Here is a 57,671-nt window from a genome sequence, read left to right on the forward strand (position 1 = left end):
GTAAGCCCTGTTAAGCGCGCTTTACCAATACAAAAAAGCAAAAGTATCAGTGAGACTTAATCGGGCTCTTATGAATTTAAAATTCATCGGTGTAGGATAAATTAAAAATACATAATAGTAGGAGTGTTTATCGAATGAAGAAAGCTATGCTTGCCTTAGCCGCAACAAGTGTAATCGCATTATCAGCATGTGGAACATCATCATCAGACAAAATCGTTACATCTAAAGCTGGTGACATTACAAAAGAAGAATTCTACGATCAAATGAAGACACAAGCTGGTAAACAAGTACTAAACAACATGGTTATGGAAAAAGTACTTATTAAAAACTACAAAGTTGAAGACAAAGATGTAGACAAAAAGTTCGATGAAATGAAAAAACAATACGGTGATCAATTCGATACACTAATGAAACAACAAGGTATTAAAGAAGAAACTATAAAAAATAGTGTACGTGCTCAATTAGCTCAAGAAAAAGCGGTTGAACAATCGATTACTGATAAAGATGTAAAAGCAAAATTCGAGGATTATAAAAAAGAAATTAAAGCAAGTCATATCCTTGTAAAAGATGAGGAAACTGCTAAAAAAGTGAAAGATGAACTTGCTCAAGGTAAATCTTTCGAAGAATTAGCAAAACAATACTCTGAAGATACAGGTTCAAAAGAAAAAGGTGGCGACTTAGGATTCTTCGGACCAGGGAAAATGGTAAAAGAATTTGAAGAAGCAGCTCAAAAGTTGAAAAAAGATGAAGTAAGCGAACCTGTAAAAACACAATTTGGTTACCATATTATTAAAGTAACTGATAATCACGCAGATGCTACTTTCGATAAAGCAAAAGCTGATATTAAAAAATCACTAGCTCAAGAAAAAACGCAAGATGCTCAATTCATGAACGATCTTATGATGAAAGAAATCAAAAAAGCTGACGTAAAAGTTGACGATAAAGATTTAAAAGATCTTTTCAAAGAGCAAAAAGCTGACGATAAAAAAGACGAAAAGAAATAATGAAAAGCTCGGGCTAAGCCCGAGCTTTTTTATATCCCCTCTTCCAGGGGGAAATTGTGTACAGATTGGGTAAATGAAATTACATGATTGACTCTTCGATTCTATAGAAAGGATAACGTCTTTTTCATTTTATGGATAGTGTACAATCTTAGCTAGTTTTACACTATCTTCGTTACCGAAAGTTTATTTTGTCATTCGTTTAACTAAAACCATCTTTTATGCATTTCACTTAAAAACATTTCTGTGATTCTAAATCCTGAACTTTCCCCTATAATAGAGTCAATCCCACAATACGGACAAACTGCTGTGTTATCATCATCCCACCACTCTGTAATTTTTTCTGGATGGAAAATTTCTAAACAATAGAAACAACCACATATAACATCCTTTTCTAAGTGCTTTCTATTACGAGAACAAAAACGATGTGCTTCCTCAAAATATTTTCCCATCAGTATCCCCCTATTCCTGATTGTTTCTATACTTTACTTAGATTATCCTCGGCAAAATTGCAATTATTTCTTACAGAAAAACAAAAAACCCTTGATTCACAACGCGTGGAACCAAGGGTTTATCTCATCATTATTGATTAAATTAAGAAACTATGTTAAATTAGTACAGAAACACGTTTTCTAAAATACACAGAACGTATTTATCCGTATCTTAATTGTACAACAAAACCTTTCTTCAGTCAACCTCTATTTTTCACTTTTAAAGGAGTGCTTACGTATGAACAAAAAACTTGATCTAGAGCAAAAACGATTGGATACCGTAATCGAAACGATTACGCAGCAAATTGATAAGCTGGAAAACGAAACTGGCAGACGCCGGGCAGAAGTAATCAACATCCGTAAACACTTCTGGGATGACGTTAAAGTGAATACAGATACTTTTGATGATTACCTTGAAACAGTTATCAACTTAAGACAACAAGCTCAGTCACTAGCTGTTACACAAATCACCCATAAACACACCTTTAATCGACTTGCCGCGCTGCGACGCATGCAAAAAGCACCTTACTTCGGACGCATCGATTTTACTGAAGAAGGCGAACCTGCCGCAGAACAAATCTATATCGGTGTTTCTACCCTTACTGATGCAAGCGGAGAAAACTTTCTTATTTATGACTGGCGCGCCCCAATTTCAAGTGTTTATTACGACTATCCACCAGGACCGGCTGAATACAACACACCAGGCGGCGTAATTCGCGGTAATGTGGAGAAAAAATTACAATACATTATTCAAAATGGCGAGATTGATTCCATGTTCGATACGAGCCTCACAATCGGTGATGAAATTCTGCAACAAGCGCTCGGAAAAGGTACAAACAAACATATGCAGAGCATCGTCGCTACGATTCAGCGTGAGCAAAATGAAATTATCCGTCACGATGAAGGCCGACTCCTTATCGTTCAAGGAGCTGCTGGTAGTGGTAAAACATCAGCTGCCCTGCAGCGAATCGCCTACTTACTATATAAATATCGCGAATGGCTAAAAGCGGATCAAATTATTCTCTTTTCCCCTAACTCTATGTTCAATAGCTACGTTTCTAACGTACTACCTGAACTCGGTGAAGAAAATATGCAGCAAGTAACATTCCAAGAATATTTAAACCATAGACTAAGTAAGTCATTTGATGTGGAAGATCCTTACGAACAATTAGAATATATGCTAACTGAAACAAATAGCGCAAATTACAAAATTAGAAATGCCAGCATCCGATTTAAAGCATCCACTCAATTTTTCGAAATGATTAAAGCGTACAGACAATCTCTTGAAACTTCAGGCATGCTATTTAGAGGAATGAAATTTAGAGGGAAACTGATCGCCTCAGCTAAAGAAATTACAGAGCAATTTTACAATACTGACTCCTCCCTCCGCTTCCATAGTCGAATTGAGAAGTTAACGGATTGGCTAAATAAACAAATAGATGCACTTGAAAAAGCAGAACTGAAAAAGCCTTGGGTAGAAGAAGAAATTGAATTACTTAGTAAAGATGAATATCAAAAGGCTTATAAATACTTGCAGAAAAAAGGCGAGTTTGACGACAACTCTTTTAATGACTATGAGAAAGAAACGAAAGTCCTGGGACGTATGATTGTCCGCAAAAAATTGAAGCCGCTTCGTAAAGGCGTTCAAACACTGCGCTTCATCAATTTCACAGGAATCTATAAACAAATCTTCACAGACGCATCATGGGTTACTGGAGAAAAACCGAAAGAATGGGATGACATTTGCTCTCTAACGGTGAACATGCTTGATGAAGGAAAGCTATATTACGAGGATGCGACTCCATTTTTACTTTTAAAAGAATTAATTGAAGGCTTCCAAACGAACAGATCGATTAAACACGTACTCGTAGATGAAGCGCAAGATTATTCTCCGTTTCAGTTCGAGTTCTTAAAACGTCTCTTCCCTGCTGCAAGAATGACGGTACTCGGAGACTTTAACCAAGCGATATTTGCCCATGCGAGTGAGGCAGTGAATTTCAATACACTTACTAGCTTATACGGACCAGATGAAACGAACGGTATTAACTTAACTCGTAGCTACCGCTCAACAAAACCGATTATTGAATTTACACGTGCTCTCGTACCGGAAGGGAAGAACATTCACGCCTTTGAACGCGACGGCGAGAAACCTACAGTAACGAAAGTAGCTGATTACAGCGAACTGCACGAGCATATTACTACAAAAGTTACCGAACTACAAAAACAAAATCACAATACAATCGCAATTATATGTAAATCCGCAACTGAAAGCGCCGCTGCATACGAAGCACTCCGTCATATCGAGAATATTAAACTCGTGAAGAGTAACTCAGCCGAGTATGAGCAAGGTATTGTCGTGATCCCTGCTTATTTAGCGAAGGGTATTGAATTTGACGCTGTTATTATTTATGATGCTTCTGAAGATGTATACAGTGATGAGAGCGTACGTAGATTGTTCTACACTGCTTGTACGCGCGCGATGCATGAGTTGCAACTTTATAGTGTTGGCGAGGTTAGTCCTTTTGTGCTTGGGGCTGATTCGGATAGTTTTGAACTTATAACGAAAACACCTTGATAATCATCAAGGTGTTTTTCTCATTCTAAAAGGAATATCTTTACGTCGATATACACTTAACACAATTCCCATTATAAATGCATGAAACAGAGTTGGTATCAATCCGTAGCTAATAAAAGGTAATGATATAGAAACACGTGGTAATATCCCGAGGGTCATGCCAACGTTACAAATAAAATGGATTACAAAAAGAGTCACTCCGCCAACGAGAAGCAATTTACCATAACCATCATTTATTTTATAAGCTATGTTCATTATTCTTACTGCAAAAAGAGAAAGAATCACGACAAGAACTAGCGCAAGTACATATCCATAATAGTAAGTCAAACTTGCAAATACAAAATCAGTATGGGCAGCACGGATAGACTTTATATTTCCATATGTACCAAACCAACCTGCTGAAGACATTGCCTCTTGTAAACGTAAATCCCATTGATCATGCGCTGGATTTATAAATCCTAAAATTCTAGCTATCCGGTATTCTTTTACCGCAGACCAGGAAAATAGATCCCTAACAATAAAGGGTAAAATTGGTAAAATTGTAATGAGCCATGCCGTGTTCTTTCCTAACTTACTCCACCAAAGCATAACGAATACCATCGTAATATAGATGAAAATTGGTAAAAGAATTGATGTAGTTGAAAATAGATATAAAGAAAATACGTATAATATGAGAAGATGCATAAACTTTAACCTACTATTATTGAAAAAAGAAGCCCAAGCTAGAAAGAAGAATGGCATCGTCATTAAACAGTCAATTTTGATGGGGCCAATTTTTATTATTGCTTCCCCAATCACGTAATCAGTCGGAAAACATTTTATCATTAACAAGATAAGTACGCCAATTGTATAAAACATCCACCCAAGTTTCTCTAATCTCCGATAATCAAGTAGCATCATGCCCATAGCTGTTACAACACCGAGAATAACAAATATCACCTTATTCATGAATAAGTCAGCATGTCCAAAAGTTATAATCGGCAAAAACCCTAGCCCCATCGCAGCCACTAATAAACCAATTAAAAACCAATCAACCTTTGGCTTATACAGTTTGTTAAGTTCTTCGCCAAGTTTGACCGGACTTCCCATTTGTTCAACAGCCTTATCTTCAGCAACTTCCTCACTTAATCCTTTATCCATCCACATATTCTTCGCCTGTTTTAAGTGAAAGTCTAGTTCCATCGCCACCAAATCCTTCGCTTCTTTTGATTTAATATGGTTCGTAACTTCTTTTAAAAAACGCTCCCCTTTTTTGTTCAATTTTTTCTCACTCCTGTACTAATCCTTTTAATATAAATCGCGCCTTCGTAGCATTCTTCTCTGCCTTTCGCAGCATCTTGTTTCCTTTATCATTTAATTGATAATATTTAGCTCCCGCGTGATCCCAGCTAGATTGGATAAAGCGATTTTGTTCTAGACGATGTAATAAAGTGTATAGAGACCCTTCACCACCTTCGAATTTTTGAATCCCTCTCCCTCTTAGCAACTGCATCAATTCATAACCCGTTTTTTCATTCATAAGAAGTTGTAACACTGCTAAAAGGATATCTTCTTCCTTTTCGGACGATTGCTTAATTTTTTCGCGCACCTGCTTCTGGTGCTGATCAGAAAAACTCAAATGTTTAAACGTTGTGTTCTCCATTGATTTTCGCAAGCCTTTTAATCGATCTTCCATTTGATTATTCCTCCAATCCTTTCTTCAAAAGCTCCTTCGCTTTTTTCAGTCTCGTTTTTATCGTGTTTTCCTTTACTTCTATTACTGTAGCAATCTCTTTAATTGATAATTCTTCATAATAAAATAGATAAATGACTTCTCGATATTTTATCGGTAAACTCATTACCGCAGAAGCCAACCTACTATCCTCCGCATTTTGAATGACAGTTTGTTCGACACTATCATTTTGAATCCCAATATACGCAAATTCATCCTCTGTAACGATTACCTTTTTGTTATACCAACTTTTTATATAGTCCTTACATTGATTAATCGCAATTCTCCATAACCACGTTTTCACATTCGATTTCCCTTTATATGTATGAAGAGATTTATAACATTTTACAAATATATCTTGCGTTACATCCTCCGCAATCTCTTTATTATTCACATATGAATACACAAGCTGCAGGACTTCTTGCCCATACTTGTTCATTATTTCGTCGATAAGTTCCTCCTTATCTTCTATTTCAAACGCTTCTATCGTTAATTCATCCACATCATTTCCTCCTTCCCATATATTAGACGACGCACTGTATGGAAAAGTTTTATAAATACATAAAAAAATACGGATGGTAATGTCCATACCGTTTTTTTATGAATATTTATTTACTTCTTGTCCCCTGACACTAATGCTCTGCTTAAAAACTAGGAATTTTCATCCATATATCTTGTTCCCTATTTTAAAACATAATACAATGAATACGTAACTTAATAAGCTATAACTAGTAGGTGTGGTAATCATCTCTTCCATTTTGAAAAAAGGGGGAGGTGATAATATGATCGCGATGTTTGTAATTAAATTAGTGTATGGTATCCTAACCGGAGCTGGCGTTGTCATCGGTAGAAGATACTTCGGTCCATGGCTAATTTCTGTATACAAAAAAGCGAGAACCACCCTGCTTCGTGGAAAAGGTAAGGGCGGTTCTCGGCTAAAACGTTAATGTAATTGTCTTATAACCGCACCTACTACCACCACAATAGCAAGTTAGGTTACAAAGGCAGAAGTTTCTCAGGTTTCTGTCTTTTTTATTTTATGCAAAATTCACACTAAATACTCTATCATCATTGTAACACATTTTATTTATTTTTAGTCAAGAGAAAAAATCACCTAAAAGGCTCCCCTTCAGGTGGTTCTCTATTTTACGCTAACGCAGCTGCCTGCTCTTGTTGATCTAGACTTTTTCTAGTTCAGCTGTGCCGCTCTCATCATTTATAGCACCAATAAAGACGGATTATGGACCCGCTTCATAACAGTAGGATTAAACAAGGAACAACACCTATTACGAATATAAAAAATCCTCTCACTACATAGTACCTATGTTTTCAGCGATACTCTATTACCATCAAATTAAATTTGTATAATTTAAACTACAGAATAGCGAGCTAATTTTCAAATATCTTCTTTCGCATAACCCTAAATTTATTATCCAGTTGCATTATGCTTATAAATAAAAGATATCCTACCGACGCACCGAGCATATTTATAGCAATCCGCCACACATCAAAAACATCAGACAAAGTTAGTAAATGTAATATCTCCCAAACAAGAAAGGTCATAACATACCACTTACGAGCTTTCTTATAGTTAGTCACTTTATTAATCAGCACTGGAACGAAAAATCCGAATGGAACTACTAATATTATATGTTGTAAAACGCTTAACCAATAAGTTGAGTTTCCCCAAGGACCTGGATGTGCAATAAAATCTTTAACTTGCCAAAGTGTTATTCCAAAAAGTTGTAATAACGTTTCTAAATCAGATATATGTAAAAATTGCTGCCAAAATTCAATGGGATGATAGACAGTCCCACCACCTGTCAAACTGCGAACAGAGTCAAATGTAGAAGTTGAAATAAACGTTCCTAAAAAGACAATAAAACAAATGATTATATAAGGAATACATAAAATTTTTGATAATACCTTTAATGGCCTAGGAACTTCGTATACCGATTTATTAATCTCTACGCCAATAACTTTTGATTCTCCAAAACTTTGAATCGCTTTATAAATCGCTTCTTTTTCATTCATACCTTGTTCCATATATTCTTCTTTCAAGCTGTTCAAGTGATCATACATTTCTAGAAATAACTCATCCTGTTCAATATCACTAAGTTCTGAATAGGCTAAAATAGACTTAATATACTCATCAAATTCACTCATAAATAACTCCTTTCTGACAAGCTTGAATTAATGCTGTTACACTCTCCCAAGAGTTCACTTTCTTCTGCAATTCTTTTTTCCCTTTATCTGTAATAGTATAGAATTTCCTTTTCATCCCATTCTCAGATTCATTCCAATAAGATTCAAGAAACTCCTTTTTCTCTAATCGCTTTAAAGCAGGATACAAAGTTCCCTGTCCCATACTATACAAATCTTCACTTGCATCCTTTAAACTTTGAGCTATTTCGTAGCCGTATGTATCACGTTTTGCAATGATAGAAAGTAATAAAATATCTATACTTCCCTTCAAGATTTCTTTGTCCAACAATACCACCACCTTATATACATAGTATAACAACATATGTCGTTATACAACATAGTTAGAAAAATAACCCATAAAAAAACCACCTAAAGGCTCCCCTTCAGGTGGTTCTCTATTTTATGCTAACGCAGCTGCCTGTTCTTGTTGATCTACAGGAATTACAGCGTCTGTTAGTGCTTTTTCTAGTTCAGCTGTATATTTCATTTGTTCTTCTTTGCTCCAGCCTAGTTTCGCAGCCATGTAGTTGATTACTGCTTCTTTCCACTCGTATACCCAGTGGATGTTGAAGAATACAGCGCCTCTGCGGCGTACGAAGAAGTCAACTGGTTTTGCTGTCATTTCGTAATCCATTGCGTATACAAGTGGGATTAGAACTTCAAGCGGCATGTTGTATTCTTTCGCTTCTTCTTTATGTTTTTTCGCTAAGTCGAACAGTACATCAACGTTAGAGCCGTAGAATTTCGCGAACTCTTCTGCTTGTACTTTCGTTAAACCAGATTTTGTACCTTCGTCTGCTTTTTTCGCAACAAATGCTGGGAATCCGTGTGAACCATCTACATGTCCACCAGAGATTGGCATATGTTTCGTATCGCTCTTCGGATATGCGCTATGACCTTCTTTTTGTAGTAAGTTCGTTACGTAATCTACTACCATTTCAGCCATTTTACGGTATCCTGTTAATTTACCACCTGCGATTGTAATTAAACCAGATTCAGAAGTCCAAATTTCATCTTTACGAGAAATTTCAGATGCATTCTTACCTTCTTCATAAATTAACGGACGTACACCAGCCCAGCTTGATTCAATGTCTTTCTCTGTAATTTTCACGCTTGGGAACATGTAGTTAATCGCATTAATGATGTATGTGCGATCTTCTGTTGTCATTTGTGGTACAGCTGCGTCTTTATCATAGAACGTATCTGTTGTACCTACGTATGTTTTTCCTCCGCGAGGAATCGCGAACACCATACGTTTATCTGGTGTATCGAAGTAAATTGCTTGCCCGAGTGGGAAACGTTTTTGATCAATTACTAAGTGAACACCTTTTGATAACTGAAGTACTTTTCCTTTTTTCGAGTTATCTTTTTCACGAAGTGTATCTACCCAAGGACCAGCTGCGTTTACAATTTTCTTACCGTAAACTTCATATACTTCACCGTCTAGTAAATCGATTACACGTACACCGCATACTTTTCCATCTTTATATAAGAAACTGTCTACTTTTGCGTAGTTAACAGCTTTCGCACCATGCTCAATTGCTTCTTTCATTACTTCAATTGTAAGACGCGCATCGTCTGTACGATATTCTACGTAGTAACCGCCGCCTTTTAATCCTTCTTTTTTTACAAGAGGCTCTTTGTTTAGCGTTTCTTCACGGTTAAACATCTTTCTGCGCTCGCTTCGTTTTACACCTGCTAAGAAGTCGTATACACGAAGACCAATTGATGTACTAAATGATCCGAACGTACCGCCTGTATGGAACGGAAGTAACATCCACTCTGGTGTTGTTACATGGGGACCGTTCTCATATACGATCGCACGCTCTTTACCCACCTCTGCTACCATTTTCACTTCAAGTTGTTTTAAATAACGTAGACCACCGTGTACAAGCTTCGTTGAACGACTTGATGTACCTGCTGCAAAGTCCTGCATTTCAAACACAATTGTTGATAACCCGCGTGTTGCTCCATCTAATGCAATACCAGAACCAGTAATACCTCCACCAATTACGATCACATCTAACTCTTGTTTATTTACTCCGTTTAATACGTCTTTACGTTGTTTACTTGAAAATTTCATGGTAATTCCTCCCTTTGATAACGAAAAAAGAGACCACAAACTCCGCTATAGATTTCGCCTCTATAGCGCGTTGTGGTCTCTCCAAATCTCCTACCGAATTATTAACTTGTCACCATTATAACACTGTTTATGATTATTTGAAAGCTTTTGTTGCTTCAATTGCTTTTTTCCATCCAGCATATAGCTCTTCGCTTGTTTCCGCTTCCATCGTTGGTTCAAAGCGTTTGTCCATATGCCACTGTGATTTAATTTCATCTTGGTTTTTCCAATATCCAACCGCAAGACCAGCTAAGTATGCTGCACCTAAAGCTGTCGTTTCGTTGATCACTGGACGCTCTACAGGAACATCTAAAATATCACTTTGGAACTTCATTAAGAAGTTATTTTTAACCGCTCCGCCATCAACGCGTAATGTTTTCAGTTCAATACCTGAATCTGCTTCCATTGCGCATAATACATCTTTCGTTTGGTAAGCTAAAGATTCTAGCGTTGCACGAATGAAATGCTCTTTCGTCGTACCGCGTGTTACACCAAACATAGCGCCGCGTACTTCACTATCCCAATAAGGTGTTCCTAGTCCAACGAATGCTGGTACAACGTATACACCGTCAGTTGATTCAACGCGAGAGGCATATACTTCACTCTCACTTGCATCTTTAAACATGCGCATTCCGTCACGTAACCACTGAATCGCAGAACCTGCTACGAAAATACTTCCTTCTAATGCGTAGTTCACTTTACCATCTATTCCCCATGCAATTGTTGTTAATAGACCGTGCTCAGAAGCTACTGCTTTTTCACCTGTGTTCATTAACATAAAGCAACCAGTTCCGTAAGTGTTCTTCGCCATACCTTCACCGAAACAAGCTTGTCCAAATAAAGCTGCTTGTTGGTCACCAGCTACACCTGCAATCGGTACATTTTGACCGAAGAAGTGGTAATCAATTGTTTCTCCATATATTTCAGATGATGGACGTACTTCTGGAAGCATACTCTTTGGTACTGTTAACATGTCTAGAAGCTCATCATCCCACTGTAAGTCGTGAATGTTAAACATTAACGTACGTGATGCGTTTGAGTAATCTGTTACGTGTGCTTTACCACCAGATAGTTTCCATACAAGCCATGAATCAATTGTTCCGAATAATAGATCCCCGTTTTCTGCTTTCTCTCTTGCACCTTCAACGTTATCTAAAATCCACTTTACTTTCGTTCCAGAGAAGTATGCATCAATTAAAAGACCTGTTTTTTCGCGAACCATTTCGCTATAACCTTTTTCTTTTAACTCATCACAAATTTCAGCTGTTTGGCGAGATTGCCATACGATTGCGTTGTAAATTGGTTTACTAGTTGTTTTATCCCATACAACCGTTGTTTCACGTTGGTTCGTAATACCGATACCAGCGATTTGTTCTGGTTTTACATCTGCTTCGCTTAAGCAAGTTGCGATAACTGCTAAAATAGATCCCCAAATTTCTTGCGCATTATGCTCTACCCAGCCCGGCTTTGGAAAATGTTGTGTAAACTCTTTTTGAGCTGAATGAACAATTTCACCTTTTTTATTGAATAAAATTGCACGTGAGCTTGTTGTTCCTTGGTCTAATGAAAGAATATATTTTTTCATATCGGTTTCCCCCTTATGCTACTTTTCTACTATTTGTATTGCTTCCGCTTTTTTTACTTGTCATATAAGAGATTGCTAGTACAATCACAGTTGCGATAATCACATAAATAAGTGCTGAATTTTGTTTTCCTTCAAATACAACTTGATGGAATAAACCTGCAAGTGATCCACCTAAAATTGGACCTACTACTGGAATCCATGCATACTTCCAGTTTGAACCGCCTTTTCCTGCAATCGGAAGGAAGAAGTGTGCGATACGCGGACCTAAATCACGTGCTGGGTTAATTGCGTATCCTGTTGTCCCACCTAATGATAAACCAATACTTACAATTAAGAAACCTACGATAAATGGATTTAATCCATCTGCAAATTTATTTGCACCAATTGCTAATATACCAAATACTAAAACGAATGTTCCAATCATTTCACTTAAAAGGTTTGCAAATGTGTTCGGAATTGCTGGACCTGTTGCAAATACACCTAACTTTGTTCCTGGATCTTCTGTTTCTTTCCAGTGTGGTAAGTAATGTAAATATACGATAACTGCCCCGATAATTGCCCCAATCATTTGTGCTACGATATAACCTGGTACGTCACTCCATGGGAACGCTCCCTTAAATGCTAGTCCTATCGTTAAAGCTGGATTCAAATGTGCCCCACTAATTGATCCAACCGCATACGCTGCAACCGCTACTGCTAAGCCCCAGCCCATTGTAATAACAATCCAACCTGAATCTTTCGCAAACGATTTCTTTAAACTTACACCAGCACAAACGCCGCCACCAAGTACGATTAACAACGCAGTCCCTATTAACTCTCCTAAAAATGCTGACATAGTATCCCTCCACAATCAATTTAAACGCTTCCAAATGTGATAGAGGTAAAATGAATGGCCATTCGTTTTTGTCAAAAGAAAAAGACCCACAGCTTTGCACGCTTCTATATAAATTTATATAGAAACAATGAAATGTGGATCTCTTCTTTTCTCCGTCACGTTTATTAACTTGTCTATAATGTTAACCTCTTATGAAAGCGGTGTCAACAGAATTTTTTCACATTTTCGTCACTTTTTTTGGTAATGTTTCCATAGTTCGCGTTTTGACGTCGTAATCGCTGTCGCACCAGCGTTTAAAGCTCTTTCCACATCTTCTACAGTACGAATAAAACCACCTGCTAAAATCGGTACACCAGTACGCTCTTTCACTTCAGCGATAATATCCGTCATTGCTCCTGGAAGCACCTCAATATAATCCGGTTTCGTCTTATCTAAAAGATTGCAGCTCTTCTCCATCGCACTCGAATCGATTAAAAAGATGCGTTGTATTGCCACAACACCTTTTTGCTTCGCCTTCATAATAACGCTCGCCTTTGTCGAAAGTAACCCGTACGGTCTAAACTCCTGACATAAATATTCCGTCGCATGCCCATCACTCTGCAAGCCATGAATTAAATCCACATGTAAAAACACCTTTTTACAATATTGCTTCGCAAGTGATATAACACTCTTCAATTGGCCGACATGAATATCTAAAATAACGATGTATTCATACGAACTATGTAATAGCTTTTCCAAATCTTTAATTTGCCTCACTGCCGGCAAAATCTTCTGTTCATGAAATTCCATTCTCTATATCCCCTTCTTTATGTCATCCTATCCTTTATAGTACACAATTTAAGTGAAAAGAACAGCTAGTGTAGGGGATTTCTTTCAAATCTTTCCTCTATTTATATATTTTCTTCAACTTATCCGATCCCATACCACCTATAATCATGAATGCAAAGGGCAAAAGATTCATTACATATGGCGCATCTGCTACAATTGTAATACTTGCTCCTGCAAACTTATTTAGCATCCATACAACGATTTTTGCAATAAACAAAAATACTCCTATCATAAATAGACTATCAAAAAACACCTTCCATTTTGGATACGCCAATTGCTTACTATCTTCAATTACTTTCTGCGTCAATTCTTCATCACTCCTTAGCAGTTCATCAATTGTAATACCGAACAGATCACTTAAATGAATAATAATTTCAATGCTCGGATAGTTCTTTCCCGTCTCCCATTTCGAAACAGATTGCCTGCTCACATGAAGTTTTTCAGCCAAATCATTTTGCGACCAATTTCTTTTTCCCCTTTCTTCTTTTAAACGCTCACTAAAAATCATACTGTGTTTATCACCTCTCTATACCCATTATGTTCAAATAAATGATGAAGAGTAAAGCTAGTTATCGTTGCATTTCCTGCGCAACTTATGCGTTACAGCTTATAATGGCGCTCTTTTATATGTATCTCCCCTATACTATGCTCCAATAATAATTTCCCGAACAATAATACAAAGAACGGATACTAATAAAGACTAGATTAGGCATAAAAAATACGCCATCCCTTCTTATCAGTCTCCAGAAAGAATAACGCAAATTTTCATTTTTACTCATCATTTTTCGGACTATATGAAAACCCCGGATATTTCACAACAGGCCTCTTCTCCTTACGCAGGGAATCCATTACTTGCGGGCCAACATGTATATTACTCTCCACTATTTCTTTAGGAGTCAGTGCCATCCATTGATTTAACGATACATCTTCAAAACGATTACTTCTGAACATCTCTAAAAACCATAATGTTTCGGTACCTGTATTTTGAATATAATGCCCCGTCGCAAACGGTACATATCCGACATCGCCAGCTCTATAATCAAATGTACGAGCGGTACCATTTCCAAGAAACACAGTCATTCTCGCTTCCCCTGTCAAATAATATTGCCATTCATCATTATTCGGGTGCCAATGAAGTTCTCTCATTCCACCAGGCTCAACCTCAACGAGCGCTGCTGCGATTGTTTTGGAAATAGGGAAATTTGTAGAATCTACAATTCGAACGCTACCACCAGGCGTCTTAATCGGCTTTTGTTTTAACAATTCATGTTTAAATGTTAAAGGAACTTCTCCTTTCGGCGATTGAATTTCCTGACTTTCAAGCGAACCTGGCACCTCTCCTTGATAAATATAAACTTGATCTGAAGGGATAGAACGAAAAGCACTCTCAGGCACTCCGAAATTAGCCGACAACACTTCTTTTGGCGTATGCGCAAACCAATCGGAAATAGCTAAAGTAGATAAATCAGAAAAATGCCCATCATCGAAAACGAGTAGAAATTCACAATGTTCCAATCCTTGAATGGAATGCGGAATACCAGGCGGAAAATACCAAAGATCACCTGGTCCAACATCAGCAATAAAATTCCGTCCATTTTGATCAACAGCCGTTATGCGCGCCCGTCCTAAAAGCATATACGCCCATTCCGCTTCTTTATGCCAATGTAGTTCTCGTACTCCACCGGCCGTTAAACTCATATTTACTCCCGCAATCGTCGTCGAAACCGGTAGTTCCCGAGCAGTAATCTCCCGAGACCACCCGCCTTGTTTCAAAATCATAGAAGTGTCCGAAAATGAAAACTTCAAGTTAGGAACTAACCCTGCATCCGTTATAGGCGGAACAAGCATATTCGGATTTTGAATATCCCGCATAACATTACGAGGTCCAGAATCAATCGCACCTGCTCCGTCGCTGCGGATTGGTTGTGGCACATTCCCTCCCGCTTCATTAACAGTACGTTTCTTCATGATTACACTCCTTTTTCATCCGATTAGTAAGTAAAAAGCCTCCATCATAGTGTATGAATTGGGCTTTGGATGGTTACAGTTACTATGTAGTTACATTATCTTCCTATCATTATCGTTTTGTTCATTTCTCAACTTATACTAGTATGGACAGCGTCTGGAAAGATAATGAAGAAATTAAATTAAAACTAATAAAAAACCCTGTAAAATTTATTACAGAGTTTTTCACCAATTATTTATTGTTTTACATATCGAATACGAACATTATCGTCCATTTGATAAATTTGTAATGTGTTTCCATAACTAATTCCTAACTCTTCACTTGCACCAACTGCACTTACAAATACCCCTTTAAATACTTTATTTTTAGTTGGTTTTACTACCAATACTCTTCGCTGCTTCTTCAAACAGTTTTGAACCTTCTTGTGCTTTACTTACTGATTGATGCATTTTACTTTCGTCTTCTTGATCTAATGCATCAAATAGAAGTTGAAAACAATCCGCATATAGTTCCATCGACTGCTTTATCTTCGCCTGTTCTCCCTGTAACTCAGGAGGCGCTTGTAGATTCTTCAGTTTCGTTGCAGTTGCCTTTGCTCCACCTAAACTCAGTTGTACTTCACTTTTCTTTTGTTTGTATGATTTTACGTCTGAATCTGCTATTCCTTCAATTAATTTCATTGTATCTTCAATTTGAGTAGCACTATTTATGATATCTGCCTTGTACCTTTCAACATCTGAACCAGTTACCTTACCAGTTGAAGAACTAGAAGAAGTTGAATTATTTGAAGAAGAATTTGGTTGACTACTTGATGAACTACTGTTTGTACCTTCACCTTTCGCTACAGACAAGCTATCCTCTTTCTTGCCATCAGTTGACTTACTCTCTTTTTCAGAAGTCTTATTCTCTTTCTCTACCTTTTGCGTTTCTTCTTTCTTTGGTTCAGCTTTCTTACCATCAGTTTCAATTGTAATACAACCACTCAATAACATAACTGGTAATGCTAAACTTACTAATTTCTTTGCTTTCATGATTACTAATACCCCTTTATTTGTAAAATGTAGTGCAAACAAGTTAATATACTTAACTAATAAATTTCCCCCGAATAATTTATTAAAATATACTATCCATAGATTTCCTGTATATTCATAATCTTTCAATATATATATATCGTTTTACAAATAATTACATATTCGATCAAAGGGATTTATGTAGTCTTTAAAAGGAAATTTACTAAACGAAAAGAAAATTTTAACAACAATGAAAAGAAGCTAACAATAAATTGTTAACTTCTCAACCGAAAGTAAAATACTATCTTTCCTTATCTTCTAATATCTAGGTTGTGATTGAATATTTGTAAGATGAACATCAAACATATCAATGATTTCAAGAAATCTATCAGCTTCACGGAAAACATGGTCTGCTAATAAGGGATGAATGATACTCTTTATTTTACATTGCTCAATTAAATCACGTGCTGTTTTCTTAAAATCCCGAAGAGATGCAACCGACACACGATTTTGATCTAAAAATTGATCTAAAAGAGGGGCTGTTTGGGATTGTGGTTTCATAGATTCTAAGTCAATTGCTTGATACATCAATTCATCAAAATCATTGCTAAAATTCCGCGCTGTATCTACAAGCTTTCTTTCCGATGGATCAAGAAGATGGCCAATAAATTTAGCATGGTCTGCCATAATCCGTAAAAAGAAAACATTTTCTTTAATAATAGCATCAGGAAGCGCATCTAATTTACCTTCATTTAATTGTATTAAACGTTTTCTAAAATAATCAGCTTCCCTACTTGTATGGTCAACTAAAAGTGGAAAGTTATTTTGTCCTGGCAATTTACATGTGAGAATTAATCCTAAAATTTTTCTTTTAAATCCCCAAATATTAGTTGCGGCTTGTTGTACTTCTGCATTAAATCTTTTTATTTGCTCAGGATCTGTTTCATTTGTATAGGAATGCGCTATTTGTTCAATATGTTCAAACAATCGATAAAATTGATTCGCCTCTTCGATTAGTTGAGTATCCTCGCACCTAAATCCTAAACGAAGAAAAAAAGAATGCTCCTTCATGATTCTAGACCAAAAACGAATTTCATTTAATGAACGCTCAACAAACATTACAGATGTAACACCTGTATCCGGATGTAATGAAGTTTCATCCCTATGCATTGTTAATCCCCCCCAGTAAAATCCCCACTAGTTCCATTCTTATGAGTAAAAAAATATATAAATACCATCAATAAAAGTTTATGATGACTCTCTTATACATGTAAAATTAAACTAATATAACCTTAGCTTGATGAACATATACTGCTCCCGCAGAAGAAAAAAAGCTACCACCGAGATGTAAAATCCTACTAGGTGGTAACCTTTCAAAATTTCTATTAAAGCAATACCGAATCTTTATCACTTTCCTGATTACGTTTCTCACGCTCTTCTTCTAAACGCTTCATATATACTTCGCCTTCTTTTTCAATAAACTCATTATCCATATCTTGCTCTTTTTTCGAAGTATATAAAACCATGTAGCCACTTAGTACAATCCCGACAATTACAAGATACACCCACCATGGTAAAGTTTCCAAATCACTTCATTCCTTTCCTTAGACAAGCCTTATTATTTTCACTCTATGAGGAAAGAAGTGGATTTATACCTAAATTTTTATTGTGGATGCTTCGCGAAAAATGCTTGTACATATTCCATAAACTCAATTGGTTCCTGACGAAACGGTGCGTGGTATCCTTTTTCAATAATATGAAACGTACTATTTGCAAATAGCCCATGATACAGTTCACCATTTTTCCAAGAAACGCTCTTATCGTGTCGTCCCCATATAATTAAAGTCGGCACCTTAATCTTATCGGCTTCCATCGCGATGCGGCGCTCTCTCATTTTCGTAAGCTGATCATAATGCTCTTTATCATCACGACTATTTTTCACTTCATTTTTATTATACTTCGTAATCTCGGTTACAGTTTGTAAGTCCGTCGATAGCGGTGGTACTTCATAACTTTCTTTTTGCTGGAAAGACTCTATCCCTGTAGCATCCGCCAAGATGAGATGCGTTACTGCATCCGGATATAAATACGCTAAATTGAGGGACATCTCTCCGCCCATCGAATGGCCAAGCACCGCAAACTGATCGTATCCGAGCTTCTTCATTAACTTATAATATAAATTCACTTGCGCAGGAAACGAATACTGAAAATCAACTGGCTTAGAAGAACGCCCAAACCCTAAAATATCAACCGCAATAATCGTATGGTCTCGCGCTAGTTCCGGATAAATATCACTAAACCCATCAGAAGAACCACCAAACCCATGCAACATGAGTAACGGCGGTTTTCCCTCACCAATTTGCTTAAAATAAATCGTCTGCCCATCAATTTGCGCCATACTCTCTTTCGTATTCAGCTTCATCATAACAGTATCTTTCACTTCTTCAACCTTCGCAATCGGCTTATCAACGAAGTTACATACGATAAGCAAAACAAGCACAATACCGCTAATCAAATAAAACTTAAACCGTTTCAAAGTTCCCGTCTCCTTCCTCTTGTTGTTATTTAAAGTTTTTACATTTTTTGGTTATTTTATGTTCTCTTTTTAATTGTAACTAAAACAGTTACAATTATACTAAAAAAATATAACTCATTTCTGTTACTAATGGTTATTCTGTAACCATTATAGTTACATATTTAAAGTAAGTCAATTCTTTTCTCTACATGACCTGAAAATAGAAAAAGGGACTTCATGTTGAAGTCCCTTTCTTTGTTATTATAGTTGGCTTACTCCGCCGTCGCCTCTATTATCTGCTGGTGCTCCTCCTGTGTCTCCAATGTTAACGTAGTCTGGTCTTGCTGGTGCCCCTCCTGTGTCTCCTATATTAACGTAGTCTGGTCTTGCTGGTGCTCCTCCTGTGTCTCCTATATTTACAGCTTGATTTGTAAAAGAACTATTGAACCCAATTGATAATACCCCTACTAATGCAGTCCCAACAATAGCCAAACGAAATTTCTTCATTATTTTAACGCTCCCTTTTCCAATATATTTTTTTGAGCCTTATTATTCATATAAAAATATTTACTTGCCTTAACATGATCATCAAATTCATAAAATTTCAGTGCTAAAATTTCAGTGTATTCTTGAATACAATCCCATAATCTTTCTCTCTCAAAATAAGAAAGTCCTTCTAAAATTACATCTTCAATAATTGATACTGAAGATTTTCCATTGAGTTCTTTCAAAATTTTAAACCGATGTTGAAATTCTTTTTCTCCTAAATCAACACAAATATTTAAACCTTTTTCAACAATTGGATTCGCTAAATTATATTGTCCTAATTTGTAATGTTCATGTGCTTCTACAAACAAGGCTTTAAAGTGTTCTGGGTAATTTTTGGTCACCTCAGATATATGACGAATCGCTAATTCTGAAAGATTTTGACTAGCATAAAGCCAAGCTAAATTATGCCGAACCATTAGCATATATTTTTTTTGATCTGCTTTTTGCAATACTTCCATAGCAGAATTAAAGTTTTCTTCCGCTAATTCATAGTGATCTATGTCTACACAACATAGTCCAAAAGCATTTTCACATAATCCTACTTTTATTTCATAGCCTGGATATTGTAAAAATGCTGCTTTTGCCCTATTCAAGTAATCTATTGCATGAACTTGGTCATATTTTTGATAATAGAAATTCCCCATCCGATAATTAAACTCCGCATGTTCTATCGGATCGGCAATATATTTCAATAACTTCTCAGCTTGCTCATACTGTTCTTTCGCTTCATTATAATTTGAAATTAATGTGCAATGAAACCCTTTAAAAAAGTGATAGTAATAAGCTAGAACACCTTCTGTTGGAATTTCGAAAGATTCCACTTTATCAAAACTATCTTCTCTAACTGAAATCCAATCAACTAATGCATCATATCTAAAATTCAACAACGCATGATAAAGCAATACATCCTGATCCACGTCCAACCCACTAATCTTACTTTCAATCTCCTCTTTCATTTCCGTGGCCTTCTCTATGTTTTGCTGTAACATTACACGATACCAATCATCTAAAGAATGTTTCATTTGCTCCCGCGTTACTACATCTGCTCCCATACACTCGCATCTCCTTTTCTCAAACTTACAAAATTAGTATTTTTATACAATTATCAAAATTGTATATTACCACTCCTTTTCTATGCATTGAAAAATAATTATCAGAAAATTTAATATTTTGATTAATTATACCAAAGTTTTCCTTTTTAATAACTTGAGAAACAATTGTCAGAAAACTTACTAGGATAAATAAAAAGCAAGCAGTTCCAGCACTCCGCTAAAACTACTTGCTCTCCTACTTACTATCTCTATTTTTACTCTTTAATAAATTCCTTCGTACTTCTCACTGTATCAATTGGACGAACTAATTTTTCAATTTCTTCACGTTTTGGCTCTAGGAATGGAGGTAAAGATAATTTTTCACCAAGTGTTTCGTATGGCTCATCTCCCATAAATCCTGGGCCATCTGTTGCGAATTCAAATAAAATTTGTGGTGCAACTCTTGCATATAATGATTCGAAGAAGTGACGGTTTACATATCCAGATGAAGGAAGTCCTACGCTACTGATTCTCTCAATCCATTCTTCTAATACAGCGCGATCTTCTACGCGGAATGCCGCATGGTGCACTGTACCAAAACCTTGTTGTGCTTCAGGAAGAACTGTATTATGTTCTACAATAACAGATGCACCGTTTCCGCCTTTGTTCACTTCAAATAAATAGAATTCCCCTTCTTGCGCAACCTCTTTAAATAATAGAACTTTTTCTAACACTTCTTTGAAGAAGCTAAAGTTTGCAATACGGATAAATACAGGTCCTAAACCAGTGATTGCATATTCTAATGGTACTGGCCCGTTTTGCCACGGTGTACCTGATTCGATTCCTTTATCTAATTCATCAGAGATTAATTGATATTGTTGGTCATCAAAATCAATGAAAGATAGAGTTTTCTTACCAAATTGCTCTTTAATTCCTGTATGTTCTACTTCAAGACGGTCAAAGCGTTTCACCCAATACTCTAATGCTGCATCAGTCGGAACACGGAATGAAGTTTTTGAAATTTCATTTGTACCGTGTACACCTTTCGGAACACCTGGGAAATCAAAGAATGTCATATCTGTTCCTGCACTACCTTTATCATCTGCAAAGAATAAATGGTACGTTTGAATATCATCTTGGTTTACTGTTTTCTTAACTAAACGCATTCCTAAAACGTGAGTGAAAAACTCATAGTTCTTTTCTGCACTACTTGTAATCGCTGTAACGTGGTGAATTCCTTTTAATTGGTTCATTTTATATTCCTCCAATGTTTTTTAATTTATATTTTCTCTCCTATTACTTCTCTTCAATAGGTGCTAAATTCGCTTCAATCTCTGCACGCTGATCTTCTAAGAACGGTGGTAAATCAAGTTTTTCTCCTAAATGTTCCACATCTCCATCAACTGTAAATCCTGGTCCATCTGTCGCAATTTCAAAAAGGATTCCGTTTGATTCACGGAAATATAAGCTTTTAAAGTAGAAACGGTCGATGATTCCTGAAGAATGGAAGCCTCTTTGTTTCACCTGTTCTTCCCAATAAGCAAGCTCTGCATCGTTTTTCACGCGAATTGCTAAATGGTGAATGCTACCGCGGCCCGGTTTTTCAGTAGGACCATCTAAATATTTCACAACGATTTCTCCAAAAGCCTCTCCTTTAATGGACTGGAAAATTGCTTCTTGATCATTTCGGCTAACCTCTGTATAACCAAACATCTCTGTAAGTGTACTCGACATTTTATCAAGTCTACGAACTGTCATTTCCACAGAACCCATTCCTTGAATTTGATGCTCTGCAGGAACTTCTGATTTCTCCCAAGTTTCCCAGTGCTCTACTTTTTCTCCGTTTGAAACGAGTAATACTAAGCGAAGACCTTCAGCATCCTCAAATTGCAAAGCAGGACGATTTGCATATGTTGTTATTTCACTATGTTTCACATCAAATTTCTCAAATCGTTCTTTCCAGTAATGTAAGCTATCCTCTGAAGGAACGAGCAATCCAATTCGAGTAATTGCATTTGTACCACGATATGTTCTTCCTACTAAAGGAATTTCAAAAAATGATAATTCCGTACCTGGACTTCCTGTTTTATCCCCATAAAATAGGTGGTACATTGACGGATCATCTTGGTTTACTGTCATTTTCACACGACGTAAGCCAAGCACGTTTTTATAAAAGTGATTATTTTCATTTGCATTTTTCGTAACCATTGAAATGTGATGATGCCCTTTAATTTCATACATTGGTTATTCCTCCGTTTCGTTTTACTAGTCAAGTGATAACTAAAAAAATAACATTTCCCACAACTAATATGGTTTTTAGCTTTTCAATTTATTCTTAATTATGTTTTTGTAAATTCATCTTAGTTTTTACTGTATAAGTTACTTTGTTTTTTAATCGAAAACAACTGAGTGTATGTTTTTCATATGACTCAATCGCTTTCGTTACTATCACTTTACACCTCAAGTGATTGAAAAGCAAGAGAAAAATCTCGAATTCGAGATTTTTTGTTAAATAACATTTAGGGTGTAAAATCTGATTATTTACGTAATTGACATTCTATTAAAACGCTCATTTACAGAAGAACATTATTCAAGTGAAGCCCTCTATAATTCAATTACAACTCCTTGAAAGTTTATGATACTATCCTGATCACACTTTTTATATTTAATGTTTTAAGGAAAAAAGCTATACTATAAGCGAAACTAAAAATCAGAAAGGAAATACCAGAACATGGAAAATTATATGCTATTTATCCTTACAGCACTCCTTATTATAATGATGCCTGGTCCCGGTTTTGCTTTAGTTACAAAAAACACTATCTCTCATGGTAGAAATGGTGGGATAAAGACCGTCTTAGGAACGGTATCTGGAATGATGATTCATACAATAATGGCTACACTAGGACTCTCTGCTATCTTAATGAAATTTGCTATGCTATTTACATTAATAAAATATGCTGGGGCATTTTATTTAATTTATTTAGCTGTAAAGTCAATTAAAAGTGCCTTTTCTAAAAAAGAAGATATGTCAGGTTCAGTGGAAATAAACTCTAAGGATATTGGAACGGTTAAAAGTTTTAGACAAGGATTTACCACGGCAATCTTAAACCCAAAAACGGCTGTATTTTTCCTTAGTTTTCTACCCCAATTTATTGTGAGTAATCAAAGTCATTTCTTCCAATTTCTTTTGTTGGGATTCACATTTACGACTTTGACAGCAATATGGTATTTACTTTATATCTCTCTAATACGTCAATTAAGAACTTTTTTAAGAAAAGAAAAGGTGAACCGTACAATAGAGGGTATTACTGGCACAGTATTATTAGTATTTGGAGTTAGGCTATTTTTCCAAAAATAAATATGTAATAGAGAGAGTTTAAAACTTTCGGTTTTTCCAATAAATGAATCAATATAAAAAGTATGGCTTTCAAACAGTAAAAAAGTGAACAAACGGGTGTGTTTGCGGAATAAGCTTCAATAAAATAACCAAACTTTTTATAAAGAAGTGAATCGATTATATTAAAATTGATATAAAGGCGTTATCCTTTCCTATGATTTCTCAGAAAGAATAACGCCTTTTTCTTTTTAGAGGGTATTTTTTCTAGTTAGCTTGATAACGATGTGGTTCTATCCCTTATAAAGTGAAACTTTAATCAGTGGGGGTTTTGTTCATCCCCCACTGATTATTAGTTGAACCAATCGGGCTTTTACGGACAGTTGATCCCCCACCTAACTTCTTTGCTTCCGCTGAATTTTGAGGTCGGGGTCTTACTGCCCGTTAATGCGGGATAAATGTTACAAAAACATTTATAATAGCTCTAACTTGCACAATGCTTCCCGTTAATATAATACGCTGACTCTGTGAAAACCGTAAATACAACCTCTACTTCTGGAAGTCCAAAATCCATTACATATGTAGTAATGGCCTTGGCAAATCGATTACGAATTTCCTGTCCACGCTCGAACCATTTCACTTCAATAAGAGGAAACGCTTCTATTTCTTCTCCATTGAATACATACGTAGAACTTGGTAGTTCCAACGTAAAATTATCCGTACCACACTCACAAATCTCTGCGAGCTCTTCTACTAATGGCTTGCTTATGTGTTTTAATTGTTCAGTAGTAATTCCACGAAACACAACATGCGGCATGTGAATCCCTCCTTTAGATAGTTTTATATTTGCTCACATCATAGCACAATTCTCCCACCTTTTAACAAAAATAGATGCTAAACAAGTTTCAACTCTTATTTTTAGGCCTGTTATACAGGCTGAAGCGATTCTAAGTATCTGCCATATTAAAGTTGATATGCTCCCATTCTAGTGGTGAGATATGTTTTAATCGTTCTTCGTTAACCCCATGCGTACTTCTTAACTATTTCATTTAATTTTTAATAAAGAAAACAGCCTCACTAAGCTTTTAAAACTTAATAAGGCCACTTTATTCACACTTTTAATTATGGAACGTCGGTTTATAGAACGAACGATTATCAAGTGCGAAGACACGCTCTGTGTATTCGCCTGGTTTTGTGCGTCCTAATGCGCGGTCCATCATGTTCATTTTTGCATCTAAGTTATCGATGTAATGCAGAATTTCTGCTTCTTTTACTAATGGTGGTTTTGGGCTACCCCATTCTGCTTTTCCGTGGTGAGAAAGGACGATGTGTTGAAGAATTAATACTTCTTCTGCATCGATTTGCAATTCGTCTGCTGCTTTACCGATTTCGTTCACCATGATAGAAATGTGGCCTAGTAAGTTTCCTTCTAACGTATACGTTGTAGAAATTGGGCCAGATAGTTCAATTACTTTACCAAGGTCATGTAAAATAACGCCTGCATATAGTAAGTCTTTATCTAATGATGGGTATAGATTTGAAATAGCTTTCGCTAAATCTAGCATCGATACGACGTGATAAGCTAGTCCAGATACGAACTCGTGATGGTTCTTTGTCGCTGCTGGATATTCTAAAAATTCGTTTTGATGCTTATTTAACAAATGTCTTGTTAGACGTTGAATGTTCGGATTTCTCATTTCAAATATGTATTGTGTAATTTTCTCAACCATATCTTCTTTTTTCACTGGTGCTTTTTCAACGAAATCCGAGATGTCTGTTACTTCATTTTCATTCGCAACACGGATTTGTTTCACACGTAATTGAATACGGCCTTTGTAATTTAAAATATCACCAGCTACTTTAACGATTGTTTCTGCTACATATTGTTTCTCAACTTCTGGTGATACGTCCCATAGCTTCGCTTCAATATCTCCACTTGGATCTTGTAAGATTACTGTTAAAAATGGCTTTCCATTACTTGCTAGACCTTTTGTCGCTGTTTTAATTAACAAGAAAACATCGACTTGTTCACCAACTTCATACTCTGCAATTTTCTTTTTCATTCGAATTCCTCCACCAAATCAGTTACTTTTAGTATAGCACACTACAACTCATTTTCTTTACGCATATGTGTTAATTTTATAATCTGTTTTTCTGTAAAATACGCAAGTAAATGCGCATGACATGTAAAGAATATGACTTGTCTATCCTTTGCAATTTCCTTTATTAGTTCAATCGTTCGATTCGTCCTTACCGCATCAAAGTGCACAAAACTATCATCAATAATAAATGGATAATCGTGTTCAAATGTTTTCGCAAGTGCAAATCTCAACGATAAATATAACTGCTCCGCTGTCGCTTGGCTTAGTTCATGACTGTAAAAACGCATACCGTCGTTACGCTCAACTATGAACGGCTCTGACTCTGACGGTGAAAAGATTTTACTATAGCGTCCGCCCGTTAAATACACAAAGTACTCTTCTGATTTTTGTAAAATACGTGGCAGATGCACTTCATGATAATATTGCTTCGTTTTCGTTAACACCGTTTTTGCGGCCGCATAAGCAGCCCACTTCTTCACTTGTTCACGCAATTGCGCTTTTTTCATTTCCCATTCATGCATTAAATCGCCATACGTACTACCTTCTTCTAAATTCGCAATTTCCATACGATGTTTCGCAATACGCTCTGTCAGTTCTTTCTCTTGCGCCAGGCAGTTTTGCACGACTGTCATTTCTCTCTTTAATTTCTCTTCATAACCGTCAGCTTCGTAATGTTCAGCTAGTGACAAGCTCGTTAAACGCTGTTCCAACAGATCAATTTGCGGTAATAAACGCACTACTTGTTTCTCAGCATCTTCACGTTTTTCCGCCAGTTTACCTTCTTCTAAAAACATCTCTTCATCTGTAGCCTCTGCAATATTCCATAATGCATTTCGTTCTACTAGCAGTTGTTTCAATTGCTCTTGCATGAACTCATATTCTTCTTGCCATTCAGCTAGCTTCTCTTTCAGCTGCTTACAAGTTTGTCTCTTCTCTTTCTCATTTTGCATAAGGCTTTGCGCCTCATACAACTTACTATACTCCGCACTACCGATAACAGTTTCTAGTTTCTGTTCAAAATGCGAAATCATTTCATATAATGAAGATTTTCGCGTACCTTGCTTATCTAATTCACGATATAATTGCTGCATTTTTTCAATACGCTCAAACGCTGGCAATATGTGTGCATACGTATAAAATTCTGGGAACATATAGCGCGTTTTATATGCATCTACTTGTTCTCCCGCCTGGAACGTTTCTCTCTCCCATTCCTCATACGATGAAACGACTTTATCATAAGCTCGCTCCATTTGCTGCAATTTATAAGACTCACGCTCAAATAGCTTACGAATTTCTTCATCCTTTTCTAACTGATAGCGCACAGACAGCGCTTCTTCACTTTGTCTTCCGCCAGCACTTTGCCGAAGAGTAAGAAGCTCTTCTTGTAATCCGCTTGATGGATCTTTATATAAAACAAGAGCAAGGACAATCCCTACAAAAACAATAACACTAATAAATAAGAGCGGGCGGTTATCAATAAATAAACTCGTGAATAAAACAAGCGTGTTAATAAGAAGTAACAGAAGACAAATTCTTTGCCACTGCTTTTTCTTTTGCATAGCTGCTCCTGCTTTTTCCTCATACTTGCGCTTCATTCTCTCTGCGCCCATACCGATAAACGCCGCATCTTGGAACGATTTCTCTTTCTCAACTAACGTATTTCGCTCTTCATCAACTAACATTTGTTTCTGAATCTGTCTTATATTTTCTTCTTGTTCTTCTAATTGCTCTTGCGCTACTTTAAAACGATCATCAAGCTGTGCTTTTTGCGTTTCTAATTCACGTGCCTTTTGCACGGTTTGCGTAATTAATTCTTTCGTTGCCAAACTCATGTCAAACGCAAGAACCGCTTCCTTTTCAAAAGTAGCACCAATTTGCTGTTCTAGTTCTGCAATTTCTTTTTTTATATTCGCAATACTTCCTGTCATATCACGCATTTCTTGGCGTGCATTTTCGTAAGACATATGTTGCATACGAAGTTCTTCTACATAACTTTCTTTTTGTAAAAACTCTTCATCTATTTGAATCGAGGCAATTTCCGATTGCACTGTCTCGATTTTCTTATGGAGCGAATCAACTTGTAACTGAAGCGGCTCCATCTTCGCCTTAATCGCTTCATAGCGCGCCATTCCGTTTACAGGAAACTGCCCGCTCTCATTTTCTAACACTTTCTCATGCGCACGCTTTTCAATAACGAGGGGCTCAAGCGCTGCTAATATTTCATAATCTTGCTTTCGCCTTTCTGCACTCTCTTTCTCTCCGCGAACAGAAGCAAGCTTCTCTTCACTTTCTTTTAACTGCTCCACTTGTTTTTCATACGTGCCAATTTTTCCTTGCCACTCTTTCATCTTCTCTTCAAGCTTCTTCATCTCTTGCAGTGACACGTTAATTTCCGGTTTACGCCCACTCGGTTTAAAACGCTGATCCATTTCTTTTTCTAGCTTTTTATCTAACTGTAATAGCGCATCGCTTCCGACTGCACTTGCTGAAAATAAATAATTGCCAATATCCGCTTCGCCGAGCTGATGAATATTTTGAAGACCATGCATATCAAATGAAAAGACCGATTCAAATAAACTTTCATTCATCCCGCTTAATATATCGTTTAAAATTTCCTCGCCGCCCGTTTTCCCGTCTTCAAAATAAACGGTCACCTCGCCAGCTGTCGTCTTTGGCAATCGTTCAATTTTCAAACGGCCGTACTGCTCTGTTTGTACAGTCATCGCACCGCCATACTTCCCGCCTTCTTTCGGCTCATAACGGCGCTGTCCTCTCGTCGGAAAACCGAACAGAATACTTTTCATAAACGAGCGAATTGTCGATTTCCCCGCTTCATTTTCACCGTATAGCACCGTCAGCAAGGAAAGATCCATTTCCACATTTTCTAATTTTCCGTACCCATAAATATGGAGTTTTTCAATTCTCATTTTTTATCCCTCTCTTGCTGGAATAATTGCTCTAAAATAATATTTTCTGCTTCCTTTTGAATCTCTTTCTTCTCGTCTTCTGTAAAAGATTCAATACTATTACGCGCTACAGGAGATGTCCAAATGGTGCGCAACACGCCGTCCATATTTGTGAAAGCTTCTAGCTCCTTTAGCACACTACCGACGAAATGATTTTCCGCTTTCAAACGTTCGATTTCTGCAAAAGAAACCGTCTCATTTTTCCACTTCATTGCATATACGAAATCTTTTCGCTCTTCGCCAGATGCTAAAATGTGAAAAATCTCTTCCACACGCTTTTCGTCACGCAAATAAGGAGAAAGTGGGCCCTGCCCTGTGAATACGACAGTTAAAAGCGTCCCTTCCTCTTCTCTTCGGCACTCATTCATCGCAGTTGACATGCTCGTCATAAGTTCATCAACAGTTTCAAGTCCATCAATACAAACTTCGATCTCATCCCATACAACATCTGCCGTATGGAAAAATGAGCAATGCGTTCCTTGTTTCGTAAGTTCAATAAGGTACGCACCCTTCTCACCTGTTTCCTTACGATGACGACCTTGTATGTTCCCTGGATAAATAATGTATGGCTCTTCTGATAAAATTTCACGTTTATGTATATGGCCAAGAGCCCAATAATCAAACTGTTTTTCTTTCAACTCACGAGTTTGAAACGGTGCATAGCGATTATGCTCTGCATCTCCTTCCACACTTCCGTGAAGCATGCCAATATGAAAAGGCGCATCACTCATTTTCGTATACTGCGCTGTCATATTATCCGTTACCGCTTGCTGCAAATAACTAAACCCATAAATAGAAGCTAATAGCTCACCATTTTTATAAAATGATTTCTCTTCTACGTAAGGCTCCGTAAACACATGAACATTTTCCGGAAACTCAATCGCTGCCCAGCTTCCTCCTAAATGATCATGGTTACCGTGAATAATAAAAACAGGGATATCGTACTGCGAAAGTCTCTTCATTTGCTCACGCACAAACACTTGCGCCCTCAAACTTCTCGTCTCCGCATCATACAAATCCCCAGCTAGTAATACGAAATCAACGCGCTCTTGAATCGCTTTATCAACAATACGCTCAAATGATTCAAACGTACTTTGCTTCATTCTCTCCCAAACAGACTGCGCAACATTCATCTCCATTCCTTTAAACGGACTATCCAAATGCAAATCAGCCGCATGTATAAACTTTACTTGTTTCACAAATAACGATCCTTTCTATCTTTCAAAAGTTTCATTTTATTAAAATTAACATCGCTGAAAACTAATCATCATCGAGAATGAAAATATTCTCGATGATTAAAGTTTCATTCTATTTTACCACGCAATGTCATATATTTCTTTGCATATTGTAGCGTTTTATGTCAAAATAATTATAAGATTCTGATTTTAATTATTGGAGGGAATTTTCATGGGAGTATACGTTCTAACAGTCTTTGAAAAAGATGGTTCAAAAGCATTAGACGAATCATTCGAGGCGGCAACTGAAAAAGAAGCAAAAGCAAAAGGTGAATCTATTTTACAAGAAAAAGGATTGTATGAAAAAACACATCGCTGTACATCTACTGCAGGTAAGCTCGTTTTATTCCAGCGCTAAAAAAAAGAAGCGTCATCCGCTTCTTTTTCACTCTACTATATCTTCGTCACACCACGTAAACACCACATCTAGAATGCGATTACCAATACGTACGCGTTTATTCCATTTACCTGTTTGGATCTGATGTTGCAATTCAGCTTTCATCTTTTCCGTCCAGTCGTGAATCGTTTCACTACCGTCGTACGGATATACGCCTGGAAACTCTTCCTGCAGTAGATGCAAGCTCTCTGCATCAAAATGAAAATGGAAGAAGTAGTTTGCTGTAAGCGATGGTTCTTGCAATCGTAAAAAATGATCATCAATTTGCTTTCTATTTCTATAGAAAGTAAAGATATTCACTTTACCGCTAGTAATTTGGTCAATTTGAATTTCGTGCTTCTCTATAATCACGTCTTGTCCACCTCGTTGTATACTATCTTTAGTATATATGTCTTTTGCAACAAAGTTAACCATTTTCGCGCGAAATTCATTTCCTTCATTATATTACCTGTACCTCCATATGCAATCAGAACAAATAAAAACAAAGTTGAAGGGGAGCGATCACATGTATTTCGGAAGCAAAGGTTGGTATGTAAAAGAACTTAAAAAATTAGGTATCCGTACTTATGAAGGTAAAAAACTAGAATCGTATCGTACGCATGTGTTATCTAGTTTACTTGAGAGAATGAAGAAAGCTTCGGCTTAATAGAAAAACACCTCCCGAATTCGCATACTAAGTATGCAAATTCAATGGAGGTGTTTTTATCAGTTTTCATAAAAGATTTTTTGCTTCCGCTGGAACGGATACGTTTTAATCTCAGCTGTATCTAAATCTTCATTGAATAAATGAATGGCTATAATTTGTCTACAATCGTAAGTATGGTAATAATATGTTCCAGACTCCATACACATTGCACTTGTATAGATCGTATTATCTAATATACCGTCTTCTGTTATTACTGCCCCCTTAGGAACCTCACAATTTGATAAGATATGAAAAATAGCCGATATCCCCTCTTCTTCGTTCTCTATACTTTGAATGTTTTGTTTGCCATATGCTGCCCGTACAAATCTTGATGGCGGGGTGAAATCTCCAGGAAGTCCCATTGTTCCTGAACCTTGGCCAAAAGCACTTAATGGTACATCTCCCCACTCAGTTGGCGCAAATGGCTGCGATTTAAGTCCAATATATTGTCTTAAATTTTGTAAATGCCAATTAAACTCCGGACTATTAGTCATTACTCCTATTGGATTGTCATACACTTTTATTCCATCAGCTGTCGGCTCAAGTACAATACACGCTCCCGATTTATCTGCTAAAATCCAATGTAGCGGTGGCGTAATTCCTAAAACTGGTAATGGCACATCTATAAAGGCAATGTTATCAATATATTTTCTTAATTCTTCAACAGAATTGAACTGCGTGAGGCTCCAAGTCACAAAATCAAATGGTGCTACATTCGTTTTATTGCTATCTATATGATTACTATAAGTAGAAAATCCTGGGAAATAGAGAGTTGCACATGTCATACCAGTTTCATTTACTCCGTCCGCCATCATGACCCTTCCTCCAAAATTAATTCCCATTCCGACAACAGCCTTTTTCGCTCGGATCGTTTCACCAGTTATATTGTTCCACTGATAACGCCGAGGAATGATTATTACTTCTTGATTCATATCTAATGTGAAATCCATTGTTCTCCCAAAAAGATGCTGGAAATTTTTTGTTTGTAACGTCAAACTAGTACACATGAAGAAATCCCCCCATTTTATAGTTCTATAAACATTTTATAAAATTCCGATAAATACGTAAATTAAAAACCCTATTTATCACTAACAAAATAATCGCCCAAACCAAAAATGCTATAATAAACCCAATCAAACTAAGGGGGCAAATTACTTTGCTTGGAACATGCATTCAATTTCATAAGTTTGGCAATCCAAAAGACGTATTACAAGTTGAATATAAAAATATAGAACCACTGAAAGATAATGAAGTTTTCGTTCGTATGCTAGTTAGACCGATTAATCCATCTGACTTAATTCCCATCACTGGAGCATACGCACATAGAATCCCTTTGCCTAACATACCTGGTTATGAAGGTGTTGGTATTGTAGAAGATGTAGGCGCTTTTGTTTCTCGAGACCTTATCGGTAAACGTGTGTTACCTTTACGCGGGAAAGGTACTTGGCAAGAATATGTGAAGACATTAGCTGATTTTGTAGTCCCTGTTCCTGATTCCATTGATGATTTTACAGCGGCACAAATGTATATTAATCCTCTTACTGCGTGGGTTACATGTACAGAAACGCTAAACTTACAGCATAATGATGTTTTATTAGTGAATGCTTGTGGATCCGCTATTGGACATCTATTTGCGCAGTTATCACAAATTTTAAATTTCCGATTAATTGCTGTTACAAGAAATAATAAGCATACAGAAGAATTACTGCGCCTTGGTGCTGCATATGTAATTGATACTTCCACTACCCCGCTTTATGAAACAGTTATGTCATTAACAAACGGGCTCGGTGCGGATGCTGCAATTGATTCCATCGGAGGACCGGATGGAAATGAATTAGCTTTCTCCTTACGTCCAAACGGGCATTTTTTAACGATAGGTCTCCTATCGGGCGTACAAGTAAACTGGGCCGAGATTGTCACGAGAGCAAAAGTACACGCAAACATATTTCATTTACGACATTGGAATAATGAAGTGTCACCATATAAATGGCAAGAAACGTTTCGTCACTTAATTCGTTTAGTAGAAAATAAGCAATTGTGTTTTATGACGGTACATTCTACGTATGACTTAGCAGATGTGAAAGCGGCAGTTGATGTTGTGCAATCTGCTGAGAAAACGAAAGGGAAAGTGTTTTTGACGAGTTATTGAATGCAATTGAAGACTCTATTTTGATTGATTTTTTTATGCCTTATAAACCTAATTTTGATATCCCGGCTTCAACTACCTAAAAATAACATTGTCAACAGCACTTATATTGGTTATCATAAAAGCGAACATAACAGGAGATGAGCAGATGAATATGAACGAAAAGAAATCTTTTTCAAAAGTTTCTCGGCGGAAATTAGTCGATGAAGTATTGGAACGTCTACAAGAGAAAATCTTTTCTGGGAAGTATGAAGTTGGTGATCGCCTCCCTACAGAGCCGCAATTAATGGAAGAGTTAGGGGTAGGACGCTCAACGCTACGAGAAAGCATAAAAATATTAGTACATGCTGGCATATTAGAAGTTCGACAAGGACAAGGTACTCGTATTGTCTCACTTAATATAACGCAAGATTCATTTGAAAAACGACTACAAGCAGCTAATATAAATCATGTGTATGAAGCACGAAATATGTTAGATAAAGAAGTAGCGATGTTAGCGGCACAGCGCCGAAGCGACGAGGATCTTTTATACTTAAAAGGACATTTGAATAAAAGAAAAAATGCCCTTCAAGAAGGAAATTATGTAGCATACATAGATGCAGACATTCAGTTTCATCTAGCCATTGCAAAGGCGAGCAAAAACGAAGTTCTACTTGATTTGTATCAATCTTTCGTACCTGCCCTTCGTCACATTTTAAGCCAATTCATATTAAATACAGCGAACTATGAAGATAACTCTGACATTCATGAAAAGTTATTCCAAGCGATTTTAAAACAAAATACTGAAGAAGCACGAAAATACGCTGTTCAAAATTTGGAGCTGAAATAAGCTCCTTATCTATTACACAAAAACATCAGATGATATACTCAATAACATCTGATGTTTAAGAGAGGAGAAAATGAAATTGAAACATCAAGAACGAACTTATTTGTATATACTAGCGCTATTTTTTGTTTCTATTAATTTACGTATCGGAATTACATCTGTTTCACCTGTATTAGAAACAATCCGACAAGACTTAAATATAAGCAATTTTTCCGTTAGTTTTTTAACAGCTATTCCTGTTTTTTGTATGGGGACATTCGCATTACTGACTGGGAAGGTAATTAAGAAATACGGGGCAGAAAAATCAATTATGGCTTGTCTTATTTTAATTGGCTTGGCAACATGTATGAGAGCTTTTACCTTTTCTATTTCCACATTATTCGCGAGCTCTTTATTTATCGGTATTGGAATTGCACTTGCAGGTCCGTTATTATCAGGTTTTATTAAAGAAAAATTCCCTACGAAAATCGGCTTAATGATTGGAATATATTCAGTAGGTATGGGTACTGGTGCTTCTTTAAGTGCAGGATTAATGATTCCTTTACAACATGTATTAAAAGGATCTTGGAATATGGCACTCGCTTTTTGGGGTGCACTAACTATTATCGCCATTATATTTTGGTATCCCATTATGAAACGAAAAAAGAAGACGAGCACACAAAATAAAAAGAATAATAAATTGCCTTTAAGAAATAAAAAAGCATGGTTATTTACAATCTTTTTCGGACTACAATCAGGAATCTTTTATTCCATTACGACTTGGCTTGCGCCAGCAAATCAAAGTATGGGTGTGAGTAGCGAGCAAGCGGGTACTCTTATAACTGTTTTTACAGTGATTCAAATGATATGTAGCTTTTTAATTCCAACATTAGCGGATATTTATAAAAACAGAGCACTTTGGTTATTAGGAAGTATATGCTTTGTACTCGTAGGTTTATCGCTTATGATTTACCCACTAACTACACCATGGACCCCTTCTATTTTACTAGGGATCGGGCTCGGCGGCGTATTTCCACTCGCTCTTATGCTGCCACTATATGAAACAAAAACTTCAGAAGATGCAAGTGCATGGACTGCTATGATGCAATCAGGAGGATATATTATGGGCGGATTCATTCCTGTCCTAGCTGGAATCGCTCGTGACTATTTTGATAGTTATACGCAAGTTTTTATTATAATGGCACTTTTAAGCTTAATTTTACTCCTATTAACTTTAGTCATGAACAAAAAGGAAGGAGAAGCAAAAAATCTTATCTCCGCTTAAACTAAAAAATGTTATTACATGGTATAATTTGGTTAAAATACGAAAGGAGCTTCTAATATGTGGTTCATTTCGGCAATCGCGCCCGTTTTAATAGTTGGTGGAATTGTAGTATTTGTAATAAAAAGAATGGAACGGAAATATAAAGAAGGAAAATTAGGTAAGAAAAAATCTCAAAAAGCTCAACTGTTATTAGATAGTTTAATACCTATAGGAATGCTTTTTGGCTGTATAATTGGTTTGATTTTCGGCATGTTTTCCCCAGATTTCTCACTGCTTTCAATTAGTTTAGGATCCGGAATAGGCTATTTATTTGGATTTTTTGCTTATAAAATTTATAGCAAGACAGGAAACAATTTTTGTTAATCCAAAAGGAATAAGCGGGACAGTACATAGTAATCATATAAAATATGTAACTGTCCTTTATTTTTGCATCAATGTTATCAATTTTTCTTCCACATCCTATACACCTTTTTTATTGATGTTTCTCTCCTCTTTCTTTCGCATATCCGCTTTTTTGTTCTTCTCGGCTCTATAACCAAAGTAAAGTAGCGCACATGTAGTAATAGAACCTACAATGTATCCTAAAAAGCCTCCTAACCAAAACATAAAAATTGCCTCCAATCCATTATAAATTTTATGTAGTAGACATCTGTAAACCGCTCTCGGTACCTCCGTTTTTTATTACAGATTGGAAAATCCCCCCTAACTATTCCATCCATGAACATTCTGTCTTCTCTATTTTGATTATTATCTATAAAATTATTTATACCACTAATTCTTCCATTATCTCAAATAACAACTTTATTATAAAGTTTGCACTCACATTACATATATGTAGCATCACTGTCTCTTTTTCATTTTACCCTTGCAACTGGAGTTTACTTCTACAACTTAAAAACAAAAAACCCCCTCAAAGCATAAACTTCAAGGGGTGAGCCTGTTTTTTATTTACTTATATACGTACAGCTGTACCACTTACAGCAACCATTAACATTCCATCACGAACAACTTCGTAATCTACGTCAATACCAACGATAGCGTTCGCACCTTTTTGTTTTGCGAGTTCTTTCATTTCATCCATTGCGATATCACGAGCTTCTTTTAGCTTGCTTTCATAAGAACCAGCACGACCACCGACAACATCACGAACTGAAGCGAATAAATCGCGGACAATATTTGCACCCATAATAGCTTCACCATTTACAATATCGATATACTCAATAATTTCTTTACCTTGAATTCCAGACGTTGTTGTTACAATCATGACTGACACTCTCCTAATAAGTTGTAGTTTTGATAAGCTTTCTTATGTCTTTATTATGACATGGAAAAAGTATCTAATCCATTGAATTACCTTACAGGAATGTGACAGTTTTGTAATAATAAAGCGCGCATTATGTTTAATTTTAATAAAGTGCTTTAATATTGGGATACATAAACGATTCTCTATTTTCTTTCCAATCCTTTTCTACTTCTTTAAAAGTTGGTCGCCCTAATTCTTTGTTATTTTCATGTTTACTAAACCATTTTTTCACATACTGGTCTCCATTTTTGTTTTGAACTGTACAAAGGAAACTATTACTGCTATCCTTTAATATTTTTACAATCACGAAAAGGCACCTCTTCCCTTTTAAATAACATGATAGAACTTGATCTTTTACTATAAGCCCTTCCTCTCTTATAGTCATACGACTCCTCGGCCGCGCCAAAGTTGTAAGATCAAAAAACGATATTCACTTTGTTTATATTTTATTTAAAGAAATCAGAGTTATAGGCATTATGCTTATCAAATATTTTATAGATTTCTAACTTATCGTCTAATTTTGCATCTACTAAAATTAATATATTGCCATCGTAAATATATTCTTCATACTTTTTAGCATGGTCTTCAGGGATTCCTAAGCCGATAAATGCTCCTATTAAACTTCCAGCTCCTCCGCCAATACCGGCTCCTCCAATAGCTGCTGCGATTGGTCCTGCTGCTACAATTGGACCCATTCCAGAAACGGCAAGTACACCAAGACCTGTTAATAATCCACCAAGCCCGCCTGCTACCCCTCCAGCTACAAGCCCTGTCGCTGAAAAGATATCTGCTTTATGTGCAGTTTCGCTATTCACTTTTTCACCCGATTTTTCTTCAAGGTGTTCAATTTCCTTTTGATCTTTCGCAATAGCTGAAATATTCTCTGCTGAGTATCCTTTATCATTTAATTCATTAATAACGAGTGCCGCATCATCAATTGTTCTAAAAACACCTACTATTTTTCTATCTACATTCATAACTATTAACCTCCTAAAGTTTTATATAATGTATCTTTATTTTTCTTCATTTCTGTATACACTAATCTTCTTATTAACATAACCATTTACGAAGAAAGCGAATAGTAAAAGCACTACAAGTGAACTACTTAACAAGTAAATTAAATCAAATGTAATATCAATCATCATTTCATTCATGTATACCAGGCTCCTTTTTATTTAAAGTAAAAGTATATTTTGATAGACTAATCTACTAAACATAGACATCTTACAATTCATCTTCAATCAATCTCTTTGTAGTATATGTATACCCTTCCTAACCTTTTCTAAACGTAAAAAAACTATACTTATATTTTTTCTTATTTATATGTTTAACATTTTTTAAAACGGGTATGTTTATATTGTTATGCTTACTATATGGAAAGGAATATTACGATGAACGCCATTCACTCTACTACTATTTCTTATAATGAAACACCTACAATAACTCAGATTCATCATTTTTATGCTTTAATGACAACATTTCAAGCTAATTTGTTTATAAGTAAACATGGAACAATGACATCAATCAAAAATTTAAGCACTCTAGTATCCTTTTTCCTTACTGTAAAAAAGAAAGATCTTATATTATTTATTTTTGAAGGAATAGATGCAAAAAGAGCTTTAAGAACACTCTTCCCTTCTTAGAATGTTTGTTATCCTCTATTCCCTCGTTTACTACCTTTCATATATGTTTTTATATTTCAAAATGATTTCCTCTATAAAAAAAGAACCCCCTAATACAATAGGGGGATTTCTAGTTTGGCCTTATGAAAACTGATATAATATATATTACGTTTTTCATTCTTTAAAATAGAAAAGTTTTAATAACCTTGAAGGTAGGAATTTTTAATGAACTCGAAAGCAAAATTTAGTATTCGCTACAAAATTATGGCTGGTTATTTAGTTATCATTTTGTTCTTACTTGTTTCTTTCATTATGTTAAACAATGAGATTTCCAACTTACAAAAATCTCGTAATTTTATTATTGATCATGATTTTAAAGTTCTCAATTTGACGAATCAAGTGGAGAAAGAGTTACTAACAATTGAAAATAAAGCGAAAGGGTTTATCATTTCTAATAACCCTAATTACGTGCAATCCCTTAACTCTGCGGAAAAGGATTACGAAAAACATTATCAAGATCTTTTTTCTTTATTAGAGGATAACCCCTCTCAGCAAGAAAAATTAAAACAGATTAACGAAAACATTACTAGTTGGATTAATAAAGAGATTCACCCACTTATTACAAATAATAATAGTAATAATGTACAAACAATCGACACGACTCAAATTCAGTCCTTACAGTCACAGGTAACTAACTTCCGTAGCACTGAGGAGCAATTAACGAAAAAAAGAGCAGCACAATTAGATACTGAAAATAATAAATTAGAGATTTGGTTATACAGTTTATTGTTCTTACTTTCTTTTATTTCCATTATCGTTTCACTCTATATTTCGAATTCCATTACAAAAACGATTAAAAATGTAATTCAAGCTATTAAATCAATTTCTTCTAAAGAAAAAATTACGGAAAGAATTCATGTAAATACACATGATGAAATAAAAGATCTTGCTCATACAACGAATCACCTACTAGACGAAATATCGAAAAGAGAGTGGTTACAAACGGAGCTTGCAGAATTAATTTTAATGTATCAAGGTGTATCTTCTATTGAGATGTTAGGTAAAAAAATTCTTAGTGGAATTATACAAAAAACGCAAACTTCTTGCGGTGCATTTTATGTACGTGAAGAATATGAAGAAACTGTCTACTATGTGAAAAAAGCTTCTTTCGCCGATCAAGGTGCTGATATTGGGAAACAATCCATTCAAATGGGTGAAGGTTTCATTGGACAGTCTGCCTTAGAAAAGAAAAGTTTTATTCTCAGGGATATACCCGAAGAGTTTCGTTATGTCACTAGCGGAGTATTAGAAATACGTCCTAAAAATCTACTAGTCATCCCTATCTTATTTGAGGATGAGGTGATTGCAGTAATGGAGTTAGTAAGTGTAACTGAGATTTCAGACTTACATCAAGATTTAATTCAACAAACTATTGATAATCTAGGTTTAACAATCCATAGCATTATAGGACGTATGCGAATTCAAACTCTTTTACATGAATCACAAGCAATGACAGAAGAGTTACAAGTTCAATCAGAAGAATTACAAACGCAAGCTGAAGAACTACAAATGCAAGCTGAAGAATTACGAACAACGAATGAACAATTAGAGTCTAGAACTGAAGAAGCTGAACAAAAGACAGCTGACTTACAAATTACCAAATCAGAATTAGAAGAAAAAGCAAGCGAGTTGTTACGCAGCTCAAAATACAAATCTGAGTTCCTAGCAAATATGTCACATGAATTACGCACACCGTTAAATAGTATTTTACTATTATCTGAAATGTTAAGAGAAAATCATGATAATCATTTATCGGATGATGAAATTGAACTAGCAACTGTCATTCATTCATCAGGGAAAGACTTACTTACTTTAATTAATGACATACTAGATTTATCTAAAGTAGAAGCAGGCAAACTAGACATCATTTTTGAAGCAACGAACATAAGTGACATGGCAGCCAATATGCATCAAAACTTTTTACATATAGCTGCACAAAAAAATGTCGAATTTACTATTGAAGACAGTGATACGATTCCTGATCTGTTTTATACAGATGCAAAACGGATTGAGCAAATTATTAAAAACTTATTATCCAATGCATTTAAATTCACGGAAAAAGGATCCGTTTCTTTACATTTCGATTCAATAGAAACAACCAATTTAAGTCATGATATGCAGTCTATAAGTAAAGATTGGATTACAATTTCAGTAAAAGATACTGGTATTGGTATCGCTAAAGAACAGCATCAACTTATTTTCGAAGCCTTTCAACAGGCAGATGGAGCAACGATTCGAAAGTATGGTGGCACAGGACTAGGTTTATCTATTTGTAAAGAGTTTGCTAGATTGTTAGGTGGTTGGATTACGTTAGAGAGTAATGTAGGAGAAGGTAGTACTTTCACAGTATATATTCCTAACCTTCCAAATGGATTACATGATATACAGTTATCCAATTTAGAAGTCGCAGCAACGATAGAAGATGTTATTCCTGCTGAAGTTGTTGAAGAAACTATCGGTACTACCGAAACAAATAACGTCTTCCAAGAGAAAAACATTTTAATTGTCGATGATGATCATCGAAATATATTTGCGTTACAAAATGCATTAAAAAAACAAAATGCCAACATTATTACTGCCCAAAACGGCATAGAGTGTTTAGAAATACTAAAAAGCAATACAAATATTGACCTTATTTTAATGGATATTATGATGCCTAATATGGACGGTTATGAAACGATGGAAAATATCCGAATGAACTTAGGGTTACATGAAATACCTATTATCGCATTAACTGCTAAAGCAATGCCAAATGATAAGGAAAAATGTTTATCTGCTGGCGCTTCAGATTATATAAGTAAACCATTAAACCTACATCAACTCTATTCGGTAATGAGTGTATGGTTAATAAAATAAGTGAGGTTTAGTTGGAGTGGAAAATAAGTATTATAATTTTGATCCATCAGTAGATACGGATGAGCGCACGAACTTAGAAATTGAATTACTATTGGAAGCGGTATTTAAACTATCAGGATTTGATTTTCGCCAATATGCTCGCACATCTATTTATAGAAGGATTTGTAATCGAATGCAGCTCTCTAATATCCCAACCATTTCAAAATTAATTGAAAAAGTAATTCACGAGGAAGGGGTTTTAGAACAGTTATTAAATGATTTCTCGATTAATGTAACTGAGATGTTCCGTAACCCTGCCTTTTTTAAAGCGCTAAGAGAGCATGTTATTCCTGAATTGAAAAAGCAACCTGAAATTAGAATTTGGCATGCTGGATGCGCAACTGGTGAAGAAGTATTATCGATGTCCATCTTACTTCACGAAGAAGGATTAAGTGAAAAGTCGGTTATTTACGCAACAGATATGAATACAAATGTGTTAGAAAAAGCAAAACAAGCTATCCTCCCGTTAAATAAAATGCAAACTTATACGAAAAACTATTTACAAGCTGGCGGTACACAAGCATTTTCTAACTATTATTCAACAGATAATCGTTTTGCTTATTTTAATCCTTCACTGTTACAAAACATTATTTTTGCACAGCATAATTTAGTAACCGATCAATCTTTTAACGAGTTTCATATTATACTTTGTCGTAACGTTTTAATTTACTTTACAAGTAAACTTCAAAATCAAGTGCAGCAACTATTTTATGAAAGCTTAAGTCACAATGGATTTCTATGTTTAGGAAATAAAGAAACTCTTCGTTTTTCAAATATAATGCCGCATTATACCCAATTTAATCCTAGTGAACAAATTTATCAAAAAATACAATAAAGTGAAACTTTAATCAGTGGGGGTATCCCCCACTGATTATTAGTTGAACCAATCGGGCATTTACGGGCAGTTGATCTCCCACCTACCTTCTTTGCTTCAGACTATTTTTTTTGGTAGGAGTCTTACTGCCCGTTAATGCGAAATAAAAAGCGTATGAAATCCTCTGTTTGGATTTCATACGCTTTTTATTTCGCATTCGTTTGTATCATAATTAGACACATATCATCTGATTGCGCTTTCTTTTGTTCTTCCTTGTAAAACCCTTCTATCTCGCCTTCTAAATCTCCCCATTTTCTTTCTGTAAAAGTACGTAATTTCTCTTCAGCCTCAAATTCATCATTTGCAATTGCTTCAAGAACACCATCTGTAAACAATACGATTTGAGCGCTCTTCTCAAAAGGTATAACTGTCTTTTTAACTTTTATTTCATCAAAAAATCCTACCGCACAACTCCCGCGATTTAGTTCAACCATATTTGTTTCATCAACTAAAACGTATCCAGAAGGATGCCCTGCATTTACATATTCAATCGTTCTCTTTTCTGTATCTACTACTAAATATATCGCTGTAAAATAATATGGAATATCGTCATTCTCATTATGTAAAAGAGTCATATATTTATTTAAGTCTTTAATGACAAGTTCTGGATCGATTAAAGATTTAATCGTTTCACGTAATACAGACGAAATAAACATACAAACTAATGAAGCAGATATACCATGTCCCATCACGTCTAATAATATAATACCGTAGCGGTTTTCATCGATTTTATACCAATAATACATATCTCCAGCTAATTTAAATGAAGGTAAGTAACTTGCTTCAATTTTTATATAATCTTCTCTTAATGGGCTACTTAATAAGTTTCTTTGTACTTGCGTAGCTAAATCTAATTCATTCCGAAGATTTTCTTCTTGTTCTTTATGCCAATTTAATTCCGATTTCAAGCGTAACGCTACACGCATACGTGCTAATAGTTCAACTTTATTTATAGGTTTCGTAATATAATCCATTGCCCCCATATCAAGAGCTTCGGCCAATTTATTTGCATCCTCTAAAGCTGTAACAAAAATAATAGGGATATCTTTAAACTTCTCCTCTTTTTGTAATCGCCTACAAACTTCAAGTCCATCAATTTCAGGCATCATAATATCTAATAGTATTAAATCAATTTCATTATGCCTGGAAGAATCTTTTCCAAACTGTATGTATTCGAAGAGCTCTTGTGCAGAATTGAGCGATACAAGATCATGATATCCGGCTTGTTTTAAAATCTTCTCAATTACAAATATGTTAACCGGATTATCATCAACAATTAAAATGGACACAAGTTATTTCCCCTTTTCTTATTTAAAATGTAAATCTATTATCATTTTCTATTTTTCTAGTATTACATACTCAGTTACAAAATGAAAATTTCTTACTCAAACATATTTATACAACAAAAGAACAAACCCCTAGAAATAGGAATTTGTTCTTTCACTCTATAAATTTCTACTTTTAATTTAACACCATTGCTTTATCATTTAAAAGACGATCTAATTCTTCCATATGATTAGTTTCATCTGCAATCATATCTTCTAGTTTTACAACTAACTCTGTCATATTTAATTTCGCTGCCTGTTCTTTTCTCGTTTCATAACGCTTAATTGTTTCATATTCTGATTGTCTAGCGGATTCTAACATTTCTCTAACATCTTCTACTTGTTTCACTGGTAAAGGGATCGTAGTAGGTGTACCACCTAGCGTCTTAATTTTCTCCGCTAAATATAGGGCATGTCCTTGTTCATCACTAATTTCAGATTCAAAGAAAGGTTTTAACACTTGTCTATATATACCAGAAACTGTAGCTGCATTATGGTTATACATAATAATTGCTGAGTATTCTCCTGCTAAATCTTCATTCAATCCTTCGATTAGTTCTTTCACATCGTGTGACATTTTCATATCTCCTCCTATACTTAATAAGTACCCCTTTTCTCATGTTTTAAACATAATTATTTTAAATTTTTATGTATCTAAAAATGCGGCTTGCTTCAATTTACTTATCGCTTGTCTTTTAATACGAGAAACGTGCATTTGCGAAATACCTAACCGTTCTCCTGTATCTTTTTGATTTAAATTTTCTCCAAATATATAATGAATAACACTCTTTTCCGTATCATTTAATACGTTAAAAATATCCTCTAAAACGAGACGTCTTTCTGTCTGTTCATATCCTTGCTCTACTTCACCTACAGATTCAATTCTCGCTACCGAACTACCATCAGATGCATTTTCAACTACATCATCTAAGGAAGATACTCGATAATTATTTTTAGCATCCATAATCTCTAGAACTTCCTCTTCCGATAGTCCTAAATGATTTGCGATTTCTATAATCTTCGGCGAACGTTGCAGGTGATCTGTTAACTCCTCTATCGCAATTTTAATTTTCCCGCCCAAATCTTTAATTCGTCTTGGAACGTGAATGCCCCAAGTTTTATCGCGTAAATACTTCTTTATTTCCCCTACTATCGTAGGTATTGCAAAAGGCTCAAAAGCATTCCCTATCGAATAATCATACCTTCTTATTGCACCTAAGAGCCCTAACATACCTACTTGTATAATATCCTCATGCATCGGCCCGCCTTTTGAATAACGATATGCAATGGAATATACGAGATTTTTATAATGATCAACTAACCTTTCCTGCGCTTCATTACATTGGTTTTGTTGGAATTCTGCAATTAGCTTAATAACGTCTTCTTTAGTAAGAGTTGTAGGTTGAGATTGGATTTCCATCATTCTCCACCTGCTCTCTTTGTATATATTTTGTCATTAAAACTGTCATGCCCTCATCATGCATAATTTGTATATCATCCATTAACGTATTGATTAAATATAAACCTAAACCATTTTCTGGCAAATGTTCTACTGGTTTATTAATATCATACGGACCAACTTTACTTTTTAAACTATTAAAATCAAAGCTAACTCCATTATCCGCAGCCATAATTTCTAATCGATCTTCATATAAGCCAAAGACAATTGTAATTTCTCCAACGTCTTCTTTATATGCATGTTGTACAATGTTTGTACATGCTTCACTAATAGCAATTTTCATATCTTCTATATCGTCATAAGCAAAGCCCATTCGATTCGCAACACCAGCCATTGTTAAACGAATAATAGCCACATATTCTGCCTTTGCAGGAATTTTCATTTCTATCTTTTCAAATCTCTCCATCATCCCTAGTCACCTTCTTTCTACTTTTTCAAAATCGGAATTCAAATTTAATATTTCTGTTAACCCTGTAATATCGAATAATCTTTTTAATCTTTTAGATACACCGATAAACTCTAGTTTTCCATCATTTTTCTTAACTGCTTTTAATAGCGCTATAAAAACACCTAAACCAGTACTATCCATATAATCTACGTTATGAAAATCTACTACAATATGAACCTCTTTTTCACTTGTAATAGGCATTACCTTATTTTTTAAATCTGATGCCGTATACGCATCAATCTCACCATTAAGTTGTACCGTATAACCTACATCATTTTGCAAAATATTTATTTCCAAATTCATCATTTCCGCCCCCTTATCTCAAACTTTTACTATTTAATTACCCATAAAAATTAGTTTTAAACATATTTTTTTATTTTCATTATAAATAAATTTTCTACACCTTTCTCGGCTTAACACTTAAAAAATACTACCGAATGTTTAAACCTTATAAATTTGTGTATGTATAATGTATAAACATTATTTTTAGGGGGATCTATCTATGGAAGAGCACAACTTTAAAAAGGGAGATTTTGTTCAATTTTCTTATCGACACGATCATGCTACAACGTTAGTTGGTTCCATTATTAACATACTAACAAATACAATTGTAGTTGATATAGGTAATAGCGAGGACTTATCTCATATAGAACCGAGGCAGGTCGTAAGAATAAATAATTGTGAAAAAGTGACGATGGTTTAATACATAATAAAAAGTGTAATTTCAATGAGCGGGGCCTTCATCCCCCGCTTATTCCTATGCAGATTACATTAAAAAAGCATCCAATTAAATTAATTGGATGCTTTTTTATGTATATTTATCAGTTCATTCACTTTATAGTTATATATAATAAACTTAAGATTATTATTCATTATCATACTTACGCTTTCCGCAGCATTCTAGAGAAGAATGTAACGATTAAAATAAAGACGATTGCACCTAATAACGCTGGAAGAACAAAAATGCCTCCCCATTCAGGACCCCAATGACCAAATAACGCACTACCTACCCAAGATCCAATCAAACCAGCAATCACATTACCAACTATACCTAAAGGAAAGTCTTTTCCCGTAATCATTCCAGCTAACGCACCAATAAGTCCACCTACAATACACGTAATAATAAGTCCCACAATTAGACCCCCTATATATTTTTATAATGGATTTATCAAGCTTTGGTGTTTAACCAAAGCTTGATAAACATGTATTATTCTTTATTATCCAATCCATCACTTATCTTTTGTTTCACTTTTCCGACTTTTTCTTTTATAGTTCCCTTCGTCTTCTCCCACTTCCCTTCATTTTTCAACTCTCTATCTTCTGTAACTTCACCAATTCCTTCTTTTAATTGCCCTTTTTTCTTTTCAACTTTACCAGTAATTTGTTCTTTCAGCCCGCTCTCACTCATATTTCCCATCTCCTTTTCGTAATAGATTTATAGATGTAAAGGGTACAAAATTAAATAGAATACATGCATCTTCTTTCGTGTAACCATTCACCGACTCTTTCTAAATCCTTAACGAATAACAAGATTTTCCCTTCATCTAGCTTTTCTTCGTAGAAGTTTGCTTCTTCCTCATTAAGCCCTAACTCCTGCATCTTATTTCTTAACTGATCTCCCGTTTTTTGAAAGACGTTAATAATGCTTGTCCCAAGTCCTTCCTCTTTTATTCCAATCGTGTTCACGTCTGCATTATCTGCGATTCTATCTGTCCTCTCTTTCTCATGTGTTAACACGTAAATATCTTTTTGTTCTATTCCTTTCTTCACTAGATCATTTGCCGCATTCATGACCTCTTTCTCCGTAATAAATTCATATACAAAAGGTTTACTATACTTCGTTTCCATCTTTAACTTCCTCCTTTAAAATGAATTATTTGTTATATTATATGTAGTACACCTATTTTCGAAATGTTAAACATAAAATATGAAAAAAGTTATGTGAATTTTAATTTTAATAGAAAATGAACAACATCATTTACCACTTTAAAACATCTTCTCCTTACAATAACCACCTAAATTAACAGAAAATTGTTATAATTGAATTTGAGGAGGGATACTATGAAAAAAATCATATCTATATGCGCTCTAACCGCTCTATCTTTCACTTTAATAGATTGTACAAACACCTCGGCTACAGATAAAGCTTCACAAGTTAAGCAAGAACACACACAACATACCTTTCAATTAAACTCCGCAAATATTTCAGACATTGAAATACTAAAAACAACAAATCATACTACTTCCAAATCTCAAACAGATAACGAAGAAATGATAAAATCTATCGTTTCAGCAGTTCAAAATGGAACACCTAAAACAATCACTTTAGATCAAAAAAAGAGAGAATCTGCACATTCTACTATTACCGTTACATATAAAGATGACTCAAAAGAAGAATTTCTTGTATGGGTTGATAATAAGGAACAAATTACAATCGCTAAAAATGAGAAGAAAGATAAGGTAGAAGGTGTGATAGTGAATATTAAAGATGCTAAAATGATGAAGGATTTCTTTTAAAATTCTAGTTAACGTTAAAAAAAGAGTAGGATTACATCCTACTCTTTTTTTAATCATGCTCAATAAATAGACTTTTATAAAAGCTATTTAAGGTCTAATTTTGCTAAATCATGTTGTAAAACATTATTTCCTTCTTGTGGGTTAAATACGATTGCACTAAGACCAAAAACATTCGTAACAACATCTCTATCTTTCGGACGAATGATTCTTACTTCATAAGCAAAAAGTGCTGGAGGAAGAGCTGCTGAACGAAAAGTAACATATCGATTAGGTGGCAATGTTTGCGTTGAAGGGTCTATTAATGGTAACAATACCGGAGAACCAGATGACCAATCAAACATTTCAACAGTTACTCTACGAGTATCGTCGGGATCAACATTCATAGCATCCACAGTAAGAAATAACGTAGCGGAATGTCTACGTAATATACCCGTTGATAAAGTTTCATTATGATGTTCACAGCATTTTTTTGGAGGGTGACCATAGCCATAACTCATACCAATTCCCCCCTTTCATTTACAATTAAGGACAAGTATTCCTTATAATAGATAATGCTAGTATTCTTTTATTGAAAGGTATAAAAGCGGATTTCTATCTATATTTTTGGATATTTTGTTTTTTATTTATTCGCTCTTAAAGAATAAAGTGAAACTTTAAATCAGCCCTCGCCAATAGAGGTCTTACTCCCCGACAAATAGCGGGATAAATCTATTTTGAAAAGGACCTGCTCCATTCATTCGTAAAAGCATAAAGTAAATGGAATCCGTTAAAACACATGAGTGACCCCTTGGTTTTCCCTTCCTATTAAAAGGAGGAACTGTTATGGGCTTTGGTGGTAGTTGTGGTGGCTGTGGCTTCGCTGGAGGATTTGCTTTATTAGTTGTATTGTTCATTTTATTAATCATCGTTGGAGCTGCTTGCTTCTGCTAAAAAACTATCGGAAAAGACACTTTTATATGAGTGTCTTTTCTTCATAAAAAATACGCAATGTGCAGTTTAAGTGTAAGATGTAGTATTACATCCCTCTCCAAAATGAACTTCGATACTATAAATTTCGTTTAGGTGCAATCTTAAAATTTTAGTTTAATAGCAATATGGTGAAACTCTATTCCATATAATATTGCTATTGCAGAAAAGTAAAACAAACTGGACAACCTAGATTTCAAACTGTAAGATTAGATGTTGGTGAAATTGGGCGGCAAAGCATATATAGAAAATAGGTGTTAATTTTGAAAATCAATAAAAAATTCGAACCAATAATTTTTAATATCTTTATGATTTTAGGTATATCTAGTATTATCTCTTTCGTCATGGTTTCAATGAATGTTGGATATACAGCTTTATTTCTCAAATCATGGATGAAAACATGGGGAATTGCTTTCGTACTTGCATTTTTAGCTTCTAAATTATTACCCTTTGTAGTTAAAAAGATAATGAAAATCTTCACTTTTGTTGAGAATGATGCTTAAGAATAAAGTGATGTACTACTCCGGTTCATTCCAATTAAAAGAGTTTATTATCACAAAAACTTAACCTAGTAAAATGTTTCAAATCGAAGGAAGACACCTTACAGGTTGTCTTTTCTTTATAAGTAAAAAAAGCCCACCTATTTCCGTAGGCGGGCTTTATCTTTATTACACAATATGAAAGTATACTCTCTTTTTCTCTGAAATTTTATGTAATTTTACATATTCATGAAAATAGAAGAATTAAAATATGCCAAAATAAAAAATGAGCTAAATCCCCTAAATAGCTATATAGAGATGAAGTTGTTATGACAACATATTTTCCACCTTCAACTTAGTTATCCTTAGAATGCTTTTCTACAAAATCAAGGATCCTAGCATTAACCTCGTTAGAGAACTCACCATTGATTGCGTGAGATGCATTTTTCCAATTAACTATATCAATATCTTTAACGTATTTTTTTCCAGTTTCAACTGCTTTTACCGAATTGTGCATTGTACTTTTTTCAGCCATAAGTGCAAGCACTGGAATATCAATACTTTTTAAGTCTTCTTTACTAAATAAATCAGGCGCTGGTGTTTTCAGTTTATAGTTACGCATACCCGACTCGATTAACTTAGCGATAGGCTCATCGTCACTTGCTTCTGCTCCTCCAGAAACATAGCTTAACATCTTTTCTCTTAAAAACTTAGGTACAATAGGAACGGAAGCTGGAATAGATGCCAGAATCATTTTTATGGATATTTGCGCAAATACAAAGACTGGATCTAATAAACTAGCCGTAGCAATATGCTCAGGATTATATCTGGCCAAGTTCATTGTTGTCCAACCTCCAATGGAGACACCTACGATATGCACTCTTTCTAAACCTAATCCTTCAATTACTTCATTTAACCATTTTGCTTGTTGTTTTTGGTTTTCAATCACCTTCGTTTGCACACTCATTCCAGGTTCACCTAGTAAATCTATCGTGTAAACAGGCCTTTTTTCTCTTAGACCTTCTAAATTAGGTACCCACATTGGAGTAGATGCACCACGTCCAGGGAGTAAGAGTATTGGTTCCTTATGTTTGTTTTCCTCTTTAGTAAAATAATAAGCACGAATTGTGCCATATTTCGTTTTTATATCTTTCGTATCGTTAGGTTTTGGAAGGAGTGCCATTGATTCATCGTAAGCAATTTGAAAATCTTCCTTCCCTTTTTCCGATATAAAGTGACCAATCTTATTATCATCTCTCTTCATTTGAATTCCTCCTTTCTACAAATATATGGATGAACTTTATCTATATATTCATCGTAATCATCCATTAACTTTTCATCTTCTTTAAGGCAAGACTCTTATTTAGAAAAAAGAATAGACACCCTAAGGTGCCTTCCTCCGACTTGAACCATCTTAATTTTAATAATATGTATTGGACTCCAGTCCAACTATTATTTTACCACGTTAAGTTGTTTTGTTTATTAAGAAATACAATGTTTTATTTACGCTAATCTTCTGTATTAGTTCATTTTGTAGTCCGTGCAGCGGTTAACAAGAAGATAATAGCATTGATGACACCTAAAATTCCCTGCTTAATCCACATAGATAATGCAGCATTTGTGCCAATGGCTAGAAAGATAAGCATTACTGTGTATCTATTGAATCTCAGTATAGACAACCTCCCAATGGGACTATATTTAAGGGAATTTCTTCATTTTTTTGTTCCGTAAAACATTGTACTTCCTAGTGAAGAGAAATTCAGTTTTACTTCTATAACTCGCCCTGTTTCCACTCTTTATTATGGATATCCAATCCTTCTTGACCAAAGAAATGGAGAATAAATTCTTTTTCATCACTATCCGGTTTTTTAGCTAGTTTAGATCCCTCCATACTTTTCTCTTTTCCTGAACGTAAATAATGAATTTCTTCAAAGTCTTTAACTACAGATTCGAACTCTCCACCATACCATTTGTTCAGAATAGATTCATATTTTGGTCTTTCATCATTATTAATAACATTTAAGTTGTTTTTTAAGTATTGAATGTTTTCTTTCGTCATTTGAAATCGCCCTACATCACGGGTACCGGAAACATGAAGATTATTCCCATTGAATGTGAGTTTTTGTAAAGACATATGTATCATCATATCATTTATAGTTTGCTCGTTTTGGATTTCACCAATCGACTGTGCCGCTTTAGAGAGTTCATCTTCACTTACTACATAACTATCTTTTTGCTGCTTTTGAATGGTTTGAACTTTCGGTTTTTCCTGCACCTTTTCTTCTTGTTTAGGTTTTGATTCAGTTGTAGTCTTCTCATTTGAGCTACAAGCAGCCATTCCCATAAGCAATGTACCGCATGTTAATGCCATTAGTAACTTTCGGTTCATTTTTTTCCGCCTATCTGCATTAGTTATTTTAAACAGTTTTTTTAATGTAAGATTTCTCATCTCATAGTAGCAAAGAATTTATCTATATATTGTCATGTTTTGTCGAAGAATAATAAAAAAACAACCTAGATCCCATAGGATCTAGGTTGCTTTTAATACGTAAACGTAATTGTCACTAAAGAATACCCTTCTTTCGCATTGTAAGGCTCCGCTTTATAAGAAACTCGATTTGTCCCTTGCGGATAATCGATTTCGCCAATTGCCTTTTTCACATCTTGCAGTGCACCATTCATTGATTGCTTGTACAGCACTTCAATTTTCTCTGGTTTCGCACTATAGCGCTGCTGCATTTTATTTTTTAATTCAGTATAGTTGTTTACGATATATTCATTTCCTAAATAGTTTAACTTTGTATCTTTTAATATTTGCTGATATGCAGGCGTTTTCGTACTACCTGCCGCAATTTTGTTTGTCAGTGTACTATAATAATTTGTTGTAGCTTGCGGATAGTCTCCGCGGTTCCACTCATGATTTCTTGCGATTTGTTCATCTGATAAATTGAAATACGAATACGTTACGCGGCCCTGTTCATCTGGAACCGGATCATCGAATGTTGTATCCAGGTGATACCATTTGTTTTCGATTTTCACTAAATTCCAAGCATGAGGTTGTCCGTCCCCAGTTCCTGTCACGAAATGATTTTCAATTCCTGCTTCTTTTAATAATTGATAAGTTAATAGTGCGTAACCTTGGCAAACCGCAGAACGATTTACTAGTGCTTCATATGCTGTGTAAGCTTTATAAGACGTATCATAAGAAACATGTTTTACTACGTAATCATGAATCGCCTTCACTTTTTCGTGATCATCCATTCCAACTTGAGTAATAGAAGAAACGATTGCTTTCGCTTGTTTCATGACATATTCCGTCTGTTCTTTCGTTTCACGATATGTAATCTTAAGTGTAAATGTATAATTTCCAGGTGATCCAGAAAGTCCATATGAAACATTCGATCTATTATTATTTGTATACTCATTTTTACTTGCAACTTCTTTATATGCGTTAAAAAGTGTATTCATCACTTCGTTTGTATTATTGTTTTTCGTTTTATATGGAAGTGTAATATTTGTCTCGTATGTATTAATACGCTTTTGTACTTCCTCTTTAAAAGCTGTTAATAATGCCGCATCTCCTGTGTCTTTCACATCAGCATTTTTATACTTCAAAGTTTTATATAAAAACTGCGCATACTGTTCACGTGTTACTGTGCCATACGGTTCAAAATTCCCGTTCCCTGTGCCATCTGCGATTCCATTTGACTGCACTGCACTAATTGCGTTTTCTGCCCAAAATGGATTTGGAACATCCTTAAAGGTATGTTTTTGTTTTGCCGCAAGATGGAAAGCATTTGTAAGAATTTGTGCCATTTCCGCACGACTCACAGAAGCTTTCGGTCTAAATTGGCCATTTTCATCACCTTTAAAAACTCCTAAATTCGTTAAAGTTAATACCTCTTCTGGAAACATTGTAGAACTTTGATTAATATCACCGTAAGGATTTTTAAACGTAGACCCATCCTTTAATACGTAACGAGTTCCATCATTACTAAACGAACCGCCTTGTTTATTCGGTACTAACACTCGATAAATTAAAGCCGCAACTTGCTCCCTTGTCGCAACATCTCCAAAACCAAATATCCCATTTCCATAACCGGAAATAATATTTTTACTCGCTAAATCTTTAATCGCAGGATATGACCAATGTGATGTCGGCACATCAGAAAAAACACCCACTTCAGCAGCTTTTACATCGCTACCATTTGTATATAACAACGCACCACCAATAAGTGATAATGATGTAATTGATTTTAATAGTTTTGTATACATAATGTCTTCTCCCAATACATTCTCTATTTTTGTTGGTTTATGTCGAAAAATCTAAAAATATGACAAAATATATTATACAATTAAAAGTTTTTGATGGATATATTGAATTTTAAAATATGCAAAAATTCATATTGTTATAAGGATTCATAGTAATATTATGTTATTTTACTTGCGAATATACAAATAAAAAAAACGCTCATTTGAGCGTTTCATCTATATACCTAATAATTACTTTTTCTTCACTTAGAACTCTTCTTCGGTAATAATCCTTTGATATAACAACTCTTTATACTTCAATATTTCTTCAACCCCACGGCTCTCCATGCGTATATTGTATAACACTTGTTGTATTGACCTCTGATTGGTCCGTTGAAACATTTACTCCATTTAATAGTATGACCGTAATTATTAATCCAATTGAACTGCTGATGATCCTTTTCATTTTAAAGCCCCTTTCTGAAAACCTTTTTCTTTTTCTTTATATCCTAAATAGAAGTATTCACTAGATTTTATTGAATTTCCTTCTTCATGATATTTAACCGCTAATTTTTCAGCATATTCCTGGACATATTGCCATAAACCTACTTCATTAAAGAAATAAATTCCTTTAGAAATGGCTAACTCTAATTCTTCAGCAGAAACATTCTCATTCATTTCTTTTAGAATTGTAAAATGATGTTCATATTCTTTTTGTTCCAGTTCATTACAAATTATTAATCCTTTTTCAATTAAGGACGCTGCAAGCTTTGTCTTTCCTAACTTTAAATTCTCTCTAGCTTCCAAAAAAATCGCTCTAAAGTGATTCGGAATTTTTTGTGATACTTCTGATAAGTAACGAAGTGCTAAATCAGATAGGTTTTGCTCTGCATACATAACCCCTAAACTATGTCGAACTCGTAACATTAGCTCCTCTTCATTCTGCTTTTTCAAAATATCCAGAGACGACATGAAATAAACTTCTGCTTGTTCAAATTCATTTAGCTTTACACATGCTAAACCCAGAACATTGTCACATGCTGCCACCTTCCTGCTATACCCGTACAGCCCTTCAAATGTATTCCTTGCTCTAGTTGCATATTGAATTACTAAAATAGGCTGGCAAACGTGATAATAATAGCTTGATAGCTTAAAGTTAAATTCTGCTTTTTCAATTGGATCCTGAATATTTCCCAACAAAGATTCTGCTATTCCATAATGCTTTTCAGCCACTTTAAAATCACCGTTTACTGTAGCATGAGAAGCCTTAAAGAAATGGTAATAATATAATAAAGATTCATCTGATGGAGCTTCATCTAACTTCATTTTTCTTAGATCATTCTTAGATATGTCAGATTGATGGGGATAAAACTCTGCACTTAACATTTTAAATCTAAAATCTACAAGTGAATAAAACTCTGTATTCTTTCGATCTTCTTCCATACTATTAACTTTTGTATCAATACTTTGTTTTAATTCCTTTGCCTTAGAGAAATTCTGTGAACGAATTTCTCTATACCACTCATGTAAAAGTAAATTGATTTCTTCCTTTTTTATTACATGTACACTCATATAGCCCCTTCTCCTTTGTCTATAGATTACTAACATAATAACAAAAATCTTCCAGCAAAACTTTTAATTTTCTGAATATTGTTGTTTCAAAAAAATTTCTCAATACAATCCCACCCTTTTGCTTCCGCCGGCGACGAGGAGTGGGGTTTTTGTTATCTTTTTCTAAAATTTGTTTCCTAAAAACATACGCAGAAATTTTACGTACAATGGTTTTCACAAATAATTTTAGAAGTTCAAACAAAACTCCATTAGAGATAGTTTTATAAAATTTTTCACCACTAGCCGTAAAAATATCTTATAATCTCTATATAACAAATTAATGTATTAGGGGTAGATAAAATGCCAGTTACACTCGAACTTATTCTTTTTATTCTTATAGCAATTAGTGCTGTTGGCTATTTAATAAAAGAATTTCAAAAAACTAGGAAACGAACACTTGGAATTTCACTAGAATTTTTAGTTCTTTTCTGGTCAATATGGAGAATATCAACTATTATAATCTAATTTATAAAACATAAATTCCTTCGAATGAAGTGAAACTCTAATCAGCGGGAGTTTTATGGGATAAATTTACCAGTATTTTTACCACAACATTCATGTTAAAATCCCTTGTGAGTACGACATAACTCGACCTTATGAAGCTCCGCAGCTTTTATCGCGGAGCTTTTTTTATTAAAATTAACGCTTTTGTTCACTTTTTTGATACATTTACGAAACATTCATATGTTACGTTATATAAGTCCTTTTTTAAATCTTATTCATTCTAGCAAAAAGTCCTAGTCCCCCTAGGGCTTTTTTGCATTCAAACAATGAGTTGTATTTTTTCTCAATAACCGAAACTACTTAACATGGTAAAATAATAATCGGACTGGCATTCAATACCATATTACAATGGATCAAATCGCAAAAAGGCACCTTAGGGTGTCTTTTTTATAGAGAATCAGTTTAAAAACTAAAAATAAAAGAACCTCAATAAATGAGGTTCAAAAAATCTACTATTTTAAATTACCTTCGTAAAAAGCAACTCCATTTTGAACATGTTTTAAGTACCACGTAATCGTCCCGCCACAAACATTTTCATTAAAGCTATTAGCATATACTCCATTTGAGTAATAAAGAGTTCTTTTGAATTTACCATTAGAATACTCATAAGGAATTGAGCATGTTGCTTGCTTCGGAGAGCTCACAGCTTTTTGCGTATCAGCTGAAGCTGCACCAATTCCCCCTGTTAATGCAATACCTGTTGCTACTGCTCCTACTACTAATTTCCTGAACATAATAAATCCCCCTTTAATAGTTTTTATAGCTTACAACTTAAATGTATCACTTTTGTAATTTATGTAAATATCTTGAATATGTAGAAATATTTATTTAATTATTGGTAATATTAGGATTTTATTTTATCAAATGGATAATAGAGGGATTAGAAAATCATGTAAAAATACAGATAAGTTTATATTAAATGAATGTGGTTCAAGTCGGCGAAAGGAACTTTTGGTGTCTTTTTTTGTACATAAAAAAATCTCACCATCTTATAGAAACGATAAGCCCTTTAAAACAATAATTGCAACTATATTAATTTTACATTACATTAAGGTTAGAGAATATCATACTAATAAAGTGTTAAATAGTAGGTGGGGAAAATGGAATTTAACGATTTGGGTATTACCATTAAAGAACTTAGAATTAAAAAAAATATATCACAATCCGACTTATGTCACGGAATATGTTCACAAAGTCAAATTAGTAAGATCGAAAAAGGTGTGATTTATCCATCTAGCATATTGTTATATCAATTATCAGAAAGACTTGGTATTAATCCAAATAATATATTTGCACTAACTCAAAACAAAAAATTAAAATATATAGAAAATGTAAAATTTGTAATAAAAGATTGCTTAAAACAAAAACAATATAAAGAACTTTATGAAATAGTAAAAAAAGAGAAAAACTTAAATAATTTTCAAACAAAAGAAGAGAAACAATTTCTAATATGGCATGAAGCAATTGCTATATTTATGGTGGATAAATCATTAAAAACTGCTTTAGATTTTTTAAATAATGCATTAAAACTGACTTTAACTAATTCTGATTTTTTATCAGAAAGAGAAATAGATATTATGCAAACAATGGCTATATTTTATGCGGAAAATAAAGAATATGAAAAAAGTATTAATATATTAAAAAGATGTTTAAGTAATTTTAATAAGTTAGATTTTCCTAGAGATAAAGAAATTAAGTTGAAAATCATGTTAAATTTAGCAAAATCTTTGGACTTCACATATCAACATGAAGAGGCAATAAAATACATTGATAAGGGCATCAAATTAGCAATTAATCTAAATACGTTATACCTATTAGGTGAACTATTCTATTTAAAAGGTCAGTTGTTATTAAAAATTAAACAACATAATGTAGAAGATGTTATTTATAACTGGAAAAAAGCATTATTTATATTTGAACTAACAGAAAAAGAATATTATACAAAAATGCTACCAGATGAACTTATTGAATTACAAAA

At 34.8% G+C, this 57,671-nt stretch carries 65 protein-coding genes (1 of these 65 running past the window's edge); 18 read left to right on the forward strand and 47 right to left on the reverse strand.

Annotated features, from left to right (window positions below; translation table 11 throughout):
* Positions 1 to 134 precede the first annotated feature (134 nt).
* On the forward strand, positions 135 to 1,004 hold the full coding sequence (prsA, locus tag BUA87_RS12215) for a peptidylprolyl isomerase PrsA (protein ID WP_065228422.1): 870 nt from the start codon (positions 135 to 137) through the stop codon (positions 1,002 to 1,004).
* Between the two features lie 203 nt (positions 1,005 to 1,207).
* On the opposite strand, the gene BUA87_RS12220 is transcribed toward prsA, so the two are convergent.
* Positions 1,208 to 1,453, reverse strand: a complete 246-nt coding sequence (locus BUA87_RS12220) for a hypothetical protein (RefSeq protein ID WP_000521398.1) — start codon at positions 1,451 to 1,453, stop codon at positions 1,208 to 1,210.
* Between the two features lie 277 nt (positions 1,454 to 1,730).
* Here BUA87_RS12220 and helD point away from each other — a divergent pair, with 277 nt between their 5' ends.
* Positions 1,731 to 4,067 carry an RNA polymerase recycling motor HelD gene (gene helD / locus BUA87_RS12225; protein ID WP_072939779.1) on the forward strand — a complete coding sequence of 779 codons (2,337 nt, stop codon included), beginning with the start codon at positions 1,731 to 1,733 and terminating at the stop codon, positions 4,065 to 4,067.
* A gap of 6 nt (positions 4,068 to 4,073) precedes the next feature.
* Here the strand turns inward: helD and BUA87_RS12230 are convergent, their stop codons facing one another.
* From BUA87_RS12230 to BUA87_RS12240, 3 genes are read right to left on the reverse strand one after another with little or no spacing between them, the layout of a single operon-like run.
* Positions 4,074 to 5,327 (reverse strand): FtsW/RodA/SpoVE family cell cycle protein, encoded by a 1,254-nt coding sequence (locus BUA87_RS12230; RefSeq protein ID WP_072939782.1) that lies wholly within the window; start codon positions 5,325 to 5,327, stop codon positions 4,074 to 4,076.
* 7 nt (positions 5,328 to 5,334) lie between these two features.
* Positions 5,335 to 5,742, reverse strand: coding sequence for a PadR family transcriptional regulator (locus tag BUA87_RS12235; protein WP_000390151.1), 408 nt, complete (start codon positions 5,740 to 5,742; stop codon positions 5,335 to 5,337).
* 4 nt (positions 5,743 to 5,746) lie between these two features.
* Positions 5,747 to 6,280 carry a sigma-70 family RNA polymerase sigma factor gene (locus BUA87_RS12240; protein ID WP_000344008.1) on the reverse strand — a complete coding sequence of 178 codons (534 nt, stop codon included), beginning with the start codon at positions 6,278 to 6,280 and terminating at the stop codon, positions 5,747 to 5,749.
* A gap of 280 nt (positions 6,281 to 6,560) precedes the next feature.
* Here BUA87_RS12240 and BUA87_RS31325 point away from each other — a divergent pair, with 280 nt between their 5' ends.
* Positions 6,561 to 6,725: a hypothetical protein gene (locus BUA87_RS31325; RefSeq protein ID WP_000561150.1), complete on the forward strand. Its 165-nt coding sequence runs from the start codon at positions 6,561 to 6,563 to the stop codon at positions 6,723 to 6,725.
* 442 nt (positions 6,726 to 7,167) lie between these two features.
* Here BUA87_RS31325 and BUA87_RS12245 read toward each other — a convergent pair whose 3' ends face one another.
* The 17 genes from BUA87_RS12245 to BUA87_RS12320 form a co-directional block, all read right to left on the reverse strand.
* Positions 7,168 to 7,944 (reverse strand): VanZ family protein, encoded by a 777-nt coding sequence (locus BUA87_RS12245; RefSeq protein ID WP_001288377.1) that lies wholly within the window; start codon positions 7,942 to 7,944, stop codon positions 7,168 to 7,170.
* Positions 7,937 to 8,269 carry a PadR family transcriptional regulator gene (locus BUA87_RS12250; protein WP_000356630.1) on the reverse strand — a complete coding sequence of 111 codons (333 nt, stop codon included), beginning with the start codon at positions 8,267 to 8,269 and terminating at the stop codon, positions 7,937 to 7,939. Before BUA87_RS12250 ends, BUA87_RS12245 begins: the two co-directional genes overlap by 8 nt.
* Before the next feature lie 114 nt (positions 8,270 to 8,383).
* Positions 8,384 to 10,066, reverse strand: coding sequence for an aerobic glycerol-3-phosphate dehydrogenase (gene glpD, locus BUA87_RS12255; protein WP_000672829.1), 1,683 nt, complete (start codon positions 10,064 to 10,066; stop codon positions 8,384 to 8,386).
* A 133-nt stretch (positions 10,067 to 10,199) separates the two neighbouring features.
* Positions 10,200 to 11,690 carry a glycerol kinase GlpK gene (gene glpK, locus BUA87_RS12260; protein WP_000760007.1) on the reverse strand — a complete coding sequence of 497 codons (1,491 nt, stop codon included), beginning with the start codon at positions 11,688 to 11,690 and terminating at the stop codon, positions 10,200 to 10,202.
* A gap of 13 nt (positions 11,691 to 11,703) precedes the next feature.
* Positions 11,704 to 12,525: a glycerol uptake facilitator protein GlpF gene (glpF, locus tag BUA87_RS12265; protein WP_001272200.1), complete on the reverse strand. Its 822-nt coding sequence runs from the start codon at positions 12,523 to 12,525 to the stop codon at positions 11,704 to 11,706.
* Between the two features lie 228 nt (positions 12,526 to 12,753).
* Positions 12,754 to 13,314, reverse strand: coding sequence for a glycerol uptake operon antiterminator GlpP (gene glpP / locus BUA87_RS12270; protein WP_000394286.1), 561 nt, complete (start codon positions 13,312 to 13,314; stop codon positions 12,754 to 12,756).
* A gap of 97 nt (positions 13,315 to 13,411) precedes the next feature.
* Positions 13,412 to 13,861, reverse strand: a complete 450-nt coding sequence (locus tag BUA87_RS12275; protein ID WP_071713734.1) for a helix-turn-helix domain-containing protein — start codon at positions 13,859 to 13,861, stop codon at positions 13,412 to 13,414.
* Between the two features lie 263 nt (positions 13,862 to 14,124).
* Entirely contained in the window at positions 14,125 to 15,321 is a 1,197-nt protein-coding gene (locus tag BUA87_RS12280; protein ID WP_000747514.1) for an oxalate decarboxylase family bicupin, read from the reverse strand.
* 233 nt (positions 15,322 to 15,554) lie between these two features.
* Positions 15,555 to 15,704: a hypothetical protein gene (locus BUA87_RS31330; protein ID WP_000260576.1), complete on the reverse strand. Its 150-nt coding sequence runs from the start codon at positions 15,702 to 15,704 to the stop codon at positions 15,555 to 15,557.
* Positions 15,685 to 16,350, reverse strand: a complete 666-nt coding sequence (locus tag BUA87_RS12285; RefSeq protein WP_072939785.1) for a DUF7018 domain-containing (lipo)protein — start codon at positions 16,348 to 16,350, stop codon at positions 15,685 to 15,687. The genes BUA87_RS31330 and BUA87_RS12285 overlap by 20 nt, the downstream gene beginning before the upstream one ends.
* Positions 16,351 to 16,647: 297 nt before the next feature.
* Positions 16,648 to 17,499 carry a DUF2935 domain-containing protein gene (locus tag BUA87_RS12290; protein WP_000554478.1) on the reverse strand — a complete coding sequence of 284 codons (852 nt, stop codon included), beginning with the start codon at positions 17,497 to 17,499 and terminating at the stop codon, positions 16,648 to 16,650.
* Positions 17,500 to 17,714: 215 nt separating this feature from the next.
* Entirely contained in the window at positions 17,715 to 17,915 is a 201-nt protein-coding gene (locus tag BUA87_RS12295) for a sporulation YhaL family protein (RefSeq protein WP_000449225.1), read from the reverse strand.
* 77 nt (positions 17,916 to 17,992) lie between these two features.
* The gene (locus tag BUA87_RS12300) at positions 17,993 to 18,865 is read right to left on the reverse strand and encodes an alpha/beta fold hydrolase (RefSeq protein WP_000819465.1); all 873 of its coding nucleotides are present in this window, start codon (positions 18,863 to 18,865) and stop codon (positions 17,993 to 17,995) included.
* Positions 18,866 to 19,105: 240 nt separating this feature from the next.
* Positions 19,106 to 19,351, reverse strand: a complete 246-nt coding sequence (locus tag BUA87_RS12305) for a Phr family secreted Rap phosphatase inhibitor (RefSeq protein ID WP_000714518.1) — start codon at positions 19,349 to 19,351, stop codon at positions 19,106 to 19,108.
* Positions 19,351 to 20,445: a response regulator aspartate phosphatase gene (locus BUA87_RS12310; protein WP_000500591.1), complete on the reverse strand. Its 1,095-nt coding sequence runs from the start codon at positions 20,443 to 20,445 to the stop codon at positions 19,351 to 19,353. Before BUA87_RS12310 ends, BUA87_RS12305 begins: the two co-directional genes overlap by 1 nt.
* 254 nt (positions 20,446 to 20,699) lie before the next feature.
* Positions 20,700 to 21,677, reverse strand: a complete 978-nt coding sequence (locus tag BUA87_RS12315; RefSeq protein ID WP_072939788.1) for a ring-cleaving dioxygenase — start codon at positions 21,675 to 21,677, stop codon at positions 20,700 to 20,702.
* A 43-nt stretch (positions 21,678 to 21,720) separates the two neighbouring features.
* On the reverse strand, positions 21,721 to 22,665 hold the full coding sequence (locus BUA87_RS12320) for a ring-cleaving dioxygenase (protein ID WP_000272974.1): 945 nt from the start codon (positions 22,663 to 22,665) through the stop codon (positions 21,721 to 21,723).
* A gap of 490 nt (positions 22,666 to 23,155) precedes the next feature.
* Between BUA87_RS12320 and BUA87_RS12325 the strand changes: the two genes are divergently transcribed.
* Positions 23,156 to 23,782, forward strand: coding sequence for a LysE family translocator (locus BUA87_RS12325; protein ID WP_000433006.1), 627 nt, complete (start codon positions 23,156 to 23,158; stop codon positions 23,780 to 23,782).
* Positions 23,783 to 24,242: 460 nt separating this feature from the next.
* Here BUA87_RS12325 and BUA87_RS12335 read toward each other — a convergent pair whose 3' ends face one another.
* From BUA87_RS12335 to BUA87_RS12350, 4 genes are all read right to left on the reverse strand, one after another.
* Positions 24,243 to 24,575, reverse strand: a complete 333-nt coding sequence (locus BUA87_RS12335) for a DUF1904 family protein (RefSeq protein ID WP_001120959.1) — start codon at positions 24,573 to 24,575, stop codon at positions 24,243 to 24,245.
* Positions 24,576 to 24,876: 301 nt separating this feature from the next.
* Positions 24,877 to 25,821 carry a 3'-5' exoribonuclease YhaM gene (yhaM, locus tag BUA87_RS12340; protein WP_000726652.1) on the reverse strand — a complete coding sequence of 315 codons (945 nt, stop codon included), beginning with the start codon at positions 25,819 to 25,821 and terminating at the stop codon, positions 24,877 to 24,879.
* Between the two features lie 41 nt (positions 25,822 to 25,862).
* A complete protein-coding gene (locus BUA87_RS12345; RefSeq protein WP_072939792.1) occupies positions 25,863 to 28,787 on the reverse strand; it encodes an ATP-binding protein in 2,925 nt (974 codons plus the stop codon).
* Positions 28,784 to 30,025 (reverse strand): metallophosphoesterase family protein, encoded by a 1,242-nt coding sequence (locus tag BUA87_RS12350; protein WP_072939795.1) that lies wholly within the window; start codon positions 30,023 to 30,025, stop codon positions 28,784 to 28,786. The genes BUA87_RS12345 and BUA87_RS12350 overlap by 4 nt, the downstream gene beginning before the upstream one ends.
* A 208-nt stretch (positions 30,026 to 30,233) precedes the next feature.
* Here BUA87_RS12350 and BUA87_RS12355 point away from each other — a divergent pair, with 208 nt between their 5' ends.
* Positions 30,234 to 30,419: a YhzD family protein gene (locus tag BUA87_RS12355; protein WP_000539552.1), complete on the forward strand. Its 186-nt coding sequence runs from the start codon at positions 30,234 to 30,236 to the stop codon at positions 30,417 to 30,419.
* A gap of 27 nt (positions 30,420 to 30,446) precedes the next feature.
* Here the strand turns inward: BUA87_RS12355 and BUA87_RS12360 are convergent, their stop codons facing one another.
* Complete coding sequence (locus tag BUA87_RS12360) at positions 30,447 to 30,809, reverse strand: hypothetical protein (protein WP_000582776.1); 363 nt, start codon at positions 30,807 to 30,809, stop codon at positions 30,447 to 30,449.
* Between the two features lie 154 nt (positions 30,810 to 30,963).
* Here BUA87_RS12360 and BUA87_RS12365 point away from each other — a divergent pair, with 154 nt between their 5' ends.
* Positions 30,964 to 31,104 (forward strand): YflJ family protein, encoded by a 141-nt coding sequence (locus BUA87_RS12365; protein WP_000273536.1) that lies wholly within the window; start codon positions 30,964 to 30,966, stop codon positions 31,102 to 31,104.
* A gap of 59 nt (positions 31,105 to 31,163) precedes the next feature.
* On the opposite strand, the gene bsh is transcribed toward BUA87_RS12365, so the two are convergent.
* On the reverse strand, positions 31,164 to 32,150 hold the full coding sequence (gene bsh, locus BUA87_RS12370) for a choloylglycine hydrolase (protein WP_072939799.1): 987 nt from the start codon (positions 32,148 to 32,150) through the stop codon (positions 31,164 to 31,166).
* Between the two features lie 149 nt (positions 32,151 to 32,299).
* Here bsh and BUA87_RS12375 point away from each other — a divergent pair, with 149 nt between their 5' ends.
* From BUA87_RS12375 to BUA87_RS12390, 4 genes are all read left to right on the forward strand, one after another.
* Positions 32,300 to 33,292: a zinc-dependent alcohol dehydrogenase family protein gene (locus BUA87_RS12375; protein WP_072939802.1), complete on the forward strand. Its 993-nt coding sequence runs from the start codon at positions 32,300 to 32,302 to the stop codon at positions 33,290 to 33,292.
* 145 nt (positions 33,293 to 33,437) lie between these two features.
* On the forward strand, positions 33,438 to 34,118 hold the full coding sequence (locus BUA87_RS12380) for a FadR/GntR family transcriptional regulator (protein WP_001056900.1): 681 nt from the start codon (positions 33,438 to 33,440) through the stop codon (positions 34,116 to 34,118).
* A 70-nt stretch (positions 34,119 to 34,188) separates the two neighbouring features.
* Positions 34,189 to 35,379: an MFS transporter gene (locus BUA87_RS12385; protein WP_072939804.1), complete on the forward strand. Its 1,191-nt coding sequence runs from the start codon at positions 34,189 to 34,191 to the stop codon at positions 35,377 to 35,379.
* 57 nt (positions 35,380 to 35,436) lie between these two features.
* Complete coding sequence (locus BUA87_RS12390; protein ID WP_072939808.1) at positions 35,437 to 35,742, forward strand: hypothetical protein; 306 nt, start codon at positions 35,437 to 35,439, stop codon at positions 35,740 to 35,742.
* Positions 35,743 to 35,838: 96 nt separating this feature from the next.
* On the opposite strand, the gene BUA87_RS31335 is transcribed toward BUA87_RS12390, so the two are convergent.
* The 5 genes from BUA87_RS31335 to BUA87_RS31340 all read right to left on the reverse strand — a co-directional run bounded on the left by BUA87_RS31335 (position 35,839) and on the right by BUA87_RS31340 (position 37,836).
* Positions 35,839 to 35,985 (reverse strand): hypothetical protein, encoded by a 147-nt coding sequence (locus BUA87_RS31335; RefSeq protein ID WP_000498642.1) that lies wholly within the window; start codon positions 35,983 to 35,985, stop codon positions 35,839 to 35,841.
* 346 nt (positions 35,986 to 36,331) lie between these two features.
* Positions 36,332 to 36,643 (reverse strand): YbjQ family protein, encoded by a 312-nt coding sequence (locus BUA87_RS12400; protein WP_000637510.1) that lies wholly within the window; start codon positions 36,641 to 36,643, stop codon positions 36,332 to 36,334.
* A 142-nt stretch (positions 36,644 to 36,785) separates the two neighbouring features.
* Positions 36,786 to 36,989 (reverse strand): DUF4028 family protein, encoded by a 204-nt coding sequence (locus tag BUA87_RS12405; RefSeq protein ID WP_000635853.1) that lies wholly within the window; start codon positions 36,987 to 36,989, stop codon positions 36,786 to 36,788.
* Positions 36,990 to 37,128: 139 nt separating this feature from the next.
* On the reverse strand, positions 37,129 to 37,659 hold the full coding sequence (locus tag BUA87_RS12410) for a general stress protein (protein ID WP_001100092.1): 531 nt from the start codon (positions 37,657 to 37,659) through the stop codon (positions 37,129 to 37,131).
* Positions 37,660 to 37,695: 36 nt separating this feature from the next.
* On the reverse strand, positions 37,696 to 37,836 hold the full coding sequence (locus tag BUA87_RS31340; RefSeq protein ID WP_001004567.1) for a hypothetical protein: 141 nt from the start codon (positions 37,834 to 37,836) through the stop codon (positions 37,696 to 37,698).
* A 237-nt stretch (positions 37,837 to 38,073) separates the two neighbouring features.
* Here BUA87_RS31340 and BUA87_RS12415 point away from each other — a divergent pair, with 237 nt between their 5' ends.
* The 3 genes from BUA87_RS12415 to BUA87_RS12425 all read left to right on the forward strand — a co-directional run bounded on the left by BUA87_RS12415 (position 38,074) and on the right by BUA87_RS12425 (position 42,094).
* Entirely contained in the window at positions 38,074 to 38,325 is a 252-nt protein-coding gene (locus BUA87_RS12415; RefSeq protein ID WP_000991350.1) for a hypothetical protein, read from the forward strand.
* A 204-nt stretch (positions 38,326 to 38,529) separates the two neighbouring features.
* Complete coding sequence (locus BUA87_RS12420) at positions 38,530 to 41,220, forward strand: ATP-binding protein (protein ID WP_072939812.1); 2,691 nt, start codon at positions 38,530 to 38,532, stop codon at positions 41,218 to 41,220.
* A 16-nt stretch (positions 41,221 to 41,236) separates the two neighbouring features.
* Positions 41,237 to 42,094: a CheR family methyltransferase gene (locus tag BUA87_RS12425; protein WP_000429043.1), complete on the forward strand. Its 858-nt coding sequence runs from the start codon at positions 41,237 to 41,239 to the stop codon at positions 42,092 to 42,094.
* Positions 42,095 to 42,279: 185 nt separating this feature from the next.
* Here the strand turns inward: BUA87_RS12425 and BUA87_RS12430 are convergent, their stop codons facing one another.
* From BUA87_RS12430 to rsbV, 5 genes are all read right to left on the reverse strand, one after another.
* Complete coding sequence (locus tag BUA87_RS12430) at positions 42,280 to 43,422, reverse strand: fused response regulator/phosphatase (protein WP_072939815.1); 1,143 nt, start codon at positions 43,420 to 43,422, stop codon at positions 42,280 to 42,282.
* Between the two features lie 172 nt (positions 43,423 to 43,594).
* On the reverse strand, positions 43,595 to 44,035 hold the full coding sequence (locus BUA87_RS12435) for a ferritin-like domain-containing protein (RefSeq protein ID WP_000017755.1): 441 nt from the start codon (positions 44,033 to 44,035) through the stop codon (positions 43,595 to 43,597).
* 69 nt (positions 44,036 to 44,104) lie between these two features.
* The gene (gene sigB / locus BUA87_RS12440; protein WP_072939818.1) at positions 44,105 to 44,881 is read right to left on the reverse strand and encodes an RNA polymerase sigma factor SigB; all 777 of its coding nucleotides are present in this window, start codon (positions 44,879 to 44,881) and stop codon (positions 44,105 to 44,107) included.
* Complete coding sequence (rsbW, locus tag BUA87_RS12445) at positions 44,844 to 45,326, reverse strand: anti-sigma B factor RsbW (RefSeq protein WP_016513181.1); 483 nt, start codon at positions 45,324 to 45,326, stop codon at positions 44,844 to 44,846. Before rsbW ends, sigB begins: the two co-directional genes overlap by 38 nt.
* A gap of 6 nt (positions 45,327 to 45,332) precedes the next feature.
* A complete protein-coding gene (rsbV, locus tag BUA87_RS12450) occupies positions 45,333 to 45,671 on the reverse strand; it encodes an anti sigma b factor antagonist RsbV (protein WP_002106052.1) in 339 nt (112 codons plus the stop codon).
* Positions 45,672 to 45,867: 196 nt separating this feature from the next.
* Between rsbV and BUA87_RS12455 the strand changes: the two genes are divergently transcribed.
* Positions 45,868 to 46,068, forward strand: a complete 201-nt coding sequence (locus BUA87_RS12455) for a hypothetical protein (protein ID WP_029442044.1) — start codon at positions 45,868 to 45,870, stop codon at positions 46,066 to 46,068.
* Positions 46,069 to 46,246: 178 nt separating this feature from the next.
* On the opposite strand, the gene BUA87_RS12460 is transcribed toward BUA87_RS12455, so the two are convergent.
* The 3 genes from BUA87_RS12460 to BUA87_RS12470 form a co-directional block, all read right to left on the reverse strand.
* Positions 46,247 to 46,498 (reverse strand): GlsB/YeaQ/YmgE family stress response membrane protein, encoded by a 252-nt coding sequence (locus tag BUA87_RS12460; RefSeq protein WP_000522903.1) that lies wholly within the window; start codon positions 46,496 to 46,498, stop codon positions 46,247 to 46,249.
* Between the two features lie 74 nt (positions 46,499 to 46,572).
* Complete coding sequence (locus BUA87_RS12465; protein ID WP_053565102.1) at positions 46,573 to 46,773, reverse strand: CsbD family protein; 201 nt, start codon at positions 46,771 to 46,773, stop codon at positions 46,573 to 46,575.
* 50 nt (positions 46,774 to 46,823) lie between these two features.
* Positions 46,824 to 47,213, reverse strand: coding sequence for a YflT domain-containing protein (locus BUA87_RS12470; protein WP_016125605.1), 390 nt, complete (start codon positions 47,211 to 47,213; stop codon positions 46,824 to 46,826).
* Between the two features lie 213 nt (positions 47,214 to 47,426).
* On the opposite strand from BUA87_RS12470, the gene BUA87_RS12475 reads away from it, so the two are divergent.
* The gene (locus tag BUA87_RS12475; RefSeq protein WP_072939820.1) at positions 47,427 to 47,882 is read left to right on the forward strand and encodes a hypothetical protein; all 456 of its coding nucleotides are present in this window, start codon (positions 47,427 to 47,429) and stop codon (positions 47,880 to 47,882) included.
* Between the two features lie 83 nt (positions 47,883 to 47,965).
* Here the strand turns inward: BUA87_RS12475 and BUA87_RS12480 are convergent, their stop codons facing one another.
* The gene (locus tag BUA87_RS12480; protein ID WP_000120208.1) at positions 47,966 to 48,379 is read right to left on the reverse strand and encodes a hypothetical protein; all 414 of its coding nucleotides are present in this window, start codon (positions 48,377 to 48,379) and stop codon (positions 47,966 to 47,968) included.
* A 325-nt stretch (positions 48,380 to 48,704) separates the two neighbouring features.
* Between BUA87_RS12480 and BUA87_RS12485 the strand changes: the two genes are divergently transcribed.
* Both BUA87_RS12485 and BUA87_RS12490 read left to right on the forward strand, forming a co-directional pair.
* The gene (locus tag BUA87_RS12485; RefSeq protein WP_000505670.1) at positions 48,705 to 48,812 is read left to right on the forward strand and encodes a YjcZ family sporulation protein; all 108 of its coding nucleotides are present in this window, start codon (positions 48,705 to 48,707) and stop codon (positions 48,810 to 48,812) included.
* A 299-nt stretch (positions 48,813 to 49,111) separates the two neighbouring features.
* Positions 49,112 to 49,351 (forward strand): DUF2798 domain-containing protein, encoded by a 240-nt coding sequence (locus tag BUA87_RS12490; protein WP_000700210.1) that lies wholly within the window; start codon positions 49,112 to 49,114, stop codon positions 49,349 to 49,351.
* A 331-nt stretch (positions 49,352 to 49,682) separates the two neighbouring features.
* On the opposite strand, the gene BUA87_RS12495 is transcribed toward BUA87_RS12490, so the two are convergent.
* The 6 genes from BUA87_RS12495 to BUA87_RS12525 all read right to left on the reverse strand — a co-directional run bounded on the left by BUA87_RS12495 (position 49,683) and on the right by BUA87_RS12525 (position 56,427).
* Complete coding sequence (locus BUA87_RS12495) at positions 49,683 to 50,591, reverse strand: alpha/beta fold hydrolase (protein ID WP_072939823.1); 909 nt, start codon at positions 50,589 to 50,591, stop codon at positions 49,683 to 49,685.
* A gap of 507 nt (positions 50,592 to 51,098) precedes the next feature.
* On the reverse strand, positions 51,099 to 51,716 hold the full coding sequence (locus tag BUA87_RS12500; RefSeq protein ID WP_016513184.1) for a DUF6241 domain-containing protein: 618 nt from the start codon (positions 51,714 to 51,716) through the stop codon (positions 51,099 to 51,101).
* Between the two features lie 152 nt (positions 51,717 to 51,868).
* Positions 51,869 to 53,602, reverse strand: coding sequence for an S-layer homology domain-containing protein (locus BUA87_RS12505; protein WP_072939825.1), 1,734 nt, complete (start codon positions 53,600 to 53,602; stop codon positions 51,869 to 51,871).
* Between the two features lie 304 nt (positions 53,603 to 53,906).
* On the reverse strand, positions 53,907 to 54,044 hold the full coding sequence (locus BUA87_RS12510) for a Phr family secreted Rap phosphatase inhibitor (protein ID WP_000821342.1): 138 nt from the start codon (positions 54,042 to 54,044) through the stop codon (positions 53,907 to 53,909).
* Complete coding sequence (locus BUA87_RS12515; RefSeq protein ID WP_000110731.1) at positions 54,041 to 55,150, reverse strand: response regulator aspartate phosphatase; 1,110 nt, start codon at positions 55,148 to 55,150, stop codon at positions 54,041 to 54,043. The genes BUA87_RS12510 and BUA87_RS12515 overlap by 4 nt, the downstream gene beginning before the upstream one ends.
* A gap of 995 nt (positions 55,151 to 56,145) precedes the next feature.
* The gene (locus BUA87_RS12525; RefSeq protein ID WP_000488870.1) at positions 56,146 to 56,427 is read right to left on the reverse strand and encodes an LCI fold-containing protein; all 282 of its coding nucleotides are present in this window, start codon (positions 56,425 to 56,427) and stop codon (positions 56,146 to 56,148) included.
* Positions 56,428 to 56,793: 366 nt separating this feature from the next.
* On the opposite strand from BUA87_RS12525, the gene BUA87_RS12530 reads away from it, so the two are divergent.
* Positions 56,794 to 57,671, forward strand: the 5' portion of a protein-coding gene (locus BUA87_RS12530) for a helix-turn-helix domain-containing protein (protein ID WP_000395459.1). It continues 16 nt past the right edge of the window; the window shows 878 of its 894 coding nt (coding positions 1–878); the start codon lies at positions 56,794 to 56,796; the stop codon falls past the right edge of the window.

The organism is Bacillus sp. bc15 (assembly GCF_900142585.1).
Lineage (GTDB): Bacteria > Bacillota > Bacilli > Bacillales > Bacillaceae_G > Bacillus_A > Bacillus_A cereus.

Excerpts from the sequence above, each read along its gene's own strand:
- prsA (WP_065228422.1), top strand. The coding sequence starts at position 135 with ATGAAGAAAGCTATGCTTGCCTTAGCCGCAACAAGTGTAATCGCATTA.
- BUA87_RS12220 (WP_000521398.1), bottom strand. The coding sequence starts at position 1,453 with ATGGGAAAATATTTTGAGGAAGCACATCGTTTTTGTTCTCGTAATAGA.
- helD (WP_072939779.1), top strand. The coding sequence starts at position 1,731 with ATGAACAAAAAACTTGATCTAGAGCAAAAACGATTGGATACCGTAATC.
- BUA87_RS12235 (WP_000390151.1), bottom strand. The coding sequence starts at position 5,742 with ATGGAAGATCGATTAAAAGGCTTGCGAAAATCAATGGAGAACACAACG.
- BUA87_RS31325 (WP_000561150.1), top strand. The coding sequence starts at position 6,561 with ATGATCGCGATGTTTGTAATTAAATTAGTGTATGGTATCCTAACCGGA.
- BUA87_RS12245 (WP_001288377.1), bottom strand. The coding sequence starts at position 7,944 with ATGAGTGAATTTGATGAGTATATTAAGTCTATTTTAGCCTATTCAGAA.
- glpD (WP_000672829.1), bottom strand. The coding sequence starts at position 10,066 with ATGAAATTTTCAAGTAAACAACGTAAAGACGTATTAAACGGAGTAAAT.
- glpK (WP_000760007.1), bottom strand. The coding sequence starts at position 11,690 with ATGAAAAAATATATTCTTTCATTAGACCAAGGAACAACAAGCTCACGT.
- glpF (WP_001272200.1), bottom strand. The coding sequence starts at position 12,525 with ATGTCAGCATTTTTAGGAGAGTTAATAGGGACTGCGTTGTTAATCGTA.
- glpP (WP_000394286.1), bottom strand. The coding sequence starts at position 13,314 with ATGGAATTTCATGAACAGAAGATTTTGCCGGCAGTGAGGCAAATTAAA.
- BUA87_RS12275 (WP_071713734.1), bottom strand. The coding sequence starts at position 13,861 with ATGATTTTTAGTGAGCGTTTAAAAGAAGAAAGGGGAAAAAGAAATTGG.
- BUA87_RS12280 (WP_000747514.1), bottom strand. The coding sequence starts at position 15,321 with ATGAAGAAACGTACTGTTAATGAAGCGGGAGGGAATGTGCCACAACCA.
- BUA87_RS12285 (WP_072939785.1), bottom strand. The coding sequence starts at position 16,350 with ATGAAAGCAAAGAAATTAGTAAGTTTAGCATTACCAGTTATGTTATTG.
- BUA87_RS12290 (WP_000554478.1), bottom strand. The coding sequence starts at position 17,499 with ATGCATAGGGATGAAACTTCATTACATCCGGATACAGGTGTTACATCT.
- BUA87_RS12305 (WP_000714518.1), bottom strand. The coding sequence starts at position 19,351 with ATGAAGAAATTTCGTTTGGCTATTGTTGGGACTGCATTAGTAGGGGTA.
- BUA87_RS12310 (WP_000500591.1), bottom strand. The coding sequence starts at position 20,445 with ATGGGAGCAGATGTAGTAACGCGGGAGCAAATGAAACATTCTTTAGAT.
- BUA87_RS12315 (WP_072939788.1), bottom strand. The coding sequence starts at position 21,677 with ATGAACCAATTAAAAGGAATTCACCACGTTACAGCGATTACAAGTAGT.
- BUA87_RS12320 (WP_000272974.1), bottom strand. The coding sequence starts at position 22,665 with ATGTATGAAATTAAAGGGCATCATCACATTTCAATGGTTACGAAAAAT.
- BUA87_RS12325 (WP_000433006.1), top strand. The coding sequence starts at position 23,156 with ATGGAAAATTATATGCTATTTATCCTTACAGCACTCCTTATTATAATG.
- BUA87_RS12335 (WP_001120959.1), bottom strand. The coding sequence starts at position 24,575 with ATGCCGCATGTTGTGTTTCGTGGAATTACTACTGAACAATTAAAACAC.
- yhaM (WP_000726652.1), bottom strand. The coding sequence starts at position 25,821 with ATGAAAAAGAAAATTGCAGAGTATGAAGTTGGTGAACAAGTCGATGTT.
- BUA87_RS12345 (WP_072939792.1), bottom strand. The coding sequence starts at position 28,787 with ATGAGAATTGAAAAACTCCATATTTATGGGTACGGAAAATTAGAAAAT.
- BUA87_RS12355 (WP_000539552.1), top strand. The coding sequence starts at position 30,234 with ATGGGAGTATACGTTCTAACAGTCTTTGAAAAAGATGGTTCAAAAGCA.
- BUA87_RS12365 (WP_000273536.1), top strand. The coding sequence starts at position 30,964 with ATGTATTTCGGAAGCAAAGGTTGGTATGTAAAAGAACTTAAAAAATTA.
- bsh (WP_072939799.1), bottom strand. The coding sequence starts at position 32,150 with ATGTGTACTAGTTTGACGTTACAAACAAAAAATTTCCAGCATCTTTTT.
- BUA87_RS12380 (WP_001056900.1), top strand. The coding sequence starts at position 33,438 with ATGAATATGAACGAAAAGAAATCTTTTTCAAAAGTTTCTCGGCGGAAA.
- BUA87_RS12385 (WP_072939804.1), top strand. The coding sequence starts at position 34,189 with ATGAAATTGAAACATCAAGAACGAACTTATTTGTATATACTAGCGCTA.
- BUA87_RS12390 (WP_072939808.1), top strand. The coding sequence starts at position 35,437 with ATGTGGTTCATTTCGGCAATCGCGCCCGTTTTAATAGTTGGTGGAATT.
- BUA87_RS31335 (WP_000498642.1), bottom strand. The coding sequence starts at position 35,985 with ATGTTTTGGTTAGGAGGCTTTTTAGGATACATTGTAGGTTCTATTACT.
- BUA87_RS12400 (WP_000637510.1), bottom strand. The coding sequence starts at position 36,643 with ATGATTGTAACAACAACGTCTGGAATTCAAGGTAAAGAAATTATTGAG.
- BUA87_RS12410 (WP_001100092.1), bottom strand. The coding sequence starts at position 37,659 with ATGAATGTAGATAGAAAAATAGTAGGTGTTTTTAGAACAATTGATGAT.
- BUA87_RS31340 (WP_001004567.1), bottom strand. The coding sequence starts at position 37,836 with ATGAATGAAATGATGATTGATATTACATTTGATTTAATTTACTTGTTA.
- BUA87_RS12415 (WP_000991350.1), top strand. The coding sequence starts at position 38,074 with ATGAACGCCATTCACTCTACTACTATTTCTTATAATGAAACACCTACA.
- BUA87_RS12420 (WP_072939812.1), top strand. The coding sequence starts at position 38,530 with ATGAACTCGAAAGCAAAATTTAGTATTCGCTACAAAATTATGGCTGGT.
- BUA87_RS12435 (WP_000017755.1), bottom strand. The coding sequence starts at position 44,035 with ATGTCACACGATGTGAAAGAACTAATCGAAGGATTGAATGAAGATTTA.
- sigB (WP_072939818.1), bottom strand. The coding sequence starts at position 44,881 with ATGATGGAAATCCAATCTCAACCTACAACTCTTACTAAAGAAGACGTT.
- rsbW (WP_016513181.1), bottom strand. The coding sequence starts at position 45,326 with ATGATGGAGAGATTTGAAAAGATAGAAATGAAAATTCCTGCAAAGGCA.
- rsbV (WP_002106052.1), bottom strand. The coding sequence starts at position 45,671 with ATGATGAATTTGGAAATAAATATTTTGCAAAATGATGTAGGTTATACG.
- BUA87_RS12455 (WP_029442044.1), top strand. The coding sequence starts at position 45,868 with ATGGAAGAGCACAACTTTAAAAAGGGAGATTTTGTTCAATTTTCTTAT.
- BUA87_RS12465 (WP_053565102.1), bottom strand. The coding sequence starts at position 46,773 with ATGAGTGAGAGCGGGCTGAAAGAACAAATTACTGGTAAAGTTGAAAAG.
- BUA87_RS12470 (WP_016125605.1), bottom strand. The coding sequence starts at position 47,213 with ATGGAAACGAAGTATAGTAAACCTTTTGTATATGAATTTATTACGGAG.
- BUA87_RS12475 (WP_072939820.1), top strand. The coding sequence starts at position 47,427 with ATGAAAAAAATCATATCTATATGCGCTCTAACCGCTCTATCTTTCACT.
- BUA87_RS12480 (WP_000120208.1), bottom strand. The coding sequence starts at position 48,379 with ATGAGTTATGGCTATGGTCACCCTCCAAAAAAATGCTGTGAACATCAT.
- BUA87_RS12485 (WP_000505670.1), top strand. The coding sequence starts at position 48,705 with ATGGGCTTTGGTGGTAGTTGTGGTGGCTGTGGCTTCGCTGGAGGATTT.
- BUA87_RS12495 (WP_072939823.1), bottom strand. The coding sequence starts at position 50,591 with ATGAAGAGAGATGATAATAAGATTGGTCACTTTATATCGGAAAAAGGG.
- BUA87_RS12500 (WP_016513184.1), bottom strand. The coding sequence starts at position 51,716 with ATGAACCGAAAGTTACTAATGGCATTAACATGCGGTACATTGCTTATG.
- BUA87_RS12505 (WP_072939825.1), bottom strand. The coding sequence starts at position 53,602 with ATGTATACAAAACTATTAAAATCAATTACATCATTATCACTTATTGGT.
- BUA87_RS12510 (WP_000821342.1), bottom strand. The coding sequence starts at position 54,044 with ATGAAAAGGATCATCAGCAGTTCAATTGGATTAATAATTACGGTCATA.
- BUA87_RS12515 (WP_000110731.1), bottom strand. The coding sequence starts at position 55,150 with ATGAGTGTACATGTAATAAAAAAGGAAGAAATCAATTTACTTTTACAT.
- BUA87_RS12525 (WP_000488870.1), bottom strand. The coding sequence starts at position 56,427 with ATGTTCAGGAAATTAGTAGTAGGAGCAGTAGCAACAGGTATTGCATTA.